Annotated in this window: 41 protein-coding genes and 1 pseudogene (1 of these 42 running past the window's edge); 25 read left to right on the top strand and 17 right to left on the bottom strand. The window is 67.5% G+C overall.

Going from position 1 to position 52,369, the window contains the following annotated elements; all coding sequences use genetic code 11:
• Window positions 1-156 precede the first annotated feature (156 nt).
• Window positions 157-1,403: pseudogene (locus B141_RS52705) on the top strand (HNH endonuclease).
• A gap of 98 nt (window positions 1,404-1,501) precedes the next feature.
• Here B141_RS52705 and B141_RS39345 read toward each other — a convergent pair.
• Window positions 1,502-1,810 (bottom strand): putative quinol monooxygenase, encoded by a 309-nt coding sequence (locus B141_RS39345; protein WP_020574457.1) that lies wholly within the window; start codon window positions 1,808-1,810, stop codon window positions 1,502-1,504.
• Between the two features lie 46 nt (window positions 1,811-1,856).
• Window positions 1,857-3,902, bottom strand: coding sequence for a glycoside hydrolase family 2 protein (locus B141_RS0107055; RefSeq protein ID WP_020574456.1), 2,046 nt, complete (start codon window positions 3,900-3,902; stop codon window positions 1,857-1,859).
• Window positions 3,903-4,071: 169 nt separating this feature from the next.
• Here B141_RS0107055 and B141_RS0107050 point away from each other — a divergent pair, with 169 nt between their 5' ends.
• The 7 genes from B141_RS0107050 to B141_RS39335 all read left to right on the top strand — a co-directional run bounded on the left by B141_RS0107050 (window position 4,072) and on the right by B141_RS39335 (window position 13,168).
• Window positions 4,072-4,770, top strand: coding sequence for a FadR/GntR family transcriptional regulator (locus B141_RS0107050; RefSeq protein WP_040420606.1), 699 nt, complete (start codon window positions 4,072-4,074; stop codon window positions 4,768-4,770).
• 189 nt (window positions 4,771-4,959) lie between these two features.
• The gene (locus tag B141_RS0107045) at window positions 4,960-6,426 is read left to right on the top strand and encodes an NAD-dependent succinate-semialdehyde dehydrogenase (RefSeq protein ID WP_020574454.1); all 1,467 of its coding nucleotides are present in this window, start codon (window positions 4,960-4,962) and stop codon (window positions 6,424-6,426) included.
• Between the two features lie 78 nt (window positions 6,427-6,504).
• Complete coding sequence (locus B141_RS0107040; protein WP_020574453.1) at window positions 6,505-7,581, top strand: tartrate dehydrogenase; 1,077 nt, start codon at window positions 6,505-6,507, stop codon at window positions 7,579-7,581.
• A gap of 482 nt (window positions 7,582-8,063) precedes the next feature.
• Entirely contained in the window at window positions 8,064-9,365 is a 1,302-nt protein-coding gene (locus B141_RS0107035; protein WP_237742636.1) for an MFS transporter, read from the top strand.
• A 17-nt stretch (window positions 9,366-9,382) separates the two neighbouring features.
• Complete coding sequence (locus tag B141_RS0107030) at window positions 9,383-10,285, top strand: nucleoside hydrolase (RefSeq protein ID WP_020574451.1); 903 nt, start codon at window positions 9,383-9,385, stop codon at window positions 10,283-10,285.
• A gap of 173 nt (window positions 10,286-10,458) precedes the next feature.
• Window positions 10,459-12,399, top strand: coding sequence for an alpha/beta fold hydrolase (locus tag B141_RS39340; protein WP_020574450.1), 1,941 nt, complete (start codon window positions 10,459-10,461; stop codon window positions 12,397-12,399).
• Between the two features lie 58 nt (window positions 12,400-12,457).
• Window positions 12,458-13,168 (top strand): NAD-dependent epimerase/dehydratase family protein, encoded by a 711-nt coding sequence (locus B141_RS39335; RefSeq protein ID WP_020574449.1) that lies wholly within the window; start codon window positions 12,458-12,460, stop codon window positions 13,166-13,168.
• Window positions 13,169-13,226: 58 nt separating this feature from the next.
• Here B141_RS39335 and B141_RS0107015 read toward each other — a convergent pair whose 3' ends face one another.
• The 4 genes from B141_RS0107015 to B141_RS0107000 form a co-directional block, all read right to left on the bottom strand.
• Entirely contained in the window at window positions 13,227-14,258 is a 1,032-nt protein-coding gene (locus B141_RS0107015; RefSeq protein ID WP_020574448.1) for a zinc-dependent alcohol dehydrogenase, read from the bottom strand.
• A 72-nt stretch (window positions 14,259-14,330) separates the two neighbouring features.
• On the bottom strand, window positions 14,331-15,842 hold the full coding sequence (gene arfA / locus B141_RS0107010) for an arabinosylfuranosidase ArfA (protein ID WP_020574447.1): 1,512 nt from the start codon (window positions 15,840-15,842) through the stop codon (window positions 14,331-14,333).
• 724 nt (window positions 15,843-16,566) lie between these two features.
• A complete protein-coding gene (locus B141_RS52175) occupies window positions 16,567-18,417 on the bottom strand; it encodes a sigma-70 family RNA polymerase sigma factor (RefSeq protein WP_020574446.1) in 1,851 nt (616 codons plus the stop codon).
• A 340-nt stretch (window positions 18,418-18,757) separates the two neighbouring features.
• Window positions 18,758-20,014, bottom strand: coding sequence for an MFS transporter (locus tag B141_RS0107000; RefSeq protein ID WP_020574445.1), 1,257 nt, complete (start codon window positions 20,012-20,014; stop codon window positions 18,758-18,760).
• A 339-nt stretch (window positions 20,015-20,353) separates the two neighbouring features.
• Between B141_RS0107000 and B141_RS0106995 the strand changes: the two genes are divergently transcribed.
• A complete protein-coding gene (locus B141_RS0106995) occupies window positions 20,354-22,087 on the top strand; it encodes an IlvD/Edd family dehydratase (protein WP_020574444.1) in 1,734 nt (577 codons plus the stop codon).
• Here B141_RS0106995 and B141_RS45370 read toward each other — a convergent pair.
• The 3 genes from B141_RS45370 to B141_RS0106980 form a co-directional block, all read right to left on the bottom strand.
• A complete protein-coding gene (locus B141_RS45370) occupies window positions 22,084-22,527 on the bottom strand; it encodes a DUF6884 domain-containing protein (protein ID WP_157180843.1) in 444 nt (147 codons plus the stop codon). The two genes, B141_RS0106995 and B141_RS45370, sit on opposite strands and share 4 nt — an antisense overlap.
• Before the next feature lie 86 nt (window positions 22,528-22,613).
• The gene (locus B141_RS0106985) at window positions 22,614-23,048 is read right to left on the bottom strand and encodes a type II toxin-antitoxin system VapC family toxin (RefSeq protein WP_020574442.1); all 435 of its coding nucleotides are present in this window, start codon (window positions 23,046-23,048) and stop codon (window positions 22,614-22,616) included.
• Entirely contained in the window at window positions 23,045-23,284 is a 240-nt protein-coding gene (locus tag B141_RS0106980; protein ID WP_020574441.1) for a ribbon-helix-helix domain-containing protein, read from the bottom strand. Before B141_RS0106980 ends, B141_RS0106985 begins: the two co-directional genes overlap by 4 nt.
• 127 nt (window positions 23,285-23,411) lie before the next feature.
• Here B141_RS0106980 and B141_RS0106975 point away from each other — a divergent pair, with 127 nt between their 5' ends.
• The 3 genes from B141_RS0106975 (at window position 23,412) to B141_RS0106965 (ending at window position 26,023) form a co-directional block, all read left to right on the top strand.
• Window positions 23,412-24,269: an SMP-30/gluconolactonase/LRE family protein gene (locus B141_RS0106975; RefSeq protein WP_020574440.1), complete on the top strand. Its 858-nt coding sequence runs from the start codon at window positions 23,412-23,414 to the stop codon at window positions 24,267-24,269.
• A 190-nt stretch (window positions 24,270-24,459) separates the two neighbouring features.
• Window positions 24,460-24,975, top strand: coding sequence for a DinB family protein (locus B141_RS0106970; protein ID WP_020574439.1), 516 nt, complete (start codon window positions 24,460-24,462; stop codon window positions 24,973-24,975).
• Between the two features lie 88 nt (window positions 24,976-25,063).
• Entirely contained in the window at window positions 25,064-26,023 is a 960-nt protein-coding gene (locus tag B141_RS0106965) for a D-2-hydroxyacid dehydrogenase family protein (RefSeq protein WP_020574438.1), read from the top strand.
• 48 nt (window positions 26,024-26,071) lie between these two features.
• Here the strand turns inward: B141_RS0106965 and B141_RS39325 are convergent, their stop codons facing one another.
• From B141_RS39325 to B141_RS0106945, 4 genes are all read right to left on the bottom strand, one after another.
• On the bottom strand, window positions 26,072-27,166 hold the full coding sequence (locus B141_RS39325) for a WD40/YVTN/BNR-like repeat-containing protein (protein ID WP_051113984.1): 1,095 nt from the start codon (window positions 27,164-27,166) through the stop codon (window positions 26,072-26,074).
• A 1-nt stretch (window position 27,167) separates the two neighbouring features.
• The gene (locus B141_RS0106955; RefSeq protein ID WP_020574436.1) at window positions 27,168-27,398 is read right to left on the bottom strand and encodes a MoaD/ThiS family protein; all 231 of its coding nucleotides are present in this window, start codon (window positions 27,396-27,398) and stop codon (window positions 27,168-27,170) included.
• 81 nt (window positions 27,399-27,479) lie between these two features.
• A complete protein-coding gene (locus B141_RS39320) occupies window positions 27,480-28,649 on the bottom strand; it encodes a WD40/YVTN/BNR-like repeat-containing protein (protein ID WP_020574435.1) in 1,170 nt (389 codons plus the stop codon).
• Window positions 28,650-28,760: 111 nt separating this feature from the next.
• Complete coding sequence (locus B141_RS0106945) at window positions 28,761-29,363, bottom strand: TetR/AcrR family transcriptional regulator (RefSeq protein ID WP_020574434.1); 603 nt, start codon at window positions 29,361-29,363, stop codon at window positions 28,761-28,763.
• A gap of 130 nt (window positions 29,364-29,493) precedes the next feature.
• Here B141_RS0106945 and B141_RS0106940 point away from each other — a divergent pair, with 130 nt between their 5' ends.
• Window positions 29,494-30,282, top strand: coding sequence for an SDR family NAD(P)-dependent oxidoreductase (locus tag B141_RS0106940; RefSeq protein ID WP_020574433.1), 789 nt, complete (start codon window positions 29,494-29,496; stop codon window positions 30,280-30,282).
• A gap of 154 nt (window positions 30,283-30,436) precedes the next feature.
• Window positions 30,437-33,946 (top strand): phosphodiester glycosidase family protein, encoded by a 3,510-nt coding sequence (locus B141_RS0106935; RefSeq protein WP_020574432.1) that lies wholly within the window; start codon window positions 30,437-30,439, stop codon window positions 33,944-33,946.
• Between the two features lie 100 nt (window positions 33,947-34,046).
• Here B141_RS0106935 and B141_RS0106930 read toward each other — a convergent pair whose 3' ends face one another.
• Complete coding sequence (locus tag B141_RS0106930) at window positions 34,047-35,231, bottom strand: DUF418 domain-containing protein (RefSeq protein WP_040420600.1); 1,185 nt, start codon at window positions 35,229-35,231, stop codon at window positions 34,047-34,049.
• Window positions 35,232-35,321: 90 nt separating this feature from the next.
• The gene (locus B141_RS0106925) at window positions 35,322-35,537 is read right to left on the bottom strand and encodes a hypothetical protein (protein ID WP_020574430.1); all 216 of its coding nucleotides are present in this window, start codon (window positions 35,535-35,537) and stop codon (window positions 35,322-35,324) included.
• A gap of 261 nt (window positions 35,538-35,798) precedes the next feature.
• Here B141_RS0106925 and B141_RS0106920 point away from each other — a divergent pair, with 261 nt between their 5' ends.
• The 3 genes from B141_RS0106920 (at window position 35,799) to B141_RS45365 (ending at window position 40,087) form a co-directional block, all read left to right on the top strand.
• Window positions 35,799-36,920, top strand: coding sequence for a sensor histidine kinase (locus B141_RS0106920; RefSeq protein WP_202805689.1), 1,122 nt, complete (start codon window positions 35,799-35,801; stop codon window positions 36,918-36,920).
• Window positions 36,921-36,924: 4 nt separating this feature from the next.
• Complete coding sequence (locus B141_RS0106915; RefSeq protein ID WP_020574428.1) at window positions 36,925-37,584, top strand: response regulator; 660 nt, start codon at window positions 36,925-36,927, stop codon at window positions 37,582-37,584.
• Window positions 37,585-37,750: 166 nt separating this feature from the next.
• Window positions 37,751-40,087 (top strand): discoidin domain-containing protein, encoded by a 2,337-nt coding sequence (locus tag B141_RS45365; RefSeq protein ID WP_157180842.1) that lies wholly within the window; start codon window positions 37,751-37,753, stop codon window positions 40,085-40,087.
• A gap of 46 nt (window positions 40,088-40,133) precedes the next feature.
• Here the strand turns inward: B141_RS45365 and B141_RS39310 are convergent, their stop codons facing one another.
• Window positions 40,134-41,033: a nucleoside hydrolase gene (locus tag B141_RS39310; RefSeq protein WP_020574426.1), complete on the bottom strand. Its 900-nt coding sequence runs from the start codon at window positions 41,031-41,033 to the stop codon at window positions 40,134-40,136.
• Window positions 41,034-41,341: 308 nt separating this feature from the next.
• On the opposite strand from B141_RS39310, the gene pyrE reads away from it, so the two are divergent.
• A complete protein-coding gene (gene pyrE / locus B141_RS0106900) occupies window positions 41,342-41,869 on the top strand; it encodes an orotate phosphoribosyltransferase (RefSeq protein WP_026256984.1) in 528 nt (175 codons plus the stop codon).
• Here the strand turns inward: pyrE and B141_RS0106895 are convergent.
• Window positions 41,835-42,893, bottom strand: a complete 1,059-nt coding sequence (locus B141_RS0106895) for a LacI family DNA-binding transcriptional regulator (RefSeq protein ID WP_020574424.1) — start codon at window positions 42,891-42,893, stop codon at window positions 41,835-41,837. The genes pyrE and B141_RS0106895 overlap by 35 nt on opposite strands.
• A gap of 257 nt (window positions 42,894-43,150) precedes the next feature.
• Here B141_RS0106895 and B141_RS0106890 point away from each other — a divergent pair, with 257 nt between their 5' ends.
• The 7 genes from B141_RS0106890 to B141_RS39295 all read left to right on the top strand — a co-directional run.
• Window positions 43,151-45,091, top strand: coding sequence for a glycoside hydrolase family 127 protein (locus B141_RS0106890; protein WP_026256983.1), 1,941 nt, complete (start codon window positions 43,151-43,153; stop codon window positions 45,089-45,091).
• Window positions 45,088-46,479: an extracellular solute-binding protein gene (locus tag B141_RS39305; protein WP_020574422.1), complete on the top strand. Its 1,392-nt coding sequence runs from the start codon at window positions 45,088-45,090 to the stop codon at window positions 46,477-46,479. The genes B141_RS0106890 and B141_RS39305 overlap by 4 nt, the downstream gene beginning before the upstream one ends.
• Window positions 46,480-46,538: 59 nt before the next feature.
• Complete coding sequence (locus B141_RS0106880) at window positions 46,539-47,942, top strand: ABC transporter substrate-binding protein (RefSeq protein WP_157180841.1); 1,404 nt, start codon at window positions 46,539-46,541, stop codon at window positions 47,940-47,942.
• 11 nt (window positions 47,943-47,953) lie between these two features.
• Window positions 47,954-48,871 carry a carbohydrate ABC transporter permease gene (locus tag B141_RS0106875; protein ID WP_020574420.1) on the top strand — a complete coding sequence of 306 codons (918 nt, stop codon included), beginning with the start codon at window positions 47,954-47,956 and terminating at the stop codon, window positions 48,869-48,871.
• Window positions 48,868-49,770 carry a carbohydrate ABC transporter permease gene (locus tag B141_RS0106870; RefSeq protein WP_157180840.1) on the top strand — a complete coding sequence of 301 codons (903 nt, stop codon included), beginning with the start codon at window positions 48,868-48,870 and terminating at the stop codon, window positions 49,768-49,770. The genes B141_RS0106875 and B141_RS0106870 overlap by 4 nt, the downstream gene beginning before the upstream one ends.
• 20 nt (window positions 49,771-49,790) lie before the next feature.
• The gene (locus B141_RS39300) at window positions 49,791-51,530 is read left to right on the top strand and encodes a DUF885 domain-containing protein (protein ID WP_020574418.1); all 1,740 of its coding nucleotides are present in this window, start codon (window positions 49,791-49,793) and stop codon (window positions 51,528-51,530) included.
• A 561-nt stretch (window positions 51,531-52,091) separates the two neighbouring features.
• A protein-coding gene (locus B141_RS39295; protein WP_020574417.1) for an alpha/beta hydrolase crosses the window boundary here: on the top strand, window positions 52,092-52,369 show its 5' portion. It continues 274 nt past the right edge of the window; the window shows 278 of its 552 coding nt (coding positions 1-278); it begins with the start codon at window positions 52,092-52,094; the stop codon falls past the right edge of the window.

The raw sequence follows: 52,369 nt of genomic DNA, 5'->3' as shown, positions 1-52,369 counted from the left end.
CCCCCAGCCGACCGCGCCACCGTGGATGAGGCGATCTTCCCTGAGGTGTTGAAACTCCGGGCCGGGCTGCTGCGGCTGCACATCGAAGCCGAAATCTTGAAGGTCAACCCCGAAGCAGCGAAAGAACGCCACAAGAAGGCCCGCGAAGACCGCGGCGTGGACGTCTACCCGGCACTGGACGGCGTCTGCGACCTTCGGATCCGTGGGATCTCCCACGACGTGGCCGCCCAGATCTGGGGATACCTGGACGCCATCGCCCGCACCATGAAATCCGGCGGCGACGAGCGCACCCTGCCTCAGCTGCGCGCTGATATCGCCGCTTCCCTCCTGTCCGGTGAAGCCGACGTGATCATCTGCAACGGACCTTCTGAAACCAGCGAGGAGCCCGGCAACCGCGAAGGCGCCGGCAGTCGTGAACAGACCAGCGCCGATGCTGAGGGTGCCAGCGAGGACTGCGACTGCGAGAACGGTGACGGCGAGAACGGCGAAGACGCCACCCCCCGTCAAGAATCCTTTGACGACCTGCTCGACGAGCAGAACAACGCCGACAGTCCTTCCGAAGCTGAGGGTGCGCAGGACGACTCCGCCACCGAACCGGATGGGTGCCGGCACACCGGGTGCGGCCACGACCTGCACCTTGAGGGTTGCCCGTGTGAAGATTGCAAGCCCGCCACCTACACCCACCCGCTAGACCGGCCCCGCCGGAAGCGCTGCGACGACAATGCGGCCGGCAGTTCGGCCGGCAGTTCGGCCGGCAAGGCGGCCGCTGGTGAGGGTGGAGCGGCCGCCGGTGCAGGTAGCTCCGCGAACGGACGGGGCGAGGACGCTGATCGGGAACCGATTCCCGAGCAGGAGATCCCGGCGGCGTTCCGGTCCTGGAGAGCGGGGATCAAGGCGAAACTGCAGCTGAATGTGCCGTTCCCGACGCTGATGGAGTGGGCGAAGCGGCCAGCGGAGCTTGGCGGGTTCGGTCCGATCTTCACCGACTTGCCAACCATCTGGATAATCCGGATGCGATGTTCGCGGTCGGGGTCACCCATCCGGTGACGGGCCAGTTGTTGAGTCTGCATCCGATGGCGCAACGTTTCCTCCGCGGTCTTCCGGCGGAGCTGGTTCAGTCGTTGAACCAGCGCTGCACCTGGATGCTGTGCCGACGCCCAGCCATCAGCTGCGACCTCGACCACACGAAGCCATACTCCGAGGGCGGTGAGACCTCCGTCGCGAACGTGGCACCACTATGCCGCCGCCACCACCGCGTCAAGACCGAGGGCGACTGGAAGGTCGAGCAGACCAGCCCAGGACACTTCACCTACACCGACCCGCACAGCCGGCAGTACACGGTGACCCCACCGCGCCTCACCGATCCTGTGGAACCAGACGATCCCGACCCGCCGCCCTTCTAACCAGCGCGGGGAAGCGGGACAAACAAAACCGGCTGGCTCGAGAACCCTTACAGAGAAGGGGTCTCGAGCCTGCCGGCATGCCCGACCAGTACTTGGCGTCAGGTCGGGGGCACGTCGGTGCGGGTGGCCTCGAACACCCGGATCTCCGCGGGTCCCTCGGCGGTCTCGGCGAGCAACCTGTCGAGCGCGGCCATGTGCGGACTCTCGAGGTGAGCCCGCAGGGATGCCATGTCAGCCCACTCCTCGACACAGGTGAACAGGCAGTCGTCCTCCAGGTCCGCCACGAACGCATAATGCAGGCACCCCTCGTCATTGGCGCGGGTGGCGTGCTGCATGGCGATCAGCGCCGCAACCGTGTCGGTGCGCCGCTCGGGACGGGAACGCAGGATCGCGTGTACGACGATCATGCGGACAACCCTACGGGCGACGCGCCCCGATGCCGAGTGTTCCAGGTCAGTGTGGCGGCTCCGCGGCGCGGAACGTGTCGAAGACCACCCGCGTGGTGTCGCTGTCCCAGCCGAGCAGGCCCATCGTCGAGATGCCGTTCAGGCTCTGGTTGTAGCCCGCCCGCTGCTTGTAGTCCTTGAGCAGCCAGAAGGCGTAACCAGCGACGAACGGCCGCGCGGTGACCTGCTCCCAGTGGGAGGTGAAGTTGGCCGCCTGCCATTCCTCGGTCCCGCCCTCAGTCGGCGAGCCGTGGTGGCCGAGGTATGACCAGGTGCCGTTCTCCGTGATGATGATCGGCTTGTCGGGATGGTTGCGGTGCACGGCATCGAGCGTTGGCCCGAGATCCTCGTTCTTGCCGTAGAAGTAGCCGAAGTACTCGTTGAAACCCACAACGTCGGCGAGGTCGAACGCCGGATCCCAGGAGCTGTACGACGCCCACGACACCGGTCGGCGAGACAGGTCGACGGACTTGACGGCGTCCTTCATGTCCGCGAGCCACGCACGGTAGACGGGTGCGCTGCCGGCGTCGATGGTGGATTCGTTCTGCAGACCCCAGAGGAACACCGACGGATGGTTGTGGTTGTTCCACGCGGTGGCAAGGGCGAGCGCGCGGGAGAGGCCGTAGGTTTCGGTCTGGAGCTTCTGTGAGATCGTTCCCACCCACATGGTGTCCCACTCGTCCATGAGCAGGACTCCATGCCGATCCGCCCAGTCGTAGACGTAGGGATGCCGGTTGTACACGCAGTTTCGCAGGAAGTTGGCTCCGAGCGACTTGGCGTGCCCCAGCTCGTGCTCGTATTCCTCGATCGTCATCGAGCGCCCGCTGAGGTCGGACTCCTCATGCCAGTTGTAGCCCTTGAGGAATACAGGCTCACCGTCAAGGAGGAGTTGCGTTCCCTTGACCTCGATGCTGCGTACGCCGTAGGTCGAGCCGAGAGTGTCCAGCTCCGGCGGCGGGTTCGAGCCTCGCAGGACGGCCCGGGCGGTGAGGACGTTGGGTCGCTCGACGCTCCATCGAGGCGCCCGCGGGATGGGCAGCCGGGCGGAGGCAACCGCGACGCCGCCGGCAAGGACCGCCACGGGCACACTGACGGGCGTCCCACGCGACTCACGCCCGGGGTCCAGGAGCACGCTGCCGTTGAAGTCTTCGCTGCTGTGGTTCTCCACCACAGCACGCGCGTCGAGTACGCCGTTGCGAGCGTCAAGGAGGAGTTTCGTCACCGTGACCAGCGGGACCGCTTCGAGCCAGACGGAGCGGATGAGGCCGGCGTACGGCCAGTAGTCGACGACACCCGGCGGAAGCGCGTAATCGTCGCTGACCCGCTCGCCCGTACCGTCGTAGTTCGTGAAGCTCGCGCGCCGATAGACCCTGACCGCGATGGTCACCGAACGCCCCGGTCGCACCGCCTCGGTCACCGGCAACGCGAACGCCGTGTGCCCGCCCTCGTGCTTGCCCACCCACTGACCGTCGACCCAGACATCCGCGCTGTACGACGCAGCCAGGAAGGCCAGCCGGATGTGCTTGCCGCGCCAGGAGGCAGGGATGTTGACGGAGGTGCGGAACCACGCGTACCCATCCTTCAACGCGCCGCCCTTGCCGAAGTCGGCGCCGTCGTAACCGCCCCACCCGTCGTTGTCCTTGAGGTCCCAGGAGGAAGGGACATCGATGGTGCCCCACGCGGAGTCGTCGAGGTCGGCTCGCTGCCAGCCGGCGTCGGAACCGGAGTTGTCTGGGTCGTAACGGAATCGCCAGCGGCGGTCGAGCGAGATGTAGCGGCGGAATGGCTCCCGGCGCGACCACCCCTCGAAGGACGGCATCACCACGCCATAGGCGAAGACCACATTGGTGCCGTCGATCTCGGTGACCTGGGTGCCGGAAGGCTCCCGGTCGCCGTGGGGATCACGGATGACCGGCGTCGCGGCGAGCGCGGGTGTAGCCAGTGCGGATGTCGCGAGGGTGGGAGCGGCCAGCACGGCCGCGCCGCCCGCGCCCAGCAGGAGAAGGTTCCGCCGGGTGATCGATGTCGGCGGCTGGACTCGTCCGAACCACATGGTCAGCTCCTTCGGGTGGTGGACACCGATGGGTGATGCTGATCCGGCGCAGCTGATCCGGCACGCGCGAACGCCGGTGGAGGCCGTCACGCCGACGTCAAGTTATAGTCATATAAATAATGAGTCCAGGATGCTGCCGATGGTGGCCGCGGAATCGAGGTAGGTGGTGATGGCGGCCTACGCTGGGCGCGGCGCGCACGGTCAGACGGTGGAGCATCTCGGGCGCCGGATCCTCACCGGTGCGCTTGAGGAAGGCGCCACCATCGACCCGGTGGCCCTCGAGTCCGAGCTCGACGTGAGTCGCACGGTCGTCCGCGAGGCGCTGCGGGTCCTCGCGGCGAAGGGTCTGGTGGGCGCCCGGCAGAAGCGCGGCACCTTCGTACTCCCGCGCGCTGAGTGGAACCTCCTCGACGGCGACATCCTGCGCTGGCAGTTCGAGGGGCGGACGGATCCGGCGTTCTTCGAAAGCCTTCATGAGGTACGCCTGATCACCGAGCCAGCCGGTGCGCGGCTGGCGGCGCAACGGCGGACCGACGACGACCTCGCCGCGCTCGAGGCGGCGCTCGCGGCGATGGCGGACGCCGGCAACGATCCGGGTGCCGCTGTCAAGGCGGACTTGGCGTTCCATCGCGCCTTGCTGGCGGCGACCCACAACGAACTCCTCCTCCGGATGGAGGCGGTGATCGAGGCCGGCCTGATGGTGCGCGACCGGCTCGTCCATGGTGGCGGTCGGCGGGTGGCCGATCCGGTCCCGAGCCATCGGACCGTGCTCGAGGCCGTACGCCGGGGCAGCGCCGCCAAGGCCGAACGCGCGATGCGGGCGTTGCTCGACCAGGCCGTGGAGGACCTCTCCCACCTCGCCCGGTGAACATGATCATGGAGGCGGGCGACCACTCCGTGACCTCCGGCTGGTCGTGACCTGCGACACAACACTAGGTTCGCGGGTAGCGCCGGACTGGGACCCGGGCGAGCCGGAGTGGGGGCTTGGGTGAGCCGGAGGAGGGGCACCAGCCGGAGCTGGCCAAGCCGGAGCCAAGCCAGCGGAAGAGGTGGCGTGATGTCCGCGAACCGTGAGCAAGCGGTGGTTGACGGCGTACCCAAGGAGCTGTTCATCGCCGGCGAGTGGCGCGCCGCGACCGGCGGTCACACCTACGAGGTCGAGGATCCGTCCACCGGCAAGGTCCTGTGCGCGGTCGCCGACGCCGCGCCCGACGACGGGCTTGCCGCGCTCGACGCCGCCGCGCAGGCGCAGGGAGAGTGGGGCCGGTCCGCGCCCCGCGAGCGCGGCGAGATCCTCCGGCGTACGTTCGAACTCCTCCTCGAGCGCCAGGACGACCTCGCCCTCCTGATGACGCTGGAGATGGGCAAGCCGCTGGCGGAGGCCAAGGGAGAGATCGCCTACGCCGCGGAGTTCTGCCGGTGGTTCAGCGAGGAGGCCGTGCGCATCGAGGGCAGCTACATGAGCTCGCCCGACGGCCGGAGCAGGTTCCTCGTCATGAAGCAGCCCGTGGGCCCGTCGTTGCTGGTCACGCCCTGGAACTTCCCGATGGCGATGGGCGCGCGCAAGATCGCGCCGGCGGTCGCCGCCGGTTGCACGATGGTCGCGAAGCCGGCCCCCCAGACACCGCTGTGCATGCTCGCCCTCGCCGAGATCCTTGCCGAGGCAGGGCTGCCGGCAGGCGTACTGAACGTCGTTCCCACCATGCAGGCCGGCCCTGTGATGGAGCCGTTGATCAAGGACCCGCGGTCCCGGAAGCTGTCGTTCACCGGGTCGACGGGAGTCGGGCGGATCCTGCTCGCCCAGGCCGCTGACCAGGTGCTTCGGGTATCGCTGGAGCTTGGCGGCAATGCGCCGTTTCTCGTCTTCGCCGACGCCGACCTCGAGGCGGCGGTCGACGGCGCGATGCTGGCTAAGATGCGCAACGCCGGTGAGGCGTGCACCGCCGCCAATCGCTTCTACGTGCACGAGGACGTGGCCGGCGAGTTCGCCGAACGCCTGGCGGCCCGGATGTCGGTGCTCCGCGTCGGTCGCGGCGTCGACGACGGTGTGACGGTCGGCCCGCTCATCGACGGCGGCGCGGTGGCGAAGGTCTCGAGTCTGGTCGAGGACGCGGTGGCCCTCGGTGCGCGGACCGTCGTGGGCGGTACGCCGATTGACCGGCCTGGCTACTTCTTCGCGCCGACGGTCCTCGTCGACGTACCCCCGGCGGCCCGGCTGGCGCGCGAGGAGATCTTCGGTCCTGTCGCGCCGATCACGACGTTCCGGGACGAGGACGAGGCGGTGGCGGCCGCGAACGCGACGGAGTTCGGCCTGGTGGCGTACGTCTTCACCCAGGATCTCGACCGGGCCCTGCGCGTCGCCGAACGCCTGGAGAGCGGCATGGTCGGCCTCAACTCCGGCCTGGTGTCCAACCCCGCGGCGCCGTTCGGCGGGGTCAAGCAGTCCGGCCTCGGGCGTGAGGGTGGTCGGGTCGGGATCGAGGAGTTCCTGGAGACGAAGTACGTCGGGATCCCCGTCCGCTGAGGTGGGGGTGGGCCCCGACGGGCGAAGCCCGTGCGAGGCCGGAAACCACATGGCCGCGATCCAACGAGAGGAGACCCCATGGAGGCCCCAGTGCGTACCCACCGGATCGCGGTCATCCCCGGTGACGGGATCGGTGTCGAGGTGACCGCGGAGGCGCTCCGGGTCGTCGACGCGGCGGCCAGCGCGTACGACTTCGCGGTGGAATGGACGGCGTTCGACTGGAGCTGCGAACGCTACACCGCGACTGGCCAGATGATGCCCGACGACGGGCTCGACCAGCTGCGTCCGCACGACGCGATCCTGCTCGGCGCTGTCGGCTACCCGGGCGTGCCTGACCACATCTCGCTGTGGGGGCTGCTGATCCCGATCCGCCGGGCGTTCGAGCAGTACGTCAACCTGCGGCCGGTGCGCCTCCTGCCGGGAGTCGCCTCCCCGCTGGCGGGCCGGGCGGCCGAGGACCTCGCGATGATCGTCGTCCGCGAGAACTCCGAGGGGGAGTACTCCCGGATCGGCGGCCGGCAGGGCGTCGGCGACGACGAGCTCGCGATCCAGTCGGCGGTCTTCACCCGGCGTGGGGTGGAGCGGGTCGTGCGGTACGCGTTCGAGCTGGCGAGGTCGCGTGGGCTGCCGGTCTGCTCGGCCACCAAGTCCAACGGGATCGTCTTCTCGATGCCGTTCTGGGACGAGATCTTCTCCGAGGTCGCGGTGGAGTACCCGGACGTACCCTCCGAGCTGTGCCACGCCGACGCGCTGGCCGCCCGGATGGTGCTGGCACCCGACCGGCTCGGCGTCATCGTCGCGTCCAACCTGTTCGGCGACCTGCTGAGTGACCTGTCGGCGGCGGTCGTCGGTGGGCTCGGGATCGCGCCGGCCGCCAACCTCAACCCCGAGCGGACGCACCCGTCGATGTTCGAGGCGGTGCACGGCTCGGCGCCCGACATCGCCGGCAAGGGCATCGCGAACCCCGTCGCCCAGATCCTCACCGCCGCGATGATGCTGGACCACCTGGGCGAGACCGCGGCGGCCGCCGGGATCGAGCGGGCAGTGGACGCGGCGCTCGCTGACCTGTCCGGGCGTACTCCCGATCTCGGCGGATCTGCGACCACGGTGCGCTGCACCGATGCGGTCATCGCCGCGCTGGCCTCGGCTCCGTGAGCGGCGGCCGGGCGAGGCGGTGACGTGGGACGGCAGGCTGCCGCCTGCTGGGTGAGGCTCCAAATGATCACGTATACGTGGTCATTGCATGCTTCACATGGCACCGACACCATGCGAGGCAGGTAATGACCACGTAAACGTGATCATTACGGGGGCTGGCCCGCACCGGGAAAACCAGGTCCCAGCGCGAGGCGCCAGTGGCCAGCCACTCACGGCCACATCGGTCCGCTATGAGAGACGGAGGTCCGCCTCCTGGACTGGTTGGATACAGTGGCCGAAGTCGTGGTGCCTTGACGTCGAGAGACGTTGACTGGGGTGGAGGGTTCCCGGTGTCAGATACCGCCGGTTCAGGCGACGCAGACACCACCACATCCGAAGGCACATCCGAAGGCAGTCCCGATGAGCCCACGCCGTCCGGATCACCTGCGCAGCTGACACGGAGCGTCCCGGCCTCGCCCAGCGATCCGGCGCAGCTCACCGACGTGTCAACCGAGCCCGACCGGACCGAACCCCGCAGCCGGCGCCGCTGGGACCTCCGCCGGATCGTCGTCGACACCCGTCCGCTCAGGATCCCGGCGTACCGGCGACTCTGGAGTTCGACGATCGTCACGGCGGTCGGCAGCCAGCTCACCGCCGTCGCCGTACCAAAGCAGATCTACGACCTCACCGGATCGTCGGCGTACGTCGGCCTCTCCGGGCTCGTCGCGCTGGTCCCGCTGGTGATCTTCGCGCTCTGGGGAGGCGCGATCGCGGATGCCGTCGACCGGCGCAAGCTGCTGCTGGTCACGAACTCCGGGATCGCGGTCACTTCCGTGCTGCTGTGGGCGCAGGCCGCGACCGGCCAGCGCTCGGTGTGGGTCCTGCTCGGGCTGCTGGCACTCCAGCAGGCGTGCGCCGGCGCCAACCAGCCGGCCCGCAGCGCGGCAATCCCGCGGCTGGTGCCGGCACCGTTGCTCCCCGCGGCGAACGCTCTCGGCTCGACGGTGTTCCAGCTCGGCTCGATCATCGGCCCGCTGCTTGCCGGCGCGCTGATCCCGCTGATCGGACTCTCGACCCTCTATCTCATCGATGCCGTCGCGCTGACGGCGACGATCTGGGCCGTCTGGCGACTCCCGCCGTTGCCGCCGCTGAACGGCGCGCCGCGGCGGGCGGGTCTTCGCCATGTGGTGGAGGGTTTCGGGTACCTCGCGACCCGCCGGGTCCTGCTGGTGTCGTTCCTCGCGGACGTCATCGCGATGGTGCTCGGCATGCCCCGGGCGTTGTTCCCGCAGATGGCGCAGCAGACCTTCGGAGATCCGCCTGGTGGGGGTGCCGCTCTGGGCGTCCTGTACGCCGCGATCCCGGTGGGTGCTGTGCTGGGTGGGTTGTTCTCCGGGGCGTTCTCCCGGATCCGCCGGCACGGCGTCGCGGTGGCGGGCTCGGTGTGCGTGTGGGGCTTGGCGATCATCGGGTTCGGATTGTCACCGTGGCTGTGGCTCGCGGCGGGGTTCCTCGCGGTGGCCGGGGTCGCGGACCTGGTGAGCATGGTCTTCCGCGGCACGATCATGCAGACGGCCGCCACGGACGAGATGCGTGGCCGGATGCAGGGCGTGTTCACGGTGGTAGTCGCGGGTGGGCCACGGTTGGCTGACCTGCTGCACGGAACGGCGGGCGCGGCGGTGGGTACGTCGCTCGCGGTGAGTGGTGGCGGCGTCCTCGTCGTCGTGGCGATGCTCGCCGCGGTGGTGGCGTTCCCCATCTTCGCCAGATATCGGAGCCCGGATCCACACGACCCTGTGCACTGACGAGCTGGAGGTGCTTGGTGAGCAACGCATCGCAACGCCATCCCGAACGTCGAGCCCGCGTCATCATCAATACCGATGCCAAGAACGAAGCCGATGATCAGTTCGCCATCGTGCACGCGCTGCTCACGCCGAGCTTCGATATTCGCGGAGTAATTCCGGCGCATTTCGGTGACCGGCGTTCCTCGCGCAGCATGGAGGAGAGCCGCGAGGAGGTTGATCTCCTGCTCGACCTGATGGGGTGGCAGGGGAAGGTGCTTGTCGCCGACGGCGCGCCGGCCGCGATGCCCGACGAGGTGACGCCGGTGCCCTCGCCGGGTGCGGAACTCATTGTCAACGAAGCCTTGCGCGATGACCCGAGGCCTTTGCACGTGGCGTTCTACGGCCCGCTGACTGATATGGCCTCAGCGCTCCTGATGGAGCCGCGGATCCAGGAACGCGACATCCGGGTCGTGTGGATCGGCGGTGGCCCGTGGCCGGCGGGAGGGCGGGAGTTCAATCTCTCCAACGATATTCCGGCGGCGAACGCCGTCTTCCGTTCCAGCCTTGAGGTGTGGCAGATCCCGTCGCCGGTCTACCGGCGGATGACCGTGTCGTACGCCGAACTCGAGGAGAAGGTCGCGCCCTGCGGCCGGCTCGGTCGTTATCTCGTGGATCAGCTCATCGAGTGGAACGCGCGGCGTCACGACGGCCCGATGGAATACCGCTCACTCGGCGATTCGCCGGCGGTCGGCGTCATGATGTATCCCGACTGCGGAAACTGGGAGATGCGGCCGGCACCGGAGTTCACGGCGGACATGCACTACGTCCATCCGGGTCGCAACCGCGAGATCCGGGTCTACGAATCAGTGGACGCGAGGTTCATCCTCGAGGACTTTTTCGCCAAGCTCCGCCGCTTCGCCCCGCCCGCCCCCTCCCCGTGATCATGATCTGGGTCATGAAGGAAAAGCGGAGCTATCGAGCCTTCCAGCTTCATGATCATGGCGACCCGGGAGTGCGAGGTCGGGTAGGAAACCGATTGTCACAATGGGTGATTAGTTGAGCCGTTTCAGTTAAACTGCGGCGACCTTGATCGCGTGATCGGCGAGGGGGCACCGTGCGCAGGCGGCGTTCAACCATCGGGGCAGTCGCGGTTCTCACGTCCTTGGCATCCGTCCTCCTCGCGCCGGGCGCCGGAGCGTCACCGGAGTTTGGAGCGGCGCGGGAAGTTGGTCCGGCACCCGCGCTCGGCGCGGCTCCGGATCGCCGAGCCGTCCCCAGCCGCACGGCGTTCACCGTCTCCACCGTCCGGGTCGACGTGCGGGTGGGGCCCGACCAGGCGACCCGCTGCCGCGTCGTGGCCGATCTCTACGTGCCAGTGAGCGCGACGCCACAGACGAGGCAACCCGCGATCCTCACGACCCATGGGTTCGGTGGCAGCAAGGAGGATCAGGCGGGTCTCGCGAAGGCGTTCGCGGAGCGAAACTACGTGGTGCTTGCCTATTCCGGCCTCGGGTTCGGCAGCTCGCAGTGCAAGGTGCGGCTTGACGATCCCGACTGGGACGGGCGCGCCGCGAGCCAGCTCGTCGACTACCTGGCAGGCGAACGCAAGGACGTCGATGGCGGCACGGTCGATGCCGTCGCGCTCGACGCGCCCGGCGATCCGCGGGTCGGGATGTTCGGCGGGTCCTATGGCGGGCAGGTGCAGTTCGCGGCCGCGTCAGTCGACGACCGGATCGACGCGCTGGTCCCCGCGATCACCTGGTACGACCTGGACTACGCGTTGGCACCGACCAACATCGATTCCAGCGGCGCGCCGACGGGTGACTCCGCCGGCACGACCACCGCCGGGACGCCCGCCATCGCCGATCCGAACACCCGCGAGCCGGGCGTTTTCAAGCGGATGTGGGCGGATCTGTTCGCGGCGGCCGGCGTCCTTCGTGGAGCGCAGTACGCGCTGGGCGATCCGCGCCGGCTCCTTGGTTGCCCCAACTTCGCCGACCAGATCTGCCCGGCCCTGATCGAGGCGAACCTCATCGGCTATCCCTCACCGGCCACGCGGGAGCTGTTGCGGCACGCCTCGGTGGCGTCGTACGTCTCGCGGGTGAAGGTTCCGACCCTGCTGCTCCAGGGGCAGGATGACACGCTCTTCAACCTGCAAGAGGCGATCGCGACCTATCGCGCACTCGACGCGCAGGGCACGCCGGTCCGGATGGTGTGGCAGTCGTGGGGGCACTCGGGATCGACTCCGGCCGCGGGTGAGATCGATCTCAGCGGGGATCGGGCACCGGAGACGACGTATGAAGGTCGGCGGGTGCTCGACTGGTTCGCCTACTGGCTGCGGGACGATCGCCGCGCTTCCCTGCTCGGGCCGAGGTTCTCCTATTTCCGGGACTGGATCGACTATGACGGCGCCGCGCCGGAGGGTGCGGAGCCGGCGTACGGCACCGCGAACGCTTATCCGGTGGGCACCACGCAACGGTTGTACCTCTCAGGCAACAAGACCTTGACACCGCGTCGGGCCGAGGTCGTGTCTGGTTCGCAGACCTGGTTGAACCTCCCGGGCGGCGTCCCGTCGTCGTACTCCGAACTGCCTCCGGAGATGGACCTGATCCCGCCGTACGACGGTGCCGGCACGTACGCGGCCTGGACGACGCCGGCGCTCACGTCGGACGTCGAAACCGTGGGTGTGCCGACTCTGGACGTGCGGTTGACTTCGCCCGCGGCGGCGCTCAGCCAGCGGACTGGGCCGGCGGGCCGGCTTGTCGTGTTCGCCAAGCTGTACGACGTGTCGCTGGAGGGCAAGCTGACCTTGCGCCACCGCCTGGTCTCGCCCGTACGCGTAGCCGATGTGACGAAGCCGGTGCGGATCGAGCTTCCCGGTGTGGTGCATCGCTGGCAGAAGGGCCACCGGATCCGGCTGGTGTTGGCCGCGAGCGACGCGGTGTACGCCAACAACCTGGGAGTCCTGCCGGTGACTGTCAAGACGACCTTGGCAAGCGTTCCGGTTCTGGAGCTTCCCGTGGTCGGTGCGGGTAGAGTCCCCGCTGGCTCGTGAGTCCAAGCCGCGGTTGACGCTTGAGCTGATCCGTTCGAGCGTATGGAAGGCTGGGCGGATGTCGAAGCGTCGCGTACTCCTCACCGGGGCGGCCGGGGGCGTAGCCCAGTTACTCCTTCCTGGCTTGGTCGATTCCTATGACCTGGTGCTGACCGACCGGAGGCCGGTGCCCGGCGGCGTGACCGGGGATCTGGCGGACCCGGCGTTCCTCGCGAAGGTCACCGAGGGCGTCGACGCGATCGTGCACCTGGCGGCGAACGCCAACCCGCAGGCCACCTGGGACGAGTTACGGATCCCGAACGTCGAGGTGGTCGCGTCGCTGCTCGCCACCGGCGTATCCCGGATCGTGCTCGCGAGTTCGGGCCACGCGATGGGGCAGTACGTCACGAACGCGCGGGTCCCGGTCGACCCGGACTGGCCCGTTGCGCCTTGCTGTGCATACGGCGCGACGAAGGGCTTCGCCGAGGCGCTCGGCCAGGCACATGCCTACCGGACGGCCACTTCCGTTGTTTCGTTGCGCCTTGGTGCGACATCCGCTGAGCCGCTGGCGACGAGTGCGTTGGGTGGGTGGCTAGGGCCGGCGGACCTGCGGCAGTTGGTGCTGTGCGCGTTGGAAGCGGACGTACGTTACGAGGTGTGTCCCGGCGTTTCGGCCAACACACGGAGCGAGTGGGACGTCCGGAACGCGATCGGCTACCAGCCGACGCTCGACTCGGAGATGTACGCGGACGGCGTGCCGGTCGATGAGAGCTGGGGCCTCTGTCGCTGACGCGGCCGCAAGCCGGGCCGCCAGCCGCGCCGGAGCCAACTCGCTAGTCCGCTCCACCTCAGGGTAGGAGCAGCACCTTCCGCAGGTCGGCAGGGCGTTCGCGCAATGTCGCCAGTGCGGACGCGACATCGTGAACGGCGTACTTGTAGCTCACCAGCGGCCGGAGATCGAGAAGTCCCGCGTTGAACATCGTGACGACGTGCTCCCACGCCGCCGCCGACGCACCGAAGATTCCACGTACCGTCAGGTGTTTGAGCACGATGTCAGTGAGGTCACCCTCCGCCGGGCCGCCCGGAATTCCTTCGAGGATGATGGTTCCGCCACGGCGGGCCGCTGCCAGGGCGACGCGGGCCGACGTCTGCCGGGAGCCCGCCTCGACCACCACGTCGGCGCCGCACGTCCACCCGGGCTCGGCCGCTTCCGCGTTGCTGACGTGACGCGTCGCACCCCACTCACGCCCGAGTTCGCGACCGCTCGGACTGTCACCGATGAGAACCAGCTCCGCCGGGCTGTACGCCGCGAGGATCTGTACCGCGACCAAGCTCAACGTGCCGGTCCCGACCACAGCGACCCGGGCGCCGACCGCCGGAGCGGCGAGGCGGATCCCTTCGACAACGCAGGCAGAGGGTTCGAGGAGCGCGGCCGCTTCGAGGTCCGCACCCGCACGCAGCCGGTGGATGAGCCGCGCCGGCACCGTGAGGTATCCGCTGAACGCACCCGGATGGGTGAAGCCGGTTTCGGCATACCCGGCCTCGCACAGGTTGGTCGCGCCCTCCCGGCATCGCGGGCAGCGACCGCAGTTGCGAAACCCCTGTGCCACAACGGGATCCCCGACCGCAAGCCCGTCGACACCGTCGCCGAGAGCGGCGATGGTGCCGGACCATTCGTGACCGGGTACGACGGGATAACGGACGTACTCCGCGGGCCGGGTGCCGGCGAAGAGTTCGACGTCGCTACCGCAGATCCCGGCCGCGCCGACCCGGACCAGGACCTCGCCTGGTCCGGGCGCCAGCACCGGTCGTTCCTCCACCGCAAAGTCGTCCGGCCCGTTGACGACGACGGACGTGGTGCTCTCTGGGATCGTGGCCATATCTTGATCGCTCCCAGTCTCGAATGAGGTGAGTGGGTGGGTGGCGGCTTGATCCGGTGGAGGATTGAGCTTTCAGCTCTGCGGCGAGGTTGCGAGACGGATGAGGTTCCACGACAGCGGAGGCAGCTCGAACCGCACCCGCCCATCCTCGAGCACCGGCGCCGGCATGGTTTGCGGCACCACCCGGTCGGGGTTGTCCCGCGTGTTGGTCGCGTCCCGGTCGGCATCGTGCAACGCCACATGCTCGACCACGCGTACGCCAGACAACGCCCGCACGTCCGTCTCCACCAGCAGAGGCTCCGTCAAGGAACGGTTGACAGCGAGGATGGCCGCGTCGCCGGTCTCGCTGTCCAGCGTGGCCGTGCAGTCCAGCTGGGGAACGGCGCCGTACTCAGGCGTCTCCACCAGCGGCCCGGTCGGCTCCACCCGGAGCGCGTCCCCGATGCCGTACTGAAAGGCGAGCCGCATGGGGTGGAAGATCGTCTGTCGCCAGGCGGGTCCGCCGTTCTCGGTCGTGATCGGCGCGATCACGTTGACCAGCTGCGCGAAGGAGGCCATCTTCACCCGGTCGGCGTGCCGCAGCAGGCTGTTGATCAACGACCCGACAACCACCGCGTCGGCGAGGGTGTACTGGTCCTGGAAGAGGTTCGGTGCCACCGCCCAGGGAGTGTCGTCGCCCGGCGTCTCGCTGCCGTACCACACGTTCCACTCGTCGTACGACAGGTTGATCGTCTTGGAACTCCGCAACTTGGCCTTGACGAAATCGGCCGTCGCGACCACCGCGTCGATCATCGCGTCCATGTCGACGCCCGACGCGAGGAAGCTCGCGAAGTCGCCGTCCTTGGGCTTGTAGTAGGAGTGCAGAGAGACGTAGTCGACGACGTTGTACGTGTGCTCGAGGACCTCCGCCTCCCAGGCGCCGAACGTCGCCATCCTGCGGTTGGAGCTTCCGCACGCGACTAGCTCGAGTTCGGGGTCGACGAGTCGCATCGCCTTGGCGGTCTGGTTGGCGAGAATGCCGTAGTCGCGCGCGGTCTTGTGCGCGATCTGCCACGGACCGTCCATCTCGTTGCCAAGACACCAGATCTTGATCCCGTGCGGCTCCTTGGCGCCGTTCTTCACCCGCAGGTCAGACCAGTAGCTCCCGCCCGGATGGTTGGAGTACTCCACCAGTGCGGCGGCCTCCTCGACCCCGCGGGTGCCGAGGTTGACGGCCATCATCGGCTCGGCCTGCGCGCGGCGGCACCAGGCGGCGAACTCGTCGACGCCCACCTTGTTGGTCTCGAGCGTCTTCCAGGCAAGGTCAAGCCGGCGTGGACGCTCGGCTCGCGGGCCGATGCCGTCCTCCCACCGATAACCAGAGACGAAGTTGCCACCCGGATATCGGACGGTGGTCACGCCGAGCTCGCGGGTGAGGGCGAGTACGTCGGTGCGGAACCCGTCGGCGTCGGCATCCGGGTGGCCCGGCTCGTATATCCCGCCATAGACGCAGCGGCCCAGGTGTTCGACGAAGGAGCCGCGAATTCTTGGATCGATCGCGGCGATGCGGAACGCGGGATCAAGGGTGAGACTGGCCTGCTTCACGGGCTTCCTTCCCCACAAGGTCCAGGTGATGGTGCTGTCAAGGCAGGCTGACGGCGCTGCCAGCCCGTCCGCGTGAGCGCCGGACCCAAGAGGCCACCCACATAGGGAAGTCGCGGGACGGTTGGGTGTGAACGAACGCCGAGAGCATTGACGCCAACGACACGCGATCGTAGCCGGACCGTCGATATTACGCACGTCGTTCGATATTTCGAACGCAGTAGCTACAGACGTAATACCAGGCGCAGGCTTCTTCAAGGGTGCGGGACATCTGGGCCTCGGCGGTAGCGGTGCTGGCGCCTTGGCCGGATACGGAAGTCGGCACGGACTTCCATTGGTAAGCCGTACGAGCGACTCCTGTCCGTAGCCGGTCATTATCTTTGTGTGACGTACGTCATAGGTGAGTCGCCGTCATCATCACCACCCCGCCGTGTCACCACTCATGACCGGATCACCTGAGCTGGCAGCACCGGCCCAGACCCCGCTGGTGCTGCCTTGAACCCCCCGCGTGGAGGGCGCGACTGATGGCGGGAGACCCGCACGGCATGACATCCACTGCTGGGCGCCGGGCCGATCGGAGCCTCAGCGGCCGGTTCACGGCGACCACCCGCTGGATGATGACCCTGGTCACCGGTGCCAACCGGGCCGCGGGTGAGCGGAAGGCCGGTGTGCCGCTCCACCGCGCGGATCCGGCGCGGGACGCGCGCGGCGCCGGACGTACTCCCGCTCAGTCGACAGACACGGCCGTGACCGCCCTGTGGTCGCCGGAGACGACCTGGACGTACACCCAGTAGCGGTCCAGCCTGACGGCGTTGGCCTCCGTCTCGACGGCGGCCAACGCCGTGCCCTCCTCGTCGGCCCTGCTCACGCAGGTAAAACCAGGGGGTACGACGGCGCCCACCGCGGAGCAACTCCAGGCGCTGTCCTCCGCCAGCGGAGGTCGAGCCGGAAGGGTGCCGACGGGCGCGGACATCCGCATGAGCGGTGGCGCCAGCAGAGTGAGCGAAACCTTGGCGCCCGGCTCCATCCCGACCGCCTCGACGACGACGTAACCGCGCCCGTCGGCACGTTCCCAGGCCGGTCCGGTCAGTTGCCGGGCCTGGACGTCGAACTCCCGCGGCTCTGGCCGGGGCGTCGGCGTGGGCGTGGGCTTTGGCGTCGGCGGCTTGGTGGGTACGGGCGTGGGCCGCGGCGGCGCCGGCGGGATCGGGCTCGGCCGGGGTGGGGCGGGTGGGATGGGGCTCGGGCGCGGTGGCGCCGGTGGGACTGGGCGCGTCGGCTCAGGAGTGGGGCTCGGTTGCCTGGTCTCGGTCGGGGTGGGGCTCGGTGCGGGGGTCGCGGTGGGGGTTGGCCGGGGCGTTCGCGTCGGTTGCGGTGCCGCGACCGAACCCGGCCTCGGGGTGCGGCGTACGGGTGGAACGGTGGCCTCGGGCGAGGGAGATGGTGGGGGCGCGATGGTAGGAGCACGCGGCGGCTCGGGACGCGGCGGCGGCGCCGACGGCACCGGCCGTGCGGAGGCCGCCGCCGGCTTCTCCCGTGGGGCGGCTTCCTTGTCCTTGTTGGTGATGACCACGGCGGCCGCGGCGATGCCACCGACGACCACGACCGCGGCGACGGCGAGCGGGACCGCTCCTGCGACGGTGGCGCCGGAGCCGCCGGCCGAGGCACCACCAGACGCGCCGCCCGACGTACCTCCTGAGCCGCCCGCTGAGCCACCTGCCGACGATCCGCCCGCACCCGCGGCGGCCCCTGCGCCCGCCCCGCCATCGCCGGTGAACGGCAGGGCCGCGAAGACCCTGGTGCCTTCGTGGGCGAGAGCGAGGTAGCCGAGCGCGGCCGGCCCGAGCACCAGCGGCCCGATCACGGCCCGCATGGTCGCGCCGACGTCGCTGAGTTCGGCGAGTACGACAGTGCAGGACGCGCAGTCCTCCACGTGCCGATCCACGGCCTTGCGCTGCGGCCAGGTCAGGGTGCCACGTATGTAGCGGCCCATGCGGTCCAGCGCGGGCTGGCACTCGGAGTGCTCCGACTGCAGCGCGATGTGGGTCTGGAGGTACTCCCGCCGCAACGCTTCCCGCGCCCGGCCGGCCATCGCCGCCGCCGCGTTCGCGGACAGACCCATCAGCTCGGCGGCATCCTTGGTGGGGATCCGCTCGATCTCGACGTACCACAGGATCTCCCGCTGCGGCGGGGTCAGGCGTTCGTACGCCTTGGCGATGTAGTGCTGGTCGAGTGCCTCGATCGCGGGGTCCTTCTCGACGATGGGCGCGTCGAGGATCGCGTCGTCATCCGACAGAACGGTGCGCCGGCGGGTGCGCGCGGCGTTCTGGGCCAGGCTGGAGACGGTACGCAGCAGGTAGGCGCGGAACGCCTCCGTAGGGCCGTTGCCCTGCCGGACCGCGGCCAACACCCGGGCGAACGCCTCGGCCGCGATGTCTTCGGCTTCGGTGCTGTGGTCGTACTGCCTGGCAGCGCGTAACGCTGCCGGATGATGGCGCTCCCAGAGGAGTGCGTAGGCGTCCTCGTTGCCCGCACGCAAGGACGTCAGGAGTTCACGATCGGAGGGACCGGCCGACATTCTCTCCCCAGTAGCTTCCAGGACCTGACACTGCCGCCCCCCGGCCACGCACACGGTAGCGGAATACGGACAATCTCCACCAGAAGGTGACCAGTACCGAATTCGGGACTGATCGGACGTACGCATGCCGAAGAGGGGTGGTCGGCCCCGTTGGTGTCCGGTCCGCGGAGGCGTTGCGGACCGGACACCGGCCGGGCGTGGGCCGGCCACCCCCTGTCTTTGACACGCGGACGTCCCGATGGTGACGCGACTTCGGGGCATGAATTCAGAAAAGTTTTCGCCAAGCGCGTTGGGGACGGGCGGCGAGTTCGCGAGCCTACGGCCTCCGATCGCGGAGGCCTCACGCAGACGAGGCCCGGGCGGTCGCGGGGTCAGGTCCGGGCGTGAGTTCGGCTCGGCTGATGGAGGGTGAGAGAAGCATCCAGCACGCGGTCACTACGACGATCAGCAGGCAGGCCGCACCCACGGGGGCGAGGCCGGTGACGCCGACCATAACGCCGAACGCGGCGGTTCCCAGGGGCGCCATGGCGCTGGAGAGGACGGTCACGACGCTCTGCACCCGGCCCAGGACCTCTCGCCTGGTCGCGGTCAGCAGCAGGCCGCTGAGGATGGCGTTCGACGGCCCGAGGCACAAGGACCACCAGGCCGCGGCCGCGCACACGAGGACGGCGTCGCGTCCGAACACCAGGCCGGCGAACCCCGGCAGGCCCGCGACCAGCCACAGTGCGAGCGCGAACCCGGAGCGGGATGGTGTCTTCATGATGGCGCCGACGAGACCGCCGAGGATGAGACCGCCGCCGAGGAATCCCGCGACCAGGCCGAACTCCGAGGCGGTCCATCCCAGGTCATGCGCCTTGAGTGCCAACCCGACCGTCTCCACCGGAACCGCCACCGCGTTGAGGATGAGCGTGATGATCGCGAGCCCGCGAAGCAGCGGATGCGCGGAGACGTAGCGGAGACCCTCCAACAGCGCCGTCCGCATCGAGGCCTTCTGATCTGCCTGTTGGACGGCGTACCTGGGACGGACGAAGACCAGGATGGCGAAGCAGAGGAGGAACGTCGTGCCGTTGACGAATGCCGCCGACGCGAAGCCGCCGAGCGCGACGAGGACGCCTCCGATGCTGCGGCCGCCCGCTTCGGCGACGCTCCTGGTGAACTGCCGTACCGCCGCTCCCTTGGGGAGTTGGTGGTGGGGGACCAGGGACGCCAGATAGCTGTTGGCCGCGGGAAGGTAGAAGGCGTCGATGGTTCCGAACCCGATCCCGAGCGCGATGAGCAGCCAGGCGTCCGGTGTCGCCCCGCCGGCGGTGAGGAACGCGCCGACCAGCGCCGTACATCCGGCGAGTAGGTCGGCGAGGAGCATCATCGGGCGGGCGCCGCGCAGGTCGGCGACGACGCCGCCGACGAGCATGAGCGCGGCCCGGGGGATACCGGTCGCGGCGAGGACGATGCCGGTCAGGTGGGGTTCGTCGAGTTGAGCGGCGGCCCAGCCGACGGCGATCCACCAGATGTTGTCACCGATGAAGCTGAGACCGCGAGCGAGGATGTAGGCGAGGAATCGGGGATCTCCATACAGCGCACGCCCCGTCCGCACCATCTCCCCCTCGTGTCAGCTGTTTCGATGCTCGATGTCCGCGTGTCCTTCGACGATCAACAACTCGCTACGGCCCCATGGTGCCTGACCGGATTCGGCCGGCTTTCTCTCGCGGGTCGAAAAGCTCAGGATCCGAGACGCGAGTTGACTATGAGCAACCCATGTATCGCGTACGGACAGATCCGGCGACCGAGTCGCCGGATTTCGCCCATCCAATTCTGTCCAGCTCAATACATCTGATGTCTAAGCTGTCGCCTGAACCGGCCGACCGGTGTCGACGTGGCCCGAGCGCGGCAGCATCGCGAGCAGGGCGAGATCTGGATCGACTCTAAGGAGCATGTGATGTCAGGCGAGACGAACGGCTTGCGCAGTCGAGCATGGTTCGGTGCGACGGGTCGGGCGGGCATGGGCCACCGGTCCTGGATGCGTAACCAGGGTTTCGGCGCGGAGGTGTTCGACGGGCGGCCAGTCATCGGCATCGCGACCACCTGGTCTGAGCTCGCGCCCTGCAACGCACACCTCCACCGGGTCGCCGAAGCGGTCAAGCGTGGTGTCTGGCAGGCCGGAGGCTTTCCGCTGGAGTTCCCGGCCCTGGCACTTGGTGAGTCGATCCTCCGGCCGACCGCGATGTTCTACCGCAACCTCCTCGCCATGGAGGCCGAGGAGATGATGCGGGCCAATCCTCTGGATGGCGTCGTACTCCTCTCCGGCTGTGACAAGACGACTCCCGGCCTGTTGATGGGCGCCGCCTCCGTCGACATCCCGGCGATCATGGTGACCGGCGGTCCGATGCTCAACGGCAAGTACCGCGGGCAGGACGTCGGATCCGGTACGCACGTCTGGAAGTTCGAAGAGGACCTCAAGACCGGAAAGATGACGCAGGAGGAGTGCTACTTCGCCGAAGGCTGCATGGCGCGCTCCAACGGCCACTGCATGACGATGGGCACCGCGTCAACCATGGCTTGCGTGGCCGAGGCGTTGGGTATGCAGCTGCCCGGATCGGCAACCTGGCCAGCGGTTGATGCCCGGCGGTACGAGATCGCGCAGCAGGCGGGGCAGCGGATCGTCGCGATGGTTGCCGAAGACCTGCGTCCGAGCCAGATCCTCACCCGTGACGCCTTCGAGAACGCGATCCGCGTCAACGCCGCGATCGGTGGCTCCACCAACGCCATCGTGCACCTGCTCGCGCTCGCGGGCCGGCTCGGTGTGCAACTCGAGCTTGACGACTTCGACGCACTGGCCCGGCCGGTGCCGACGCTGCTCAACCTGATGCCGTCGGGAAAGTACCTCATGGAGGACTTCTGCTACGCCGGTGGTCTGCCCGTCGTACTCCGTGAACTCGCCGATGGCGGCCTTCTCCACAACGAGCAAGTCACTGTCACCGGCCGCGGCATCGCTGAGAACAACGCTGACGCCGAATGCTTTAACCGCGACGTGATCTTCGCTCTCGAGGAGCCCTTCCAGGCGCCCGGCACCGGAACCGCTGTGCTGCAGGGCAATCTGGCCCCCAACGGTGCGGTGATCAAGCAGTCCGCCGTGTCGCCCCATCTGCTCAAGCACGAGGGGCGCGCACTGGTCTTCGACTCCCCGGAGGCCTACCACGCGGTCTCGGACGACCCCGACCTCGACGTGGACGCCTCCGACATCCTGGTGATCCGGTACGCCGGGCCGAAGGGCTACCCGGGCATGCCCGAGGTCTCGAACGTGCCGCTCCCCACGAAGCTGCTGAAGGCCGGCGTCACCGACATGGTGCGGATCTGCGACGGTCGGATGAGCGGAACGGCGTACGGCACGGTGGTGCTGCACGTCTCGCCCGAGGCTGCCGTCGGTGGCCCCTTGGCGTTGGTGAAGACGGGTGACCGGATCGTGCTCGACGTTCCGGCGCGGACACTTACCCTCAACGTGTCAGACGAGGAACTCGAACGCCGCCGCGCCGAGTGGACGCCGCCTGAGCAGAAGTACACCAGTGGGTACGCCTGGCTCTACACCACGCATGTGACCCAGGCCCACGAGGGTGTGGACTTCGACTTCCTGCGCGGCGCCCGGGGTCACGAGGTGCCGCGCGACTCGCACTAGCGGGACGCTATGCGTTCCTGCTCGTCGTACCACGCCAGGTGCTCGTCCCAAGGAATCTTGGCAAGAGGTACGCGCACGGTCGCGCCCGCTTCTTCGAGGCGCGGCGCGACCTGCGCTGAGTAGGCGTCGCTCGCATGGATTTCCACTGTCCGGTGGGTGAGGTCGCCGGCGAGCAGCCTGAGCCGCGCGGCAACCCATCCGCCCCAGATCTGCTGGTACCACAAAGGTGTGTCGGGCAGATAGCGTTCATAAGGTGCCAGCCATTCATCCGGCTGGACCAGGCCATGCTCGGCGGAAATGATGAACCACGGTTGGGCGTGGCGTTCCGCGTAACGCCGCAGCCGCATGAAGTAGGGCGAGATATAGAGGTCCTTCGCGGCGCTCGGGGCGGCGGCCTTCTCGTAGACGCAGGTGACCAGAAGAATGTCGAATGCCGCCATGAAAACCATCTTTCCCCAGGTGGCTGGGAGAGGCGCCACCCATTTCGTGTGTACTGGTCGCCGGCCGCGGCTTCGACGGAATGAAGCTACAGGTCGTCAGGCAGGAGGCGAAACGCCTTGTGCGGCGTCAGAGGACGCAGGGCTCGGAAGTCGCGCCGGTCGAGAGTAAGGATCGCGTTCGTGCGGTACTCGGCGGCCAGCGCGACGTTCAGCGCGTCGGCGAGGTCCAGGTCCAGTCCGGCGTAGCCGCGCTGGACGGCATTGGCGGTGTCCAGGAGATGGCTGTCGATCTGGGGGACCTGAAATCGCATGCGGCGGACCTGGGCGATGACGAACGAGATGAGCGAGGTACGTGCGGCCGATCCGAACCGCGCCTTCGCGAGATGATCGACCTCCGCGATGACCAGGGGAGAGAGGATCACGGTTCCGGCTTCGCGGAGTATGGCCTGGCAGTCGGTGGCCTCGTCGGCGTTCCGGTCTGATGCCGCGATGATGCCGGATGTGTCGGCGATGACAATCACCGGTTGAGAACTCCGTTGGCGACTTCCTTGGTGACCTCATCGCTCGTAGCCGGCTCGCCGCTACCTTCGAAGGTGGGCCAGTCGAAGGCGTCGTCCCAGACGCGGTTTGCCATGGCGGCTAGGTGGATGCCTTCGCGGATGATCTCCGCCTCGGAGATGCCACGCCGCTTGGCCGCTTCCTTAATGAGGGCGAGGTCCTCGGGGTCCGCGTACACGTTGGTCCGCTTCATCGACATGTACCAACCCTAACCCATGTACTACCAGGTGGTCCGACGGGTTCGTGGCGGATATGGAGAACATTCTGGGCACCGCACCGCATAGTCTCATATAGGTCAAAACCGTCCTCGTGAAAGGCTTGCCGGCATGGTCGATATCGAGCAGGTCACCGATCCGCGCGCCCACCACGGCGAGGGTCCGGTCTGGCATGACAGCTGGGGAATCCGGTTCGTCGACATGCTGGCCGGCGACATCCTGACCGCGGACCTGGCCACGGGCGAGGTCGACCGGCTCCACATCGGGGAGGTCGCGGCGGCGTTCCGGCCCCGCGCGTCCGGTGGCATGGTCGCGGCGATCGAGCGCGGGTTCGCGTTCGTCTCCGACGACGGTGCGGTCACCAGGCTCGGCGAGGTGTGGTCCGACAGCGGCGTACGCATGAACGAAGGCGGCTGTGATCCGGCCGGGCGGTTCTACTGCGGTTCGATGGCGTACGCCGCGACGCCTGGCGCGGGTTCCCTTTACCAACTTGGAATTGACGGGTCCGTCTCGGTGGTCCTGCCGGACGTGACGATCTCCAACGGCCTGGCCTGGGCGCCCGATCACCAGGTGGCCTACTACGTCGACACGCCAACTGGTCGGGTGGATGCGTTCGACTACGACCCCGCGACCGGGCTGGTGGCGGAGAGTCGCCGGAAGGTCATCGACATCCCCTCCGAACACGGTGGACCCGATGGTCTGACCGTCGACGCCGACGGTTACCTCTGGGTCGCCCTGTGGGGTGGTTCGGCCGTACGCCGATACGCGCCTGACGGCCGGCTGGACGGTGTGGTGGAGCTACCGGCCACCCAGGTGACGGCATGCACGTTCGGCGGCCCCGACCTCGACGAGTTGTACATCACGACCTCCCGCCAGGGACTCGCCGACGACTATCAGCCGGTAGCCGGCGCGCTGTTCCGCGCACGTCCGGGTGTGCGGGGCCTGCCGGTCCTGCCCTACACGGGCTGAGCGGTCTGGCGAAACTCCTGCCGTGATTGAATGGCGGCGAGCAGATCGGTCCTGGACAAGCAACGCGACAGGGAGGAGGTGCGCGTCGATGAAAACGCAAGAAGCCGCGCTGCCTCCCCGCCGCACCTACGACTGATCGGTCTTCGCTCCGGCGGCGGTGGCGCAGCGCCTCGATACCGCTGGAGATCATGTGACAACCCGCAAAGACCTGCTTCGTGAGTCCGACGAACGCAGCTATCTCACCGGCTGGCTGGACGTCCAACGCGCCAGTGTCCGCAAAAAGTGTGAAGGCCTCGCCGACGCCGACGCCCACCGTCCGGTCCTCCCGTCGTCGCCGCTGATGACGATGGCTGGTGTGGTCTCGCACCTGCGCTGGAACGAATACGCGTGGTTCCAGCTCAACCTGAAGGGTGTACCCGATACCGGCCAGACTCCCTGGACCGAAGGCGGCCACCCCGATGCCGAGATGATGGTCGACGACATCCCGCTCGCCCAGCTTCTCGATGAGTACGACGCGGAGTGCGCCCGGTCCCGCGAAATCGTCGCCGGCTGCTCGCTCGACGACCTGGAGACCGGACCGTATGCCACCAAGGATCCGGCGTCGGTGCGTTACATCCTGTGCCACATGATCGAGGAAACCGCCCGCCACCTTGGTCACCTGGATGCGATCCGTGAACTTGTCGACGGCGAGACCGGTTACGTCTAAGAGATCGCGCGACCTCTCAACCGATCCGGCGTTCTTCGGCCGACGGGCGGTTGGTCATAGGGCTCGCGCTGCCCCTAGCGTGAGCCCTATGGCGCGGATAGCGGTCCTTGACGACTACCAGGCGGTCGCCCAGTCCATCGCGGACTGGGCGGACCTCCCCGACGGCACCGAGGTGGCGTTCTTCCACGACCATCTCGCCGACGAGGACGCACTGGTCGAGCGGCTTGCGGCGTTCGACATTCTCGTGCTGATGCGCGAGCGGACGCCCTTGCGGCGTTCACTGATCGCCCGGCTGCCCCGACTCCGGTTGGTCGTCACGACCGGGATGCGCAACGCCTCCATCGATCTCGACGCCGCCCGCGACCACGGGATCGTCGTGTGTGGAACGCCGGGCAGCGGCGCGGCCACCATCGAGATCGCGTGGGCACTCATTCTCGGGTTGGTCCGCCACCTCACCGAGGAGGACGCGGCGATCCGGGCCGGCGGCTGGCAACGCACCGTTGGCACCGACCTGGCTGGTGCCACGCTCGGGCTGCTCGGCCTCGGCCGGCTCGGGCGGGCGATGGTGCCGGTGGCCCGCGCGTTCGGGATGGACGTGATCGCGTGGAGCCAGCACCTCACCGCCGACGCGGCGGCAGACGTCGGGGTCGAGCGGGTGGAGGAGGACGAGCTGTTCACGCGCTCGGACATCCTCAGCGTCCACCTCCAGTTGAGCGATCGCAGCCGCGGCCTGGTCGGCGCGCGGGAGCTGGCCCTGATGAAGCCGACGGCGTACCTCATCAACACCTCGCGCGGCCCGATCGTCGACCAGGATGCACTGATCGCGGCGCTGGAGAGTGGCCGGCTGGCTGGTGCCGGCCTCGATGTGTACGACGAGGAACCGCTTCCGGCCGATCACCCGATCCTGCGGGCGCCGCGTACGCTGCTGACCCCGCACCTGGGGTTCGTGACGTGGAAGACGTACACCGAGTGGTATCCCGCGGCGGTCGAGGTGATCCGGGCGTACGTCGCCGGGCGCCCGATCAACGTGCTGACCGCGAAGCTCTGAGTGAGAGGTCGCGCACCTAGGGGCGCGACCTCTCACCCTGGCATGACGTCAGCTTCGAAGGTCGAGCAGGCAGGCACGGATGCTGGTGATCCGGGTGAACGTTCCCGGAATGTTGTGCCAGGTGTCGCCGCCGTCGGCGGAGGCATAGAGCTCGCCCGAGGTCGTACCGAAGTAGACACCCACCGGATCAAGGTCGTCTGTGGTGAGCGCATCGCGCAACACCGAGACATAGTGCGGAACGTCCGGAAGACCCTGCCGGCACTCGACCCAGGAACCACCCGCATCAGGGGAGCGGTAGAGCGCGAGCCGGCCAGCCCGCATGTAGCGATTGTCGGGGCCTTCCAGCGGGGCGACCCAGACCGTGCGCGTACGGTCGACGGCGATCGGGAAGCCGAATGACGTCGGCAGGCCGGCGTCGATGCGTTCCCAGCTGCGGGCGCCGTCGGCAGACCGGAACACCCCGCTGTGGTGCTGGAGGTAGAGCGGGTGGGGCGGGCGCGGGTCGATGGCGAGTTTCTGGACCTGGCGCCCCACTGCCGGGCTCGGATGATCGGGTGGCGGGGGTGGCAGGCCTTCGTTGCTGGCCACCCAGCTGGCGCCCGCGTCGTCGGTGCGGAACACGCCGGCGCCTGAGACCGCGACCCACCTGCGGTCGGAGTCCGCCGGGTCGACGACGATGCTGTGTAGGCACCCGCTGCCCGCGGTCCGGTCCCAGTACGACCGCGTTGGATGGGTATGGAGTCCGTCCACCTCCGCCCATGACTCGCCCGCGTCCCGGCTGAGGAAGAGGCCGGCGTCGGCGACCCCCGCGTAGACCTGGTCCGGAGCAGCAGCGGCGTCCGGCTGGCTGAAACGCCAGATCTCCCGGACCTTCCATTCGCTGCCGGGGGAGTATCGGGGACTACGTGCCTGCTGCTGCCACGTCATCCCGAAGTCATCACTCACCCGGACCGTCGCGCCGTAGGCGAGGTGGTTGGTCGCCGCCAACAGCCGCTGCGTGCCAGGCAGGGCAAGCAGGTCATACAACTGCCACCCGGGCAGCAGCGGGCCTCGACACTGCCAGGACCGGCGTTCGAGATCAGAGGTGAAGACGAACGCGCCCTTGGCGGTCCCGACGAGAAGAACAACGGTCAGGGTGCTCACCTCAACCACCTGAGACGTTCTGCAGGATGGTCAGGCGATCGCCTGCCTTGAGGGGCAGGTCGAGCCGCTCGAACCACGCGATGTTGGCGTCGTTGAAGTAGATCAGCACGTGTGGTCGCAGGTGGTTGGTCTCGTCATACAGGTGGAGGCGCAGCAGGGGATAGGTCGCAAGCAGCCGGTCGACCGCCTCGGCAAGGGTTGCGCGCCTCAACCGTGAGCCGGGTCTGATCACCCGTACAGTCCCTCAGCATGGACGGCACCTGGACGCGGATCTCCACCGCATCAGGCGTCTCGTCCGCGCTCGCAGCACTCGTCATGCGGGCAGCAACCAGGTCTTGACACACGTGATCCGCGGGAACCGGCCGGGAATCGCCTGCCAGCTGTCACCGCGATCAAGGGAGTAGAAGAGTTCCCCCGAACTGGTGCCGAAATACAGGCCGTGCGGGTCGAGCGCGTCGATCGCCATCCCATCGCGCAGGACGTTGACGTAGCTCTCGGTCGCCGAGAAGTCGCCGGCCACCGGTGCCCAGCTCTCGCCCCGGTCGTCGGAGCGGTAGACGAGCATCCTGCCGTTACGGGCTACCCGGTGTGCGCTGTCCTTCAAGGGGAAGATGTAGAGGTCGCCATTGCGGGAGATCACCATCGGGAATCCGAACCGCTCGTCTCCCTCGGCCCCAAGCCCCTTCTCGATCGGGAACCAGCTGTCACCCCCGTCGACTGACTTGTTGACCCCACCGTGGTCCTGCATGTAGAGGATGTCCGGGTCGTCGGGATCGAGGACGATCTTGTGAGCGCAGTAGCCGATCTCAGGCGCCTTACCCTGCACGGGTTGGCGGTTGAGCCCGGCGTTGCGCGTCTGCCAGGTCTCGCCGCCGTCGTCGGTGCGGAAGACTCCGACCGAGGATGCCGCCGCCCACATCCGTGCCGGGTTGTTGGGGTGGATCAGGATCGTGTGGAGGCCCATGCCACCCGCGCCAGGTCCCCACTCGGGCCGGGTCGGGTGTGCGGTCAGCCCGGAAACCTCCGTCCAGCGCTCGCCAGCGTCGTGACTGACGAAAACGGCCGCCTCCTCCGAGCCGGCGTACACCGTGTCCGGCTGGCTCTCGTGCCCGAGAATCAGCTGCCAGAACCGGTTGAGTCTCCATTCCCGTTGGGCCTCGGGCTTGTTGGGCACCCACTGCGACCGCTCCCAGTCGAAGTCGCCCAGTGGCGCGAACTGCGGCCCCTCCTCGACCGGACGCCACGAGGCACCCAGGTCGTCGCTGATCTGGATCGTCGCGCCGCCGGAACGGTGATGGGTGCCGGCGAGGATCCGTTGCCGCCCCGCGCGCGTGTCGCCAACGAGGCTGTAGATCTCCCAGCCGCCAAGATGCGGCCCGGTCAGCTGCCAATCCTGGCGCTCGGCGTCCGCCGACAGGAAGAAGGCGCCCTTGGTGGTGCCGACGAGCAGCATGATCCGGGGTGAGGTGTCGGTCTTAGGCATGCGAGCCCCCCAGGGTTCTCACAGAGACGGGTCGACAGCCGTGGTAGCCGTCGGCGGCAACATTAGAAGCGGCCACCGACAGGTGGTGGGTTCTGCCGTACGTACCAGCGGCTAGAGGTGCCCGCCGTCGGCGCCGAAGCCTCGCAACAGCGTGTCGACGAGGAGGGTGGCGAGCGCGTCGGTGTCGTCCTCGTCGGATCGGCCCGCGGCGGCTTCGTGGATCAGGGCGTAGTAGACCCGGCGTACCCAGGCCAGATCGGCGTCGGCCCGCAGCACTCCCGACTCCTGCGCACGCCGGAACAACCGATCGCAGGTGGCGAGCACGTCGGCTTGGATCCGCGCGATCTCGGTGTCGGTCGACGACGCGCGACTCAGCGCGAACCCCCAGCCGATCTTGACCCGCAGGATGTTCGCGGTCCCTTGGTAGAGAGCGACCAGCGGTGGCGCGGTGTCGGGACGCGCCGCCTTGACCGCGGCGTCGAACTGCTGGATCGCCCGGGCGGTCATGGCCGTGATGAGCGCGTCCCGGGTGGCGAAGCGGCGGTGGACGGTCGTCCTCGCCACGCCGGCGGCCTCAGCGACCTGCTCCATCGACGCGGCGGGGTTGTCGCCGAGGACGCGTTCAGCCGCCTCGAGGATGGCCTGCTCGGTGCGCTCGGCGTCTGCCCGTAAGGCCCTGCCGGTGCCGCCGCGAACGCGCTCCTGCCGCTTCATCCATGCCTCCTGTCCCGCGGACGAGGGTACTGCACGGTCCCACCTAAGCGTTTAGTTGCATCATTGATGTAGCAGTTATTAGTGTTACGGCATCTACGGTGATGCGAGTTCTAGGGATGGCGAGGAAGTCATGGACATGCGACTGACCGGTAAGACCGCAGTGGTGACGGGCGCCAGCCGGGGTATCGGACTGGCCATCGCGGCTGCGCTCAGCGCGGAGGGAATGCGGGTGGTGGCGGGTGCGCGCACGGTTTCCGCGGAGTTGAAGGAGACCGGCGCGTTCGCCGTACCGGTCGACCTGTCGACCCCCAAGGGGCCGGGCCTCCTGATCGACCAGGCGCTCGCCGAACTCGGCGAGATCGACGTACTCGTCAACAACGTCGGCGGCGGCGATGCCGGCGGCGGGTTGGCGGGCGGCTTCTCGAGCTTCGGCGAGGACGTGTGGCGGCAGACCTTCGAGCTGAACTTCTTCAGTGCGGTACGCGCCAGCCGGGCCGCCCTGCCGAGCCTCATCCGCCGGCGGGGGACCATCATCAACATCTCGTCCAACGCCGCACGCACGCCGCAGGTGGGTCCAGCGCCCTACACCACTGCCAAGGCGGCCTTGACGGCATTCAGCAAGTCGCTCGCGGAGGAGTTCGGTCCTCAGGGAGTGCGGGTCAACACCGTCTCGCCGGGCCCGTCGCGCACCCCACTCTTGACGAACCCCGACGGCTACGGCGGGGTTCTCGCGAAGGCGATGGGTGTGGAGATGGATGAGCTGCTGGCCCGGCTCCCGGCCAACGCCGGCATGACGACCGGTCGCCTGATCGAGCCGGCGGAGGTCGCCGAGCTGGTCGTCTACCTCGCCTCGCCGCGCGCGGCCAGCATCAGCGGCGCGGACTACCTGATCGACGGCGGGGCCTCGAAGACCGCCTGAGCTTCTGGGCGACCTCTGAGGGAAGAGCTCCTCGGTCGCCGGCGATCCCGCAAGGCCGTCTGGTGTTTTCTTTCGGTCCACCTCAAGGTCTGGAAAGTAGTCGCCGCCTGAGGTTCACTTCGGGGTGCCTACAGGCATCCTTGGGGAGGACCAGGTGGGGATCACAACAGCAGCAGGTTCACCGGCGCGTCCGCGCCGTCGTGCCGTCCTGGGCGGACTCGTCGGCGCGGGACTCGCCACGTCGTTGATGGTCGGCGCCACGGTGCCGGCCCGCGCGGGTACGCAGGACCCGTGGAATCTCCAGTCATCTACCTCCGACAGCGCGACCGCCGCCCTCGACGCCCCGCGCGGGTTGGCGAGGGCCGCGGCCGCAGTCGAGCCGCGGCTCGAGACGTACGAAACCAGCCGGCCGATCGCGCCCGGCGTCACGTTGCGGTCGTTCGACAGATACGGCCCGGACGGCTACACGGGTACGCCGTCCTGGCTCCAGGCCGACAGCCTCACGGTGGACCTCGGCAAAGGCACCACCGTCGACTACCTCTTTCCTGGACAGGTCGCCAAGGGAGAGGCGATCTCGGTGCAGGCCAACCGGGTGGGCGCGGTCGCGGCCGTCAACGGCGACTTCTTCGACATCAACAACTCCAACGCGCCACTCGGCGTTGGTATCAAGGGCGGCGAACTCATCCAGTCGCCGGACCCGAGCCCGACGTGGAGCAAGTCGGTCGCGATGCTCTCCGCCGACGGGTTGGGGTCCATCGGCGAGGTGCTCTTCGAGGGAACGATCGCCTTGCCGGGTGGGGCTTCCGCCCCACTCGCCGGCATCAACAAGCCGAACCTCCTCACCGGCGCAGTCGAGGCGTTCACCCCGCTGTGGGGAACGTACTGCCGGTGCCGCGCGACGCAGGGCGCGACGAAGGTGACGGAGGTCGAGGTCGTCGACGGCAAGGTCACGGCCGTCAGGAGCGCTGCGGGCCAGGGTGAGATTCCGGCGCGCGGCTTCGTCCTGGTGGGGCGCGAGGCAGGGGCGGATCTCCTGGCCGGCCTTGCTCCCGGTGACCCGGTGAGCATTGACTACAAGGCACGGTCGGCCGGTTCGAAGGAGATCCGGGCCGCCATCAACGGCCGTCAACTCCTCGTTGTCAACGGTGTGCCCCAGAAGGCAAGCCAGGGCAACAACGTCCCAGCCGCTCCGCGTACCGCTGTTGGTTTCTCCAAGGACGGCAGGAAGATGTTCCTGCTGACCGCGGACGGTCGGCAGCCGGCGTTCGCGGACGGCCTCGGGCTGGACGAGCTGGCCACGATGATGGTCGAACTCGGCGCCTACAACGCCCTGAATCTCGACGGCGGCGGCTCCACCACCATCGTGGCCAGGAAGCCGGGTGGTGCTACCGCCCAGGTGGAGAACCGCCCCTCCGACGGCGGCGAACGCGCGGATCCCAACGGACTGGCGTTGTTCGCGCCCAAGGGCAGCGGCACTCTGCGTGGGTTGTGGGTGGACACCGCGCTGGATCCCAACCGGGCTTCGGGTTCGTCCACGGTCGCGCCCGCGCGCCCGGAGCGGGTCTTTCCCGGGTTGAGCCGGCGCCTCACCGCGACGGGGTACGACGAGACGTACGGACCCGCCGCCAGCAAGGTCGCCTGGGAGAGCACCGGGCAGGGAACCATCACTCGTGACGGGGTGTTCCGGGGCCGTACGACCGGAACCGCGAAGGTGACGGCGTCTGCCGCAGATGTGCGGGGCGCCATCGAGCTCAACGTGCTCAAGCCGCTCACCCGGCTCGCCGCGTCGACCCAGCAAGTCGCCCTTGCCGGCATCGGGGAGAAGGCGACCTTCGGCGTGGTGGGGTACGACCGCGACGGTTACAGCGCACCCATCGAGCCCACGGACCTCACGTTCTCCTACGATCGCGAGCTCATCGACATCGTGACCACGAGCGCGGGACAGTTCACGGCGACGGCGAAGAAGGGGTCCGGGTCGACGCCGGTCACCATCAGCGCTGGTCAGGTGCGGGCGGTGCTGCCGATCACGGTCGGACTGGACGAGGTGGTCGTCGCGGACTTCGAGGACGCCTCGCAGTGGAGCTACTTCGGTGAACGTGCCACGGGCTCCATCACGCCCGTCCCTGGTAAGGAAGGCAACGGCCTGAAGCTGTCGTACAACTTCGACGAGTCGACGGCCACCCGCACGGGCGGGGCCCTGTCGCCGGACGGCATCGTGGTGCCGGGCCAACCCCGGGCGCTGCGCCTGTGGGTCAATGCCAGCGGGCACGGTGAATGGGCGAGCCTGCAGGTCTATGACGGTGCGGGCCAGCTGCTGCCGGCGTTCCGGGCCGGCTACCTCACCTGGACCGGTTGGCGCCAGCTCGAGTTCACGGTGCCGCCGGGTACGCAGTACCCGTTGAAAATAAGGAGGTACTACTCGGCCGAGACGGTCGCGGCCAGCCAGTACAAGAGCGAGATCGTCATCGATCAGCTGACCGCGTTGGTGCCGCCCCCGGTCGAGGTTCCTCCGCAACGAGCGGCGCCCGACCCCTTGATCGTGCGGAATGGCGGCGTGGACGGTGCGCCGTGGAGGTTCGCGGTGATGTCGGACGCGCAGTTCGTCGCACGGAATCCTGACAGCGACCTGGTGAAGAACGCGCGGCGTACGCTCCGGGAGATCAAGGCAACCAGGCCCGACTTCGTCCTCATCAACGGTGACTTCGTGGACGAGGCGTCCCCTGAGGATTTCGCGTTCGCCAAACGGATCCTCGACGAGGAGTTGGGCGGTGCGCTGCCGTACTACTACGTGCCGGGCAACCACGAGGTGATGGGTGGCAGTATCGCCAACTTCGAGGCGGTGTTCGGTGCGCCAAGCCGGGTGTTCGACCACAAGGGCACGCGGTTCGTCACGCTCAACACCTCCGGGCTGTCCCTCAAGGGGAGCGACTGGACACAGTTGCGTACGCTCCGGCGCGAACTCGACCGGGCGGCGGCCGATCCCGCGATTGGTTCGGTCGCGTTGGTGCAGCACGTGCCACTGCGCGATCCGACGCCAGCGAAAGCGAGCGAGCTCAACGACCGTAAGGAAGCGGCGGTCATCGAGCGCTGGTTGTCCGACTTCCAGCGGCAGACCGGCAAGGGTGCGGTCTTCGTCGGCGGGCACGTCGGGACCTTCCACGCCGCGCACGTCGACGGCGTTCCGTACTTCATCAACGGCAACTCCGGAAAGGCGCCCGCCACTCGGCCCGAGGAGGGTGGGGTCACCGGCTGGTCGTTGTGGGGTGTCGACCCGATCACGGCCAAGGAAGCCGACGCGGCCCGGCGGGATCCGCTGCGCGCCGCGCCGGAGTGGGTCGATGCCGAGGTGCGACCCCACGTGGACGCGCTGGGCGTGGACGCACCGGACCAGCTCACGGTCGGGCAGTCGAGCGATGTCAAGGCAATGTTGACGCAGGGTACGAAGACCTTCCCGGTGACCTATCCGATGACGGCGGTCTGGTCCGGCTCGCCGAACGTCCTCATCGGCGACCGGTCGGGTGTGAAGCCCTGGCACACGGCCGTCTTCGATCCGGAGACCGGAACCCTGACGGCCCTGAAGCCGAATTCGGTCACCCTCGCGGTGACAGTCAACGGCGTGATGTCGCGGGCCACCGTCAAGCTGGTCGCCCGGGCCGCGGCCTGATCTCGGCCCGATCTCCTCACTCCTTAGCAGGAAGGGAGTGAGGAGATCGGGTTCGGCCTCCTCGGCGCGGGTGCGGCCCCGCCGGCGGTCCGAGGTCCGGTCATCGAGCGGCGTCGACGAGCTGCCGCTGTCGCGCCCGCTGCGGTGCTTGGTACGCCCAGTGCCAGACCAGCTCGAGCGGTCCCCGGTCGAAGCGGCGCAGCCACCAGGTGGCCCCAGTCATGAACATCGCACTGATGCCCAGCCAGGCGGCGGGAACCCACCACGGGCGGAGATCCTCGAAGCGGGCGGCAAGTCCGAATCCCCAGCCATAGCAGAGGATCGTGCCGGCGAGGTTCTGGAACACATAGCAGGACAAGGCGGTCCGGCCGACCGAGGTGAGGCCGGTACGCAGGATTCCGGGTGACTGGGACGCACCCATCTGGAGCACCAGCCTCGTCACGAGCCCCAGCAGGCCGAGGGCGACGATCGGCGGCAGGATGTACCTGTCGACCAGTCCCCAGGTCGGGCCGGAGAACGCGGTCAACACGTTCAGCGGCAGGGCGATGCCCAGCCCGAGGATCATGAGGCGGGTACGGAGGCGGGCGCCTTGTGCGGTGTTCTCGAACACCCCGGCCCGCATCAGACGCGATCCGAGAAGGAACAACACGATCCCGAGCGGGACGATGAAGATCGCCTCGAGGCGGTATACCGGCATCAGGCGCAGGCGGTCGGCGACCTGCTCGAGATAGCTGCCGTGGCTGAACAGATCCGGCCGGCTGGGCACGATCAACGCGGTGTTCGCGGCTCCCTGCCCCAGCGCGAACGCCACGGTCAGCAGGCTCACGAAGGCGACGTGGATGGAGCCGACGGTGATCATCCACACGCGTACGGCGCGGTCGCTACGGCCGATGAGGTACGCCACGATGACGGACGTCACGGCGTACCCCATGAGGACGTCGAACTCGAAGACCAGGACGTAATGCAGCAGACCTTCGACGAACAGCAGTCCGGCCCGCCAGAGATACCAGCCAGGCCAGGGGTTCCCGCGCCGTTTCGCGGAGCGATACTGCAACTCGAGCCCTACACCGAAGAGCAGGGTGAGCAATGCCAGCGCCTTGCCGTTCGCCAGGAAGCGGACACCGACCTCGAAGGCGTGGGCGAAGGAGTCGACCGGTGGCAGGTCGAGCACCGCTGGTGGACCGATCACGTTGGTGAAGATCCAGATGTTGGTTCCGAGTGTGCCCAGGATCGCCAGTCCACGAAGCACATCGAGGACGTCAATACGGCGTTGCGCGGTCGACACGACGGTTCCCTTCGGTTCTTTGGCGGTGATCACGACATCCCGCCGGACGGATGGGTGTGAGCTCAGCGAGGAGTAGCGGTCCGTCGCGGATCAGCTGGCTGGCTTCTTGCCGGCTGATGCGGCGATCAGAATGAGAGCAACGCCGGCCAGCGCGAGCGCGCAGCTCGCCGGGATCTGAAGGTCAGCTGGGGCGAACCGGGCAAGCTGCCACCCCTGGATCTCGTGGCCGGCGAGCCGGTATCCGAGCGGGACGAGCCCCTGCGGAATCAGCAGGATGATGCCGACGACCTGAAGGAATCCACTCATGGCAGCCAGCCTGCGGCCTGCGGAGGAGCCGGCGCGTCAGTGAGGCGTACCAACCACGGGTCATCCTTTCGAAGGATGTCGGGCGCCGCGGCATCACGCGTTCGTACGACGATCGAAGCCCGCGCGTGTGTTGAGATGGTGCCCGTGTCCTTCCCACGTCCCGTTGGTCGTTGGTGGCAGCGGCCACCGTGGCGAGATCGGCTTGTCGCCGGCGGCCTGTTCTTCCTGGGCGGATTGATCTATTTCGCGGGGTTTGCCAGCGTGACATCTCGCGGCGACGCTGTGCCGCTGGCGTGGCGGCTGGGCGTGCTCGTCGTGGCGTGTGCGGGCGGACTACTCCGCGCGAGGATGCCGCCGCTCGCCCTCATGATCGGCGTGCTCGCCCTGGCGGTCGATATCTACCTCGGCCTCAGCGTGCCGATCGTGATCGTGTTGGCGGACCTGATCTTCGCGGCCACGTTGTACGGCTCGCGCCTGTTGAGCCGCATCCAGATCGCGATCGCGGTCGTGATCCCGCTCGTCACGATCGTGGTTACCCTCGCGGGCACCGGGGACTGGCGGCTGGCCCTACTCTTCGCCTGGCAGGTGGCCGCGGTCCCGGTCATCCCGGTGTGGTGGGCCATGAACGTCCGCAACCATCGAGAGCTCGCGGCGGCCGAACGCCATCGGTCCGAACAACTGGCCACCATCAACGAGCTTGACCGGCGGGGGGCGATCGCGGCCGAACGCGCCCGGATGGCTCGCGACCTGCACGATGTGATCGCGAGCCACCTGTCCGCCATCGCGATCCAGTCAGAGGCGCTGCTGTCGATGGCCGACGGCGACCCGGACACGGTGCGGACGGTGGTGCGGTCCGTGCGGGAGAACAGCATCCAGTCGCTTTCGGAGATGCGCGCCATGATCGGGATGTTGCGCGCCGATGGTGGTGAGGACGCCGATCCGGCCACCGCACCGGCCAGGCTGCGAGATCTCGAACGCCTGCTGGAGTCGGCCCGAGCCGGCGGCCTGCGGGTCGAGCTCCGGTCGAACCTCCAGCAGATCGAGGGCGAAGCGTTGGACGGTGTGGGAGAGACCTTGCCGGCCGCCGTTGACCTGGCGGCGTACCGGATCGTGCAGGAAGCGCTCACGAATGCCGTCAAACATGGCGCCGGCGCGAGCGTCGCGGTCTCCCTCGACCACGCGGCTGGGCAGCTGGTCATCGAGGTGACCAACGAACGCCCAGACCGGGTGCCGGCCGGCCAGGGTGATCAGGGTGGCACCGGCCTGGTGAGCATGCGGGAGCGCGCGGAGACGGTGGGTGGCACGCTCTTGGCAGGTCCCCACGCCGGCACGTGGCGGGTGCGGGCGGTCCTGCCGACAAAGGGTCTGCCGACGGGAGGATGAGGGCGTGAGCATCAAGGTTCTGGTGGCCGACGACCATGCTGCGATCCGTGCGGGGCTGGTCCTCATCCTCAAGGGCGCTGACGGTATCGAAGTGGTGGGCGAGGCCGCCGACGGCGCAACGGCGGTCCAGATGGCCCGCGCTCTGAAGCCCGCGGTGGTCCTGATGGATATCCGGATGCCGGGGACGGATGGAATCGAGGCCACCCGTGAGCTGGTACGCGATCAGGTGTGCGAGGTTCTGGTCCTGACGACGTTCGACCTCGACGACTATGTGTACGCAACGCTGCGCGCTGGTGCGGCCGGCTTCTTGCTGAAGTCGGTGGAGGCGCCCCGCCTCGTTGAGGCGATCCGGCTGGTGGCGGCCGGGGATGGCGTCCTCGCGCCCGGCGTGACCCGCAGGTTGATGGCGACCTTCGCCGCCAGCGCGCCCCAGCAGGTACGCCGGTCCGCGGCGCTCGACCAGCTGACCGAGCGCGAGACCGACGTACTCGCGTGTCTGGGCGAAGGCTTGTCCAACCAGCAGATCGCGGCACGGTTGTTCATCAGCGAGACAACCGTCAAGACGCACGTCTCGCGGGTGCTCGCCAAGCTCGAGCTGCGATCACGTGTGCAGGCCGCCATCCTCGCGCAGGAAGCCGGACTCAGCCCCGAGCCGGAACGCTGAGGATGGCCGATCTGGCCGCCCGGCACCGCGGAGCATTGACCGCGCAGGTGCGCGAGCCTACTTTCCGCCCAAAAGGAAGGGGGCCGGTCCGATGCTTCGACAACTGCGGGGTGGGGGTGGGCCTGCACGGGCGAAGCCCGAGCGGGGCCGGAATCACACTGCGGGGGTGGGCCCGCGCGGGCGAAGCCCGAGCGGGGTCGGAGTCACACTGTGCGGCATCCTCCTGGGTGCCATGCTGGCGGCGGTTTCGCTCACCCCGGCCCAGGCGGCCGATGGCAGGGACGTGTCCGATCGGCGAGGTCCGGTCGGCGGGTCTCCTTCCGGCTCGGTTGGGGTCTGGCTGACCGACCTTGCGGGCAAGGCGTACCTCGCCCGTCAACCCGATCTTGCCTGGCGTAGGGACGGGATGCCCGCCGGTGCGACAGTCGCGGTTGACGAGACGCGGAAGTACCAACGGATGGAGGGGTTCGGTGCGTCGTTCACGGACTCCTCGGCCTGGCTGGTGGGCACCCGGCTCGACCCACAACAACGCGACCGTGCCCTGCGCGACCTCTTCAGTGCCCGAGATGGCATCGGTCTCAGTTTCCTCCGCCAACCCATGGGAGCGAGCGACTTCGCCGTCGAGGGCAACTATTCCTATGACGATCTCCCGCCGGGTGGGACCGATCCCACGCTGGCCCGCTTCTCGATCGAGCACGACAAGGCGTATGCCATACCCGTGCTGAAGAAGGCCCGGGCGTTGAATCCCCGGCTCACCCTCATGGCGTCGCCGTGGAGCCCGCCTGGTTGGATGAAGACGAGCGACTCCATGATCGGCGGAACGCTCAAAGCAGCTGCGTACCAACCGTTCGCTCTCTACTTCGCGAAGTTCCTCAAGGCGTACGCGGCCGAAGGGCTTCCGGTGAGCTACATCTCCCTCAACAACGAACCGTTGTACGTACCCTCCGGTTATCCCGGCATGAGCCTCAGCGCTGAGCAGGCACGCGATCTGATCAGGGACCACGTCGGACCGACCCTGCGTGAACGCGGGCTGTCGACGCGGATCCTGGGCTACGACCACAACTGGGACGTGCTGAGTTACCCCGAAAGCCTCTACGCCGACAGGTCCGTCGAGCCGTACGTGGCAGGAACCGCGTGGCACTGCTACGGCGGAGACGTACGCGCACAGTCCGTTTCGCACAACAACTACCCGAACAAACCGGCGTACCACACCGAATGTTCGGGTGGTGAATGGGAAGGCGGAGAGCAGGAAGGTTTCGCGGGGGCGATCGGGTTGGTGATCAACGCGTCCCGAGACTGGGCGAAGGCCGTGGTCCGGTGGAACATCGCGTTGGACGACAAGAACGGCCCCACCAACGGTGGTTGCCTCACCTGCCGGGGCGTGATCACGGTCGCGCAGGACGCGAAGGGCCGTTGGGGATATTCGAAGACGGTGGACTATTACGCCCTGGGGCATGCGAGCAAGTTCGTCCGACCGGGCGCTCGCCGGATCGCGTCCAGCACTCTCGGCAAGGGCAGCATCGAAGACGTGGCGTTCGTCAACCCTGACGGGTCGAAGGTCCTCCTCGCGCACAACTCCGGGGATTCACGGCGGACCTTCCAGGTGCGGTGGGGTCAGCGTTGGTTCGCCTACACGCTTGCCGCTGGCGCCGCGGCGACGTTCACCTGGTCGGGTCCGCAGCAAGGCAAGGTTGACGACGCGGCGATCGGGTCGGTGGATCTGCATTTCGACAACCCCGACGGGAGCAGGGCCACGGTGAGCTACGACGCCGGCCTGACTGGGTTGCAGGATCAGGCACGAATCGGCGACGCCTGGCTCGGCTACTCACTTCCCACTGGCGCAAGCCTTGAGCCTCCGGCGCCGGCGACGCCCCTTGACCGCTCCGGTTGGTCGGTCTCGGCATCGGCCAGTAGCCCGGAAGACCCACCAGGTAAGGCGATCGACGGTGATCCGGCCACCCGCTGGAGCACCGGACACGGCATGACGCCGGGCGACTGGTTCCAGATCGACCTTGGATCCACCAAGGCGTTCAGCGAGCTCCACCTCAACACGGCGGGCAGCCCTGGAGACTTCGTGCGGGGATACGAGGTCTACGTGTCGAACGACGGCATGTCCTGGGGCCAGGCGATCGCGAGGGGTGGCGGGCGGACCGACCTGCGGGTCATGTTCCCCACGGTCGAGGCGCGCTACGTCAGGGTGGTCAATACCGGGAGTTCCGGCAGTTGGTGGTCGATCCATGAGGTGAACGTGCTGACGGCGGTGACTGCGACGGCGCCGGCGACCGCGGCGATCCGGACGGAGGCTGGGCGGACGCTGGACGTGGCCGGGACCAGCGGCGAGGGTCTTCAGCGCAAGTCCGCGACCCTTCCGGATGGGACCCGAGTGGACGTGGTCTACAACGCCGGCCGGGCTGCCGCGGCCTTCGACGTCACGTGGGGGAGTACGACGTACCGTTACCGCCTACCCGCCGGTGCCGCGGCCGCGTTCACCGAGGAGAGGTGAGTGGCGGACCACCGGCTCGCGACGTCCTAGGAGCCTGAACAGGCTCCTAGGACGGGCCGCTGTGGCCCGCGGCCTCGATCCTGCTGACCGTCTCGTCCACGGCCGCCGCGATGTCGAGAGCGTTGACGACATAGCTCGTGCTCTCGGGATCGTCGGTGGCCGTGCTGACGCCGGGGTGTTCGCCGTTGAGGTCGATGCGGATCTGCGCCGGGCGGGTACCCACCAGGTCGGGGCGTACCATCGCCAGCACGGCCAGCGGATCGTGCGGGTGGTTCCACGGCGTACCCGTGTAACCCCACCACTGACGTACCTCCGCCTCGAGTTGGCGACCCAGGGCGCCGGCGGCTCCGATGCGGGTGAGGTGGTCGGGTTCGATGCGCGCGAGGGTGGTGATCTCGAGGCCCACCACGGTGACGGGGATACCCGACCGGAACACCTCGGCGGTGGCGACGGCATCGCTCTTGAAGTTGTGCTCGGCGTCGGGCCGGTCGAACCTCCCGCCCATGACGTAGAGGCGGCGTACGGCGCGCGCGAATCCAGCGTCGGCGCGAATCGCCTCGGCGATGTTGGTCAGCGGGCCGACCGCCACCACGTCCACCTCTCCGGGACGGGCCGCGGTGGTGTCGACGAGGAACCTCGCGGCCGAGGTGCCGTCCATGATCGCTTCGCCCTCGAGGTCGCCGTAGAGCCGCCCCTCGAAGCCCGCCCACCAGACCTGCTCGCCCGACAGCGTCTGCTCGGCACCTGGCACGACCGCGAGCCCGTTACGCCCGGCGAGGCGGGCCAGCCGGCGGGCGATCCGCGCGCGGACGGCGGTGTCGCCGTACACCGTCGTGACCCCCAGCAGGTCGACCTCGGGAGAGCCGAACAGCATCGCGAGCGCGAGCGCGTCGTCAACATCCGAGCCGATATCGGTATCGAAGATCACCTGATGCCGGGCGACCACAGCGACCTCCAGTTCTCGAGTGGAGCTGGGCTGAACTCGACACTAGTCGCTGTGCTGTCGGTAGCTCAGGAACCTACAGATCGTGACCAAGCTTGGACGATGCCTGGAACGAGCCCGCGCTGCGCCGGAGGTGTGGACATTATGTCCACACTCGACCGATTAGTTCGCAATCAATCATCGGCCAAGCTTGAGCCTCGCGAATGATCACGTTTACGTGGTCATTACCAGCCTTACGTGGTGTCGACGCCATGTGAGGCATGCAATGACCACGTATACGTGATCATTCCCCGCCTGACATGCTTGCGCGTGTGAGCGTTCTCGACCTGGCTCGTCAAGTCCATGACCGTTGCCATCTGACCGGCACGTTCGTCCTGCGTTCCGGCCTGATCGCTGACGAGTACTTCGACAAGTACCAATTCGAAGCCGATCCGTTACTCCTGGACAGGATCGCCGAGCAGTTGGTGTCGTTGGTCCCGCAGGACACCGAGGTGCTGGCGGGGATGGAGCTTGGCGGTATTCCCGTCGCGGTCGCCTTGGCGCGCCACGCCGGCCTACCGTGTGCGTTCGTCCGCAAGGCGGCCAAGACCTATGGCACAGAACGGTTGGCCGAAGGCGCCGAGATCGCCGGTCGGCGAGTCCTGGTGATCGAGGATGTCGTGACCACGGGCGGGCAGATCGCGATCTCCACGCGGCAGTTGCGTGAGCTCGGCGCGCACATCGACCACGCGCTGTGCGTCATCGACCGCCAGCAAGGTGGTGCCGAGGCACTCGCCGCCGACGGGATCACTCTGCGAGGGCTGTTCAGTCGTTCGGATCTGGAGTCAGCGGCTGGCTGATCGGCCCGGTCGACTCGCGCAGGACGAGTTCACACTCCACCTCCTCGACCCCGCCGCCGATTGGCTGGCCACCGATCGCCGCCAGCAGGTGATCGGCGGCCACCCGGCCGACCTTGTGGAGGTTCATGTCAACCGTGGTGAGTGGCGGCCGGGAACCCAGCGCCATCGCTTCCCAGTTGTCGAATCCGATCACAGCCACGTCGTCAGGAATTCGCCGGCCGCGTTCGCGTAGCGTTTCGGCAACACCGCGGGCGATCTGGTCGGCGCCGCAGAATATCGCGTCAACGTCAGGTTGCGTGCGCAGAAGAATGTCGGCTCCCTGGCGTCCCCACTCCTCGCTCCATTCACCGAAGAACGCCGCACCGCCCGCGGCCTGAAGCCCCGCATCGTCGAGGACCTTGGCCATGCCATCCGCGCGCTGGCGAGCCGCAAGGAAACGTTGCGGCCCGGTGATATGGCCGATGCGCGTGCGACCGGTGGCAAGCAGATGGCGTACCGCAAGCTCGCCGCCGCCAATATCGTCAGGAATAACCGAGAAATCATTCGGGTCGGCGGACTGCGTCATCGCGTACACCACAGGAACCGGAAGGTCGGTGCCGATACTCGGCCGTGGTTCGGTACGCCGGCCGGTCACAAGAATGCCGTCCACGCGCCGGGCAAGCAGTGTTTGCACCTGGTGGCGTTCCCGGATGGGGTCGTCGCGCGTGTCGCACATGAAGACCGAGATCTGACCGGCGCCGAGGGCGTCCTCCGCACCGAGCATCACCGGGATGCTGAACCGGCCGAAGCTGTCGGAGGTGACCAGGCCCACCGTGAAGGTGCGGCCACGTAGCAGTCCACGGGCCAGGGTGTTGGGTTGGAATCCGAGTTGCCGAGCGGCCGCCGCGACCCGCTCACGAGTTTCGGGCCGGAGTTTGCCGCGACCGTTGAGGGCCTTGGACGCCGTACCGATCGAGACTCCGGCGAGGGCCGCCACGTCGCGGATCGTGGCGGCGCGGGTCCCTGGCGTGATGGTGTCGGACAACCTGTTTTCCTTCTGCTCGCCAGCGCGGTGCTGTGTCAGCAGTGTAACGAGGGTACGAAGACGACCAATGCCGGACAATGACTCCCCCTTGACCCGCCCGGCGCGGCGGTCCTAGCGTGACCAGCGATTAAGGAAAACCTATTCCTGTCTGGCGTCTCGGCCGGGTGACCAGGCCCTCCTCGCGGGTGGCTCGCCTGGTTACCGACGACCGTGTGGTGCGTCGTGAGCCGAGGTTGTCGCGATCACGAAGGAGCCCGATGAGCGCAACGGCAGGCGGTCGGCCGGTTGGTCCAGTTGTCCCGACAGCGACGAGTCGGGTGACCCACCGCGGCCTTGGTCTGGACGACGTACGCATTGACGGTGGCCCCTGGGGGCGCTGGCAGTCCGTCAACCGTGCGGTCAGCATCCCGTTGGGAATCAAGCAACTCCGCAAGGCCGGCAACCTCGACAATCTGCGGCTCGCCGCGGGCGAGGCCACCGGTGAGTTCCGCGGGCCGCGGTTCATGGACTCTGACCTGTACAAGCAGCTGGAGGCGGTGGCCTGGGAGACCGGGCGCGAGTCCGACAAGGACCTGCATGAGTTCATCCGGGAGTCGGCCGAACTCCTGAGCCGCGCGCAGCGCGAGGACGGCTACCTCAATTCCTATTACCAGTTCGTCAAGCCAGACCAGCAGTACGCCGAACTCGAGTACAGCCACGAGATGTACTGCGCGGGCCATCTCATCCAGGCGGCTGTCGCCAGCGCCCGGGTCGGTGGCGCGCCGAAGCTCCTGGAGGTCGCGCGCCGCTTCGCCGACCACCTTGTCAAGGTGTTCCTGCACGAGGGAAACTCGGGTATCGATGGCCACCCCGAGATCGAGACCGCCCTGGTCGAGCTTTACCGCCTGACCGGCGAGGAGAGCTACCTGCGCCTGGCGGAGAAGCTGATCAACGAGCGCGGCAAGGGCCACATCGCCAACAGCGGTATGGGTGCGCACTACCTGCAGGACCACCTGCCGGTACGCGAGGTGGACACGCACGTCGGCCACGCGGTGCGCGCGCTCTATCTCGAGGCCGGGATCGTCGACGTCTATCTCGAGACCGGTGACGAATCCTTGCTGGAGTGGTCGGTACGCCGCTGGGAGGACATGGTCGCTTCCAAGACCTATCTCACCGGTGGAGTGGGGTCGAGGCACTCGCACGAGGCATTCGGCGACCGTTACGAGCTCCCCCCGGACCGGGCCTATACCGAGACCTGCGCGGCGATTGCCAGTATTCACTGGAGCTGGCGACTGCTCCTCGCCACCGGCCAGCGCCGCTACGCCGATCTCATCGAACGTACTCTCTACAACGGTTTCGCCGCATCGACGTCCACCGACGGGACGAAGTTCTTCTACGTCAACCCGTTGCAGCGCCGCTTCGACCACATCGAAGGGGATGACCCGGGACGCCGGCACGAGTGGTTCTCCTGCGCCTGCTGCCCGCCCAACATCATGCGACTGGTCTCGTCGCTCGGGCACTATGTCGCGAGTACGTCGGACGACGAACTCGCAGTCCATCAGTTCGCTCCCGGGACGATCAGGGCTGACCTGCCGGCGGGCGAGGTCGCACTGTCCGTGGAGACCGACTATCCCTGGGCGGGTGCGATCAACCTCACCGTCGACCGTGGCCCCGGATCGGAATGGACGCTGGCGATCCGCGTACCCTCCTGGAGCGAATCCGCCACGGTGACCGTGAACGGCGAGCCGGTCGCCGCGACGCCGGGCGAGCGCGGCTATCTCTCCCTGCGCCGGGCCTGGCAACCGGGTGACACGATGACCATCGAGCTGGACATGACGCCTCGCCTGGTGTTCCCGCACCAGAGCATCGACGCCGTACGCGGCTCCACGGCGGTGGAACGTGGACCTCTGGTCTACTGTTTCGAACAGGTGGACCAAGCTGAAGGTGCGGACGTGGGCGACCTCGCCCTCGCGCCCGATGCGGCCTTGCGGGTAAAGGACACCGAGCTCCCCGGTGTGGGGCGGACGGTCGCGATCGAGGCGTCGGCGTTCGTCGTCTCCCAACCCAGCGACGGCCTTCCGTACTCCACCAAGCGTCCCGAGGAGCTGGTGACGGTGACGCCCACCACTGCCACCGCCGTCCCGTACTTCCAGTGGGACAACCGCGACGGAAGCGCGATGCGCGTCTGGACTCCGCTCCACCTGGAGAACGGGTCGTGATCCGGCACTCGCTGAGTGGCTCGACCGGCTGGAGCAGGCGTGACCTGCTCCGGCTCGGCGGCCTCACGGCGTTCGGTGTCGCGGCCGGACCAGCGCTCGCCGCCTGCGCGGGCGAGGAGTCCGGCGGCGGTGGCAAGGCCAACCTGCAGTTCATGTACTGGGGATCGTCCTTTGAACAGAAGGCGATCCAGAAGATGCTCGACGAGTTCAACAGCCGCCAGAAGGACGCGTCGGTCAAACCGCTGTACACACCGCAGGAGTACGACACCCGGCTCAACACCCTCGTGGCCAGCAAGCGGGTGCCCGACGTGGCGTACCTCGGCGCGGGCACAGCGTACCGCCTTGCGGAGCAGGGGAAACTGGTCAACTTCTACCCCTACCTCAAGAAGCACCCAGAGCTCGCCAGTCGACTGCCGTACACCTACTACTGGTACGGCAAGGACAAGTTGCTCGGCACTCAGACGGCCAACGAGGTCATCCTCCTGTGGTACAACAAGAAAACGTTCCAGGAGGCCGGGGTTGACCATCCACCGGCGGAGGCCTCGAAGGCGTGGTCGTGGGACACGCTGGTCGAGACCGCCGAGAGGTTGACCTTCGATCAGGACGGCCGGCGACCGAGCGAGTCGGGATTCAACACCAAGCAGATCCGGCAGTTCGGCCTCGCCGCCAACTTCAACAGCTACGGCTGGTATCCGCTGGTTCGCAGTAACGGCGGCGACTTCGTTGACGAGACGGGTACGAAGTTCCTCCTCAACAGCCCGGAGGCCGTGGAGGTGTTCCAGAACCTCCAGGACCTGATGTACGAACACCGGGTCTCACCGACGCCGGCGCAAACGGGTAACAACGCGCCGACCACTACCGTGCAGCTGCAGACCAAACGGATCGCGATGGCCATCGACGGTCAGTGGGTCCTGCTGGACATGGCCGAAAGCAATCTCGACTACGGCATCGGAGTGCTCCCGAGCTATCAGGAGCCCACCACCATCGGCTTCGCCGCGGCGACCGCGGCCTTCACCGGCGATCATGACGACAAGACGGTGGAGCTCTACATGTTCCACAACGATCCACGCTATGTGGATCTCTACAAGAGCGGCCTGTGGATGCCGCTGGAGAAGAAGTACTACGAGGACCAGGCGGCGATTGATTCGTGGACCAAGAACGCCGCACACCCGCCGGAGTTCCGGACCGCGGTCGTCGACTACACACTGAACAACTCCGTCCCGATGTTCGATCAGCGGCTGAAGAACACTGACGCGATCGGCGAGGTACTCACCCCCGCGATCCAGCAGATCCAGACGGGCAAGCACAAAGCCAAGGAAGTCCTCGACGCGTTGAAGCCGAAGATCGAGCCGCTGCTCCAGGGCTGGTATCCCTCCCAGGAGCTCTGACTTCTTCAGAGGTTCCAGGGATTGTCCCTGGGCCGACACCGCTCATAAGGAGTTCGCCCATGAGCCCGCGAATGATCACGGGGCCGCGGAACGGCTGGAGCCGGCGCGACCTACTGCGGCTTGGTGGTCTGGCGGCGGGGGTTGCCGCCGTTCCAGGGCTGGCCGCCTGCAATTCCGATAGTGACGGCGGGGGAAGCGGCGAGAGCGTTGATCTGCAGTTCATGTACTGGGGCTCGACCTTCGAGCAGAAGGCGATCAACGCGATGCTCAAGCAGTTCGAGCAGAAGAACAAGGGCGCGTCGGTCAAGCCGCTCTACACTCCGAACGACTACGAAACCAAGGTCAACACGCTCGTCGCCGGTAACCGCCCGCCCGATGTCGGATACATGGGTGGTTCGATGGGCTACCGCCTGGCGGAGCAGGGGAAGCTGGTCAACCTCTTCCCGTACTTCGACAAGTACCCCGAGTTGGCCAAGCGCCTGCCTGGCACGTACTTCTGGCACGGCAAGGACAAGACGTTCGGGACCCAGACCGCCAACGAGGTCATGCTGCTGTGGCACAGCAAGCCGGCTTTCAAGGATGCCGGCGTCGACCTGCCGCCCGCGGATGCGTCGAAGGCCTGGTCATGGGACACGTTCGTCGAGACGGCCAACAAGCTCACCCTCGACCAGAACGGCAAGCGTCCCGACGAGTCGGGCTTTGATCCCAAGCGCATCAGGCAGTTCGGTGTCTCGACCAGCATTCAGTACGCACCGGCCTGGGAGTGTTTCCTGCGGAGCAACGGTGTCGACGTCGTGGACGAGGCGGGCAAGAAGTGTCTGCTGGACACGCCGGAGGCGGTGACGGTCTTCCAGAACCTCCAGGACCTGATGTACAAACACCACGTCGCGCCGACGCCCGTCCAGCTCGGCAACAACGCCCCGGCGACGAACGTCCAGCTCCAGACCAAGCGGATCGCGATGGCGATCGATGGCCAGTGGATGTTGCTCGACATGTCGCAGAGCAAGATCGACTTCGGGATCGGGGTTCTCCCGAGCTACCAGGAACCCTCGACCACCCAGCTCGGCGGCGCGTCAGTGGTCTTCTCGGGCTCGAAACATCCGGAGGAGGCGGTCGAGCTCTTCCTCTTCCACAACGACCCGAAGTACGTCGAACTCTTCAAGAACGGCCTCTGGATGCCGCTGGAGATGAAGTACTACACCGATCCGGCGGCCGTCGACTCCTGGATCAAGAACGACGTCCACCCGCCGGAGTACAAAACCGCCGTGGTCGACTACACCGTCAACCACGCGACCACGGCGTTCGGGCAACGCCTGAAGAACATGGACAAGATCGGCAACGTCCTGACGCCCGCGCTCCAGCAGATCGAGACCGGCAAGCAACCCGCCAAGGAGATCTTGACGGCGCTGACACCGAAGATCGACGCCCTGCTCCAGGGCTGGTACCCGACACAGAAGCTCTGACATCCGGAGGCATGAGCGTGGCCGCGAAGAAGTCCCGCCTGTCAGGACAAGGCCGTCTGGAGAGCCGCTGGGGGATCATCCTGGCGATGCCGGCCATCCTCGGCTTCCTGATCTTCACCATCGGTCCGATGATCGCGTCGTTCTTCTTCAGCCTGACTGACTGGACGATCGGTGGTCGGCCGTCCTTCATCGGGCTGGACAACTACCGGACGATGGTCAAGGACGAGCTGTTCTGGAAGTCTCTCAGCGTCACGGCCTACTACACGGTGGGGGCCGTGCCGCTCGGCCTCATCATCGGCTTCGCGCTCGCACTGCTGTTGAACCAGCGGGTACGCGGCCTGAGTCTGTGGCGGACGATCTACTATCTGCCGACGCTGGTGCCGGCGGTCGCGAGTGCGGTGCTGTGGATCTGGATCTTCAACCCCGATTTCGGCCTGCTCAACTCGCTGCTCCGGCAGGCCGGCCTGCCCACCTCGCAATGGCTCTACAGCGAGGAGGCGGTGGTGCCCTCGCTGATCATCATGAGCACGTGGGGGTTCGGCAATGCCATGGTGATCTTCCTGGCCGGGCTCCAGGGGGTGCCGCGCCATCTCTATGAGGCGGTCTCCATCGACGGCGGTGGCGCGTGGCAGAGGTTCCGCCACGTGACGCTGCCGATGATGACGCCGACGATCTTCTACAACCTCGTCACCGGCGTGATCGGGACCTTCCAGGTCTTCAACCAGGCGTACGTCATGACGCAGGGCGGCCCCAACAACGCCTCCCTCTTCTACATCTACTACCTGTACCGCACGGCATTCACCGAAAGCGCGATGGGATATGCGAGCGCTCTGGCGTGGGTGCTCTTCATGGTGATCATGCTGGTCACCTTCCTGCTCTTCCAGAACGCACGTCGCTGGGTCTACTACGAGATGGCAGGTGCGCGATGACGACAATGACCAGCACCGCGCCGGCCGCGTCCACGAAGACGCCCCACACCAGCGGCGGCGGGCGGCGGTGGAGACCGGGCCGGGTGCTGCTCTACGTGGCGCTCACCATCGGGGCGGTACCGACCATGCTGCCGTTCGTGTGGCTGGCCCGTAGTGCTCTCATGAACGACAACCAGATCTTCATCGCCCCGCCGGAGTGGATCCCGAATCCCTTCGAATGGGCGAACTTCAGCGGCGCCCTCACCGCTCAGCCGTTCTTCCGCTACTTCGTCAACACGATGATCATTGAGCTGGTCGTCGTCACAGGAACCGTTCTCACCTGCTCGGTCGCGGCGTTCAGTTTCGCCCGGCTACGCTGGCGCGGCCGTAACGTCGTGTTCGCCCTGCTCCTCACCAGCGTGATGCTGCCGTACGCGGTCACCCTGATCCCGACGTTCGTGATGTGGCGTTCGCTGGGCGCCCTCGACACGTTCGTCCCCCTCACCGTGCCGGCGTGGTTCGCCGGCGCGGGTGGAGGCGTCTTCAACGTCTTCCTGCTACGGCAGTTCTTCCTCACGATTCCGTTCGAACTCGACGAGGCTGCCTACATCGATGGCGCGTCGCCATGGCGGGTCTTCTGGCTGGTCATCATGCCGCTGTCGAAGCCCGCGCTCGTGGTGGTCACGATCTTCACCTTCATCGGCGTCTGGAACGACTTCCTCGGACCGCTGCTCTACCTGAGCGACGAGAGCAAGTACACCTTGGCACTCGGTCTCGCCTCGTTCCAGAGCGTCTATACCGCGCAGTGGGGTTACCTGATGGCGGCCTCGGCGGTGGTCATCGCGCCGATCATCGCGTTGTTCTTCTTCCTCCAGCGGTACTTCATTGAGGGCGTCACACTCACGGGAATCAAGAGCTGATCAAGGGAGCGTCACGATCGATGTCAGAACCGGCGGAGGGAAACGTGGTGCCAGGGACGGATGCGACGGGTGAGTCCGCCGCTGCTGACGAGCTCGACCGCCTCGCTGATGAGATGTTCCGGCGTCAGCTTTCCTGGTCTCCCTTGTACGCAAGCCAGATCGGCTATGCGGAGTACGCCCCGGAGCTGCCCGACCTGAGCGTCGAGGGAACGCGGCGGCGGCAGGCGGAGCTGGCGAACCTGCGTGACCGCGCGGCCGCGATCGACGAGAGCCTGCTGGACGACGAACGCCGGATCACTGTGGCGGTCCTGCGGCGCAAGGTCGCCGACGGCCTGCTCGCCATCGAGGCTGCGGCCTCGGACTACACCGTGACACCGATTCCACAAACGGGTGCCGCGGCGCAGATCATCGTGAGCGTCCCGCACAGCCTGGTGCGTACGAAGGAGGACGCGCGCAGCTACCTCGAACGCTGCGCGAAGGTGCCCACCTTGCTCGAGGATGCCGCCGAGCGCCTTCGCCTCGGTCGGGCCGCCGGTCGCCGGCCGGTACGCCGACTGGTGGTGAACGCCGTTGACCAGCTCACGGCATACCTCTCGGCGCCACTGGCGGCGGATCCGCTGCTCGGCGTACCCGATCCGGACGGTGAGGCGTCACCGGCATGGCGGGACAAGCTCGCCGCGGTGATAGGGGACGAGGTACGCCCGGCCCTCGCGGGGTACCGCGACGTGCTGGTGGCGGAGGTCCTCCCCGACGCACGACCAGACGAGCAGCCCGGCATCGCGCATCTGCCCGGTGGGACCGAACTCTATGGGCAGCTGGCAGCCGGGCATACGACCACAGACCACACGATCGACGAGCTTCACCAACTCGGTCTCGACCTGGTACGGGAACTCATCGAGGAGATGAGAGAACGCGGCGAACGCGTCTTCGGGACCAGCGACCTCGCCGAGATCACCGGTCGCCTGCGCACCGATCCCGCGCTGTTCTTCGGTTCCTCCGAGGAGGTGGCGGCGGCGGCCCGGGATGCACTGGCGCGAGCGGAGGCAGCACTGCCGGCGTATATCGGCCGGCTGCCCCGGGTGGGATGCCAGGTGGTGCCGATGGGGCCGCACGAGGTGGAGAACGGCGACCTTGGGCATTACCAGTGGCCCGCCCTGGATGGCTCGCGGCCGGGCACCTACTGGATCAACACGTACCAGCCGCACACCCGGCCGAGGTTCGAAGCGCAGACCCTCGCCTTCCACGAGTCGGTACCCGGCCACCACACGCAGATCGCCTTGCAGTATGAGCTTTCTGAGCTGTGCGACTTCCGGCGGCACGCGCATGTGACGGCGTACACCGAAGGCTGGGCGCTTTACACCGAACGCCTCGCCGACGAGCTGGGGCTCTACACCGACGAGGTGCATCGCCTGGGAATGGTGTCGTTCGACTTCTGGCGGGCGTGTCGACTCGTCGTTGACACCGGCCTGCATGCCCGCGGCTGGACCCGCGACCAGGCGGTCGGTTACATGCTCGACCACAGTGCGCTTACCCATAAGAACATCGAGAACGAAGTTGACCGGTACATCGGCTGGCCGGGTCAGGCGCTCGGCTACATGGTCGGCCGGCTGGAGATCCGGCGCCTTCGGGCAGAAGCCGAACGCGAGCTTGGTTCGGGGTTCTCGATCAGGGACTTCCACGATGCCGTCCTCGGCCACGGCAACCTACCCTTGACAGTGCTGGGCGAGGTCATCGAACGCTGGACCTCCACCCAGATCTGACAGAGGCCGGGCGAGATATCCCGCGTGCGGCCGCCAGCGCTGGCTTTTGAGAGGCCGCCATGCTCGTCGATGGCCCTGAGCTTGCTGAGGTGCCGGCTGTCTCACATTGTGTACACCCTCTCCGGTGCGAGGCGGCGCATATCCCCACCAGGCAAGGCAAATTCGCCTAGTGAGGTGGGGACTTGCCGCGTGAGGTCCGCCAAGGGTGTACACAATGTGAGACAGAACCCTAGCTTCTCACTATCCGATACATCCGGGTGTACGCCATTCGAGACAGCCGCGACCTCACGCGGTACCTCTCCACGAAGCACGCTGAATTCGCCTTGCTTGGTGGCGACACAGAGCATGAGCCCCCGAATGAGTCTCGCATTCGCTCCACTTCAAGAAGACTGTGGAAACTCCGGGGTGTTATAGCACCACGGAGTTTCCACGATCTGAGCTGGCCCGCCCATCACGAGACTGGCGCGCCACGCTGTCCGCCTGCGTTACGCGATGGCGGGGGTAGCCGCCAGGGCAGGACGGACCGTTGATCGCACGTCTTTGTGCGATGGCACGACCGCGGTGGCGGACGAAGGTGGAGAAGGGCACGCGGCGCGCCGATCAGCAGCCACCTACGGCTCGGCCGGGGTACGCAAGGCGGTGCTGATGGGGGCGATCCCACCGTTCCTACTCAAGACGGACGAAAATCCTGAGGGGGTCGAGCAGTCGGTGTTCGACGGGATCAAGGCGGCTGTGGTGAAGGACCGTCCCGCCTATATGAAGGACTTCCTGGACAACTTCTACAACGTCGACACCTTCGCCGGAACCCGGATCAGCGACCAGGCCTGGCAGAACAGCTT

It is taken from the genome of Actinopolymorpha alba DSM 45243 (genome assembly GCF_000373925.1).
Taxonomy (GTDB): Bacteria; Actinomycetota; Actinomycetes; order Propionibacteriales; family Actinopolymorphaceae; genus Actinopolymorpha; species Actinopolymorpha alba.
This window is presented reverse-complemented; position numbering and strand designations above follow the sequence as displayed.

What these genes read in the sequence shown, in the direction of transcription:
- B141_RS0106995 (WP_020574444.1), top strand. Translation starts at nt 20,354, where the DNA reads ATGTCAGGCGAGACGAACGGCTTGCGCAGTCGAGCATGGTTCGGTGCG.
- B141_RS0106890 (WP_026256983.1), top strand. Translation starts at nt 43,151, where the DNA reads ATGAGCGCAACGGCAGGCGGTCGGCCGGTTGGTCCAGTTGTCCCGACA.
- B141_RS39320 (WP_020574435.1), bottom strand. Translation starts at nt 28,649, where the DNA reads ATGCCTAAGACCGACACCTCACCCCGGATCATGCTGCTCGTCGGCACC.
- B141_RS39335 (WP_020574449.1), top strand. Translation starts at nt 12,458, where the DNA reads ATGTCGAAGCGTCGCGTACTCCTCACCGGGGCGGCCGGGGGCGTAGCC.
- B141_RS0107050 (WP_040420606.1), top strand. Translation starts at nt 4,072, where the DNA reads ATGGCGGCCTACGCTGGGCGCGGCGCGCACGGTCAGACGGTGGAGCAT.
- B141_RS0106965 (WP_020574438.1), top strand. Translation starts at nt 25,064, where the DNA reads ATGGCGCGGATAGCGGTCCTTGACGACTACCAGGCGGTCGCCCAGTCC.
- B141_RS45370 (WP_157180843.1), bottom strand. Translation starts at nt 22,527, where the DNA reads ATGGCGGCATTCGACATTCTTCTGGTCACCTGCGTCTACGAGAAGGCC.
- B141_RS0106945 (WP_020574434.1), bottom strand. Translation starts at nt 29,363, where the DNA reads ATGAAGCGGCAGGAGCGCGTTCGCGGCGGCACCGGCAGGGCCTTACGG.
- B141_RS39300 (WP_020574418.1), top strand. Translation starts at nt 49,791, where the DNA reads ATGTCAGAACCGGCGGAGGGAAACGTGGTGCCAGGGACGGATGCGACG.
- B141_RS0106870 (WP_157180840.1), top strand. Translation starts at nt 48,868, where the DNA reads ATGACGACAATGACCAGCACCGCGCCGGCCGCGTCCACGAAGACGCCC.
- B141_RS0106975 (WP_020574440.1), top strand. Translation starts at nt 23,412, where the DNA reads ATGGTCGATATCGAGCAGGTCACCGATCCGCGCGCCCACCACGGCGAG.
- B141_RS0107000 (WP_020574445.1), bottom strand. Translation starts at nt 20,014, where the DNA reads ATGGTGCGGACGGGGCGTGCGCTGTATGGAGATCCCCGATTCCTCGCC.
- B141_RS0106880 (WP_157180841.1), top strand. Translation starts at nt 46,539, where the DNA reads ATGAGCCCGCGAATGATCACGGGGCCGCGGAACGGCTGGAGCCGGCGC.
- B141_RS0106925 (WP_020574430.1), bottom strand. Translation starts at nt 35,537, where the DNA reads ATGAGTGGATTCCTTCAGGTCGTCGGCATCATCCTGCTGATTCCGCAG.
- B141_RS0106940 (WP_020574433.1), top strand. Translation starts at nt 29,494, where the DNA reads ATGGACATGCGACTGACCGGTAAGACCGCAGTGGTGACGGGCGCCAGC.
- B141_RS0107040 (WP_020574453.1), top strand. Translation starts at nt 6,505, where the DNA reads ATGGAGGCCCCAGTGCGTACCCACCGGATCGCGGTCATCCCCGGTGAC.
- B141_RS0107015 (WP_020574448.1), bottom strand. Translation starts at nt 14,258, where the DNA reads ATGGCCACGATCCCAGAGAGCACCACGTCCGTCGTCGTCAACGGGCCG.
- B141_RS0106875 (WP_020574420.1), top strand. Translation starts at nt 47,954, where the DNA reads ATGAGCGTGGCCGCGAAGAAGTCCCGCCTGTCAGGACAAGGCCGTCTG.
- B141_RS52175 (WP_020574446.1), bottom strand. Translation starts at nt 18,417, where the DNA reads ATGTCGGCCGGTCCCTCCGATCGTGAACTCCTGACGTCCTTGCGTGCG.
- B141_RS0107045 (WP_020574454.1), top strand. Translation starts at nt 4,960, where the DNA reads ATGTCCGCGAACCGTGAGCAAGCGGTGGTTGACGGCGTACCCAAGGAG.
- B141_RS39345 (WP_020574457.1), bottom strand. Translation starts at nt 1,810, where the DNA reads ATGATCGTCGTACACGCGATCCTGCGTTCCCGTCCCGAGCGGCGCACC.
- B141_RS0106980 (WP_020574441.1), bottom strand. Translation starts at nt 23,284, where the DNA reads ATGTCGATGAAGCGGACCAACGTGTACGCGGACCCCGAGGACCTCGCC.
- B141_RS0107055 (WP_020574456.1), bottom strand. Translation starts at nt 3,902, where the DNA reads ATGTGGTTCGGACGAGTCCAGCCGCCGACATCGATCACCCGGCGGAAC.